At 60.5% G+C, this 57671-nt stretch carries 51 protein-coding genes and 1 tRNA gene (1 of these 52 running past the window's edge); 25 read left to right on the top strand and 27 right to left on the bottom strand.

Annotation, left to right across the window (positions count from 1 at the left end; all coding sequences use genetic code 11):
- The 3 genes from IH971_02155 to IH971_02165 form a co-directional block, all read right to left on the bottom strand.
- On the bottom strand, window positions 1-2435 hold a 2435-nt coding region (locus tag IH971_02155), incomplete at its 3' end, for an ABC transporter permease (GenBank protein ID MCH7496636.1).
- Between the two features lie 68 nt (window positions 2436-2503).
- On the bottom strand, window positions 2504-3199 hold the full coding sequence (locus IH971_02160) for an ABC transporter ATP-binding protein (GenBank protein ID MCH7496637.1): 696 nt from the start codon (window positions 3197-3199) through the stop codon (window positions 2504-2506).
- Between the two features lie 58 nt (window positions 3200-3257).
- Window positions 3258-4511, bottom strand: coding sequence for an HlyD family efflux transporter periplasmic adaptor subunit (locus tag IH971_02165; GenBank protein ID MCH7496638.1), 1254 nt, complete (start codon window positions 4509-4511; stop codon window positions 3258-3260).
- Window positions 4512-5086: 575 nt separating this feature from the next.
- Between IH971_02165 and IH971_02170 the strand changes: the two genes are divergently transcribed.
- Window positions 5087-5554, top strand: coding sequence for an SRPBCC family protein (locus IH971_02170; protein ID MCH7496639.1), 468 nt, complete (start codon window positions 5087-5089; stop codon window positions 5552-5554).
- Between the two features lie 76 nt (window positions 5555-5630).
- On the opposite strand, the gene IH971_02175 is transcribed toward IH971_02170, so the two are convergent.
- Window positions 5631-5704 (bottom strand) — tRNA-Arg (locus IH971_02175).
- Between the two features lie 204 nt (window positions 5705-5908).
- Here IH971_02175 and IH971_02180 point away from each other — a divergent pair.
- Entirely contained in the window at window positions 5909-7768 is a 1860-nt protein-coding gene (locus IH971_02180) for a hypothetical protein (protein ID MCH7496640.1), read from the top strand.
- A 25-nt stretch (window positions 7769-7793) separates the two neighbouring features.
- On the opposite strand, the gene IH971_02185 is transcribed toward IH971_02180, so the two are convergent.
- The 3 genes from IH971_02185 to IH971_02195 are packed head-to-tail and all read right to left on the bottom strand — an operon-like array spanning window position 7794 to window position 9344.
- Window positions 7794-8966, bottom strand: coding sequence for a saccharopine dehydrogenase NADP-binding domain-containing protein (locus IH971_02185; protein ID MCH7496641.1), 1173 nt, complete (start codon window positions 8964-8966; stop codon window positions 7794-7796).
- 22 nt (window positions 8967-8988) lie between these two features.
- The gene (locus tag IH971_02190) at window positions 8989-9150 is read right to left on the bottom strand and encodes a hypothetical protein (GenBank protein ID MCH7496642.1); all 162 of its coding nucleotides are present in this window, start codon (window positions 9148-9150) and stop codon (window positions 8989-8991) included.
- A 20-nt stretch (window positions 9151-9170) separates the two neighbouring features.
- Entirely contained in the window at window positions 9171-9344 is a 174-nt protein-coding gene (locus IH971_02195; protein ID MCH7496643.1) for a hypothetical protein, read from the bottom strand.
- A 92-nt stretch (window positions 9345-9436) separates the two neighbouring features.
- Between IH971_02195 and IH971_02200 the strand changes: the two genes are divergently transcribed.
- From IH971_02200 to IH971_02215, 4 genes are all read left to right on the top strand, one after another.
- Window positions 9437-9640 (top strand): hypothetical protein, encoded by a 204-nt coding sequence (locus IH971_02200; protein ID MCH7496644.1) that lies wholly within the window; start codon window positions 9437-9439, stop codon window positions 9638-9640.
- A 5-nt stretch (window positions 9641-9645) separates the two neighbouring features.
- A complete protein-coding gene (locus tag IH971_02205; GenBank protein ID MCH7496645.1) occupies window positions 9646-10206 on the top strand; it encodes a TrmH family RNA methyltransferase in 561 nt (186 codons plus the stop codon).
- A gap of 169 nt (window positions 10207-10375) precedes the next feature.
- Window positions 10376-11008 (top strand): hypothetical protein, encoded by a 633-nt coding sequence (locus IH971_02210; GenBank protein ID MCH7496646.1) that lies wholly within the window; start codon window positions 10376-10378, stop codon window positions 11006-11008.
- Between the two features lie 291 nt (window positions 11009-11299).
- Window positions 11300-11716: a hypothetical protein gene (locus IH971_02215; protein MCH7496647.1), complete on the top strand. Its 417-nt coding sequence runs from the start codon at window positions 11300-11302 to the stop codon at window positions 11714-11716.
- Window positions 11717-11772: 56 nt separating this feature from the next.
- Here IH971_02215 and IH971_02220 read toward each other — a convergent pair whose 3' ends face one another.
- The gene (locus IH971_02220) at window positions 11773-13176 is read right to left on the bottom strand and encodes an NAD(P)/FAD-dependent oxidoreductase (protein ID MCH7496648.1); all 1404 of its coding nucleotides are present in this window, start codon (window positions 13174-13176) and stop codon (window positions 11773-11775) included.
- Between the two features lie 112 nt (window positions 13177-13288).
- Window positions 13289-13957: an SOS response-associated peptidase gene (locus IH971_02225; protein MCH7496649.1), complete on the bottom strand. Its 669-nt coding sequence runs from the start codon at window positions 13955-13957 to the stop codon at window positions 13289-13291.
- Window positions 13958-14158: 201 nt separating this feature from the next.
- On the opposite strand from IH971_02225, the gene IH971_02230 reads away from it, so the two are divergent.
- Both IH971_02230 and IH971_02235 read left to right on the top strand, forming a co-directional pair.
- Complete coding sequence (locus tag IH971_02230) at window positions 14159-15058, top strand: prohibitin family protein (GenBank protein MCH7496650.1); 900 nt, start codon at window positions 14159-14161, stop codon at window positions 15056-15058.
- Window positions 15059-15071: 13 nt separating this feature from the next.
- Complete coding sequence (locus tag IH971_02235; GenBank protein MCH7496651.1) at window positions 15072-15353, top strand: DUF503 domain-containing protein; 282 nt, start codon at window positions 15072-15074, stop codon at window positions 15351-15353.
- A 75-nt stretch (window positions 15354-15428) separates the two neighbouring features.
- Here the strand turns inward: IH971_02235 and IH971_02240 are convergent, their stop codons facing one another.
- From IH971_02240 to IH971_02255, 4 genes are read right to left on the bottom strand one after another with little or no spacing between them, the layout of a single operon-like run.
- Window positions 15429-17246: a M28 family peptidase gene (locus tag IH971_02240; protein MCH7496652.1), complete on the bottom strand. Its 1818-nt coding sequence runs from the start codon at window positions 17244-17246 to the stop codon at window positions 15429-15431.
- Complete coding sequence (locus IH971_02245; protein ID MCH7496653.1) at window positions 17230-18696, bottom strand: aminotransferase class V-fold PLP-dependent enzyme; 1467 nt, start codon at window positions 18694-18696, stop codon at window positions 17230-17232. The genes IH971_02240 and IH971_02245 overlap by 17 nt, the downstream gene beginning before the upstream one ends.
- Before the next feature lie 39 nt (window positions 18697-18735).
- Complete coding sequence (locus IH971_02250) at window positions 18736-19581, bottom strand: glycerophosphodiester phosphodiesterase (protein MCH7496654.1); 846 nt, start codon at window positions 19579-19581, stop codon at window positions 18736-18738.
- Window positions 19582-19591: 10 nt separating this feature from the next.
- Window positions 19592-22018 carry a penicillin acylase family protein gene (locus IH971_02255; GenBank protein ID MCH7496655.1) on the bottom strand — a complete coding sequence of 809 codons (2427 nt, stop codon included), beginning with the start codon at window positions 22016-22018 and terminating at the stop codon, window positions 19592-19594.
- A 247-nt stretch (window positions 22019-22265) separates the two neighbouring features.
- Here IH971_02255 and IH971_02260 point away from each other — a divergent pair, with 247 nt between their 5' ends.
- Window positions 22266-22655, top strand: a complete 390-nt coding sequence (locus IH971_02260) for an OsmC family protein (protein ID MCH7496656.1) — start codon at window positions 22266-22268, stop codon at window positions 22653-22655.
- A 58-nt stretch (window positions 22656-22713) separates the two neighbouring features.
- Here IH971_02260 and IH971_02265 read toward each other — a convergent pair whose 3' ends face one another.
- From IH971_02265 to IH971_02300, 8 genes are all read right to left on the bottom strand, one after another.
- Window positions 22714-22995, bottom strand: coding sequence for a hypothetical protein (locus IH971_02265; protein MCH7496657.1), 282 nt, complete (start codon window positions 22993-22995; stop codon window positions 22714-22716).
- An 82-nt stretch (window positions 22996-23077) separates the two neighbouring features.
- Window positions 23078-23953: a universal stress protein gene (locus IH971_02270; protein ID MCH7496658.1), complete on the bottom strand. Its 876-nt coding sequence runs from the start codon at window positions 23951-23953 to the stop codon at window positions 23078-23080.
- Window positions 23954-23988: 35 nt separating this feature from the next.
- On the bottom strand, window positions 23989-25383 hold the full coding sequence (locus IH971_02275) for a DASS family sodium-coupled anion symporter (GenBank protein ID MCH7496659.1): 1395 nt from the start codon (window positions 25381-25383) through the stop codon (window positions 23989-23991).
- A 108-nt stretch (window positions 25384-25491) separates the two neighbouring features.
- A complete protein-coding gene (locus tag IH971_02280; protein ID MCH7496660.1) occupies window positions 25492-27762 on the bottom strand; it encodes a PBP1A family penicillin-binding protein in 2271 nt (756 codons plus the stop codon).
- Between the two features lie 67 nt (window positions 27763-27829).
- Window positions 27830-29221 carry a class II fumarate hydratase gene (locus IH971_02285; GenBank protein MCH7496661.1) on the bottom strand — a complete coding sequence of 464 codons (1392 nt, stop codon included), beginning with the start codon at window positions 29219-29221 and terminating at the stop codon, window positions 27830-27832.
- A 101-nt stretch (window positions 29222-29322) separates the two neighbouring features.
- Window positions 29323-29853 (bottom strand): CBS domain-containing protein, encoded by a 531-nt coding sequence (locus IH971_02290; GenBank protein MCH7496662.1) that lies wholly within the window; start codon window positions 29851-29853, stop codon window positions 29323-29325.
- A 31-nt stretch (window positions 29854-29884) separates the two neighbouring features.
- Window positions 29885-30910 (bottom strand): 2-oxoacid:ferredoxin oxidoreductase subunit beta, encoded by a 1026-nt coding sequence (locus IH971_02295; GenBank protein ID MCH7496663.1) that lies wholly within the window; start codon window positions 30908-30910, stop codon window positions 29885-29887.
- Window positions 30903-32774, bottom strand: a complete 1872-nt coding sequence (locus IH971_02300; protein MCH7496664.1) for a 2-oxoacid:acceptor oxidoreductase subunit alpha — start codon at window positions 32772-32774, stop codon at window positions 30903-30905. Before IH971_02300 ends, IH971_02295 begins: the two co-directional genes overlap by 8 nt.
- Window positions 32775-33028: 254 nt before the next feature.
- On the opposite strand from IH971_02300, the gene selD reads away from it, so the two are divergent.
- Complete coding sequence (gene selD, locus IH971_02305) at window positions 33029-34048, top strand: selenide, water dikinase SelD (GenBank protein MCH7496665.1); 1020 nt, start codon at window positions 33029-33031, stop codon at window positions 34046-34048.
- Window positions 34049-34337: 289 nt separating this feature from the next.
- Here the strand turns inward: selD and IH971_02310 are convergent, their stop codons facing one another.
- Both IH971_02310 and IH971_02315 read right to left on the bottom strand, forming a co-directional pair.
- Entirely contained in the window at window positions 34338-35615 is a 1278-nt protein-coding gene (locus IH971_02310; GenBank protein ID MCH7496666.1) for an insulinase family protein, read from the bottom strand.
- A 29-nt stretch (window positions 35616-35644) separates the two neighbouring features.
- The gene (locus tag IH971_02315; protein MCH7496667.1) at window positions 35645-36994 is read right to left on the bottom strand and encodes an insulinase family protein; all 1350 of its coding nucleotides are present in this window, start codon (window positions 36992-36994) and stop codon (window positions 35645-35647) included.
- Between the two features lie 158 nt (window positions 36995-37152).
- Here IH971_02315 and IH971_02320 point away from each other — a divergent pair, with 158 nt between their 5' ends.
- The 6 genes from IH971_02320 (at window position 37153) to IH971_02345 (ending at window position 47113) form a co-directional block, all read left to right on the top strand.
- Entirely contained in the window at window positions 37153-37569 is a 417-nt protein-coding gene (locus IH971_02320) for a hypothetical protein (protein ID MCH7496668.1), read from the top strand.
- A 78-nt stretch (window positions 37570-37647) separates the two neighbouring features.
- A complete protein-coding gene (locus tag IH971_02325; protein MCH7496669.1) occupies window positions 37648-38436 on the top strand; it encodes an electron transfer flavoprotein subunit beta/FixA family protein in 789 nt (262 codons plus the stop codon).
- 3 nt (window positions 38437-38439) lie between these two features.
- Window positions 38440-39411 carry an electron transfer flavoprotein subunit alpha/FixB family protein gene (locus tag IH971_02330; protein MCH7496670.1) on the top strand — a complete coding sequence of 324 codons (972 nt, stop codon included), beginning with the start codon at window positions 38440-38442 and terminating at the stop codon, window positions 39409-39411.
- A 16-nt stretch (window positions 39412-39427) separates the two neighbouring features.
- On the top strand, window positions 39428-41485 hold the full coding sequence (locus IH971_02335; protein MCH7496671.1) for a (Fe-S)-binding protein: 2058 nt from the start codon (window positions 39428-39430) through the stop codon (window positions 41483-41485).
- Between the two features lie 283 nt (window positions 41486-41768).
- Window positions 41769-43583: a T9SS type A sorting domain-containing protein gene (locus tag IH971_02340; GenBank protein ID MCH7496672.1), complete on the top strand. Its 1815-nt coding sequence runs from the start codon at window positions 41769-41771 to the stop codon at window positions 43581-43583.
- Between the two features lie 65 nt (window positions 43584-43648).
- Entirely contained in the window at window positions 43649-47113 is a 3465-nt protein-coding gene (locus tag IH971_02345; protein MCH7496673.1) for a TonB-dependent receptor, read from the top strand.
- A 42-nt stretch (window positions 47114-47155) separates the two neighbouring features.
- Here the strand turns inward: IH971_02345 and IH971_02350 are convergent, their stop codons facing one another.
- The 4 genes from IH971_02350 to IH971_02365 form a co-directional block, all read right to left on the bottom strand.
- A complete protein-coding gene (locus tag IH971_02350; GenBank protein ID MCH7496674.1) occupies window positions 47156-47482 on the bottom strand; it encodes a DUF3467 domain-containing protein in 327 nt (108 codons plus the stop codon).
- A gap of 40 nt (window positions 47483-47522) precedes the next feature.
- On the bottom strand, window positions 47523-47921 hold the full coding sequence (locus tag IH971_02355) for a hypothetical protein (protein MCH7496675.1): 399 nt from the start codon (window positions 47919-47921) through the stop codon (window positions 47523-47525).
- A 363-nt stretch (window positions 47922-48284) separates the two neighbouring features.
- Window positions 48285-49475, bottom strand: a complete 1191-nt coding sequence (locus IH971_02360) for a hypothetical protein (GenBank protein ID MCH7496676.1) — start codon at window positions 49473-49475, stop codon at window positions 48285-48287.
- A gap of 51 nt (window positions 49476-49526) precedes the next feature.
- Complete coding sequence (locus IH971_02365; protein MCH7496677.1) at window positions 49527-50048, bottom strand: hypothetical protein; 522 nt, start codon at window positions 50046-50048, stop codon at window positions 49527-49529.
- 163 nt (window positions 50049-50211) lie between these two features.
- Between IH971_02365 and IH971_02370 the strand changes: the two genes are divergently transcribed.
- The 9 genes from IH971_02370 to IH971_02410 all read left to right on the top strand — a co-directional run.
- Window positions 50212-52476 carry a M23 family metallopeptidase gene (locus IH971_02370; protein ID MCH7496678.1) on the top strand — a complete coding sequence of 755 codons (2265 nt, stop codon included), beginning with the start codon at window positions 50212-50214 and terminating at the stop codon, window positions 52474-52476.
- Window positions 52476-53240, top strand: a complete 765-nt coding sequence (locus IH971_02375; protein MCH7496679.1) for a rhomboid family intramembrane serine protease — start codon at window positions 52476-52478, stop codon at window positions 53238-53240. Before IH971_02370 ends, IH971_02375 begins: the two co-directional genes overlap by 1 nt.
- Window positions 53233-53622 carry a cytidine deaminase gene (cdd, locus tag IH971_02380; GenBank protein ID MCH7496680.1) on the top strand — a complete coding sequence of 130 codons (390 nt, stop codon included), beginning with the start codon at window positions 53233-53235 and terminating at the stop codon, window positions 53620-53622. The genes IH971_02375 and cdd overlap by 8 nt, the downstream gene beginning before the upstream one ends.
- A complete protein-coding gene (gene udk, locus IH971_02385; protein MCH7496681.1) occupies window positions 53606-54271 on the top strand; it encodes a uridine kinase in 666 nt (221 codons plus the stop codon). Before cdd ends, udk begins: the two co-directional genes overlap by 17 nt.
- Window positions 54268-54858 carry a thymidine kinase gene (locus IH971_02390; protein ID MCH7496682.1) on the top strand — a complete coding sequence of 197 codons (591 nt, stop codon included), beginning with the start codon at window positions 54268-54270 and terminating at the stop codon, window positions 54856-54858. The genes udk and IH971_02390 overlap by 4 nt, the downstream gene beginning before the upstream one ends.
- Window positions 54858-56096 carry a NupC/NupG family nucleoside CNT transporter gene (locus IH971_02395; protein ID MCH7496683.1) on the top strand — a complete coding sequence of 413 codons (1239 nt, stop codon included), beginning with the start codon at window positions 54858-54860 and terminating at the stop codon, window positions 56094-56096. The genes IH971_02390 and IH971_02395 overlap by 1 nt, the downstream gene beginning before the upstream one ends.
- Before the next feature lie 2 nt (window positions 56097-56098).
- Window positions 56099-56752, top strand: coding sequence for an adenylate kinase (locus IH971_02400; GenBank protein ID MCH7496684.1), 654 nt, complete (start codon window positions 56099-56101; stop codon window positions 56750-56752).
- A gap of 54 nt (window positions 56753-56806) precedes the next feature.
- The gene (locus tag IH971_02405) at window positions 56807-57412 is read left to right on the top strand and encodes a dephospho-CoA kinase (GenBank protein ID MCH7496685.1); all 606 of its coding nucleotides are present in this window, start codon (window positions 56807-56809) and stop codon (window positions 57410-57412) included.
- Window positions 57413-57534: 122 nt separating this feature from the next.
- On the top strand, window positions 57535-57671 hold the 5' portion of the coding sequence (locus tag IH971_02410; protein MCH7496686.1) for a phosphotransferase. 517 nt of this gene lie beyond the right edge of the window; 137 of the gene's 654 nt are visible here — the first part of the coding sequence; the start codon lies at window positions 57535-57537; its stop codon lies off the right edge, out of view.

Raw genomic sequence — 57671 nt, forward strand, 5'->3', positions numbered from 1 at the left:
TAGCGCAGGGAGTTCACCGGGTCAGCCACTGAGGCCCGCAGCACCTGGTAGCTGATCGTTGCCAGGGCCACCACCAACGCGGCGATCCCGGCAACGGCGAACGAGGACGGGCTGTAGCTGATGCGATAGGCGAAGTCTTCCAGCCAGCGGCTTAGCAGCAGATAGGAGGCCGGCAGAGCCAGCCCCACCGCCACTAGCACCAGGGTAAGTATGTCGCGGGAGAGGATCACAAAGATCTGTGCTACGGTGGCCCCCAGCACCTTGCGAATCCCCACCTCTTTGGTGCGCTGCTCGGCAGCGAAGGCGGCCAGACCCAGCAGGCCCAGGCTGGCGATAAAGATCGCCAGTACCGTGAACAGGGACATAATGGACTGGGTGCGGGCATCGGTTGCGTAGAGTGCGTCCAGATCATCATCCAGGAACACATATTCCAGGGTCTGGTCGTCAGCGAACCCTTTCCAAATTGACTCCAGAGAGCTCAGCGTGGCGCCGATCTCCTGTGGCTCCACCTTGACAGTGACGAACTTGCCAAAGTTTCGTCTCCCGCCCCAGACGCTGGCACCCATGGGGAACACCATCATGGGCCGGATATCCTGGTGTAGCGTTTCAAAATGATAATCATCCATCACCCCGATGATGCGCATATCCACCCTCGGGGTGTTGCGGCCGGTAAAGACCTGCAGGTCCATCCCCACGGGGTCTTCAATACCGTAGGTGCGGGCGGCGGCCTGGTTGAGGATGACGGCGTTGCTGTCGGTGCTGAAGTCCGGGTCGAAGAAGCGGCCCTTGGCCATGGTAATCCCGTAGACTTCGGCGAACTGGAAATCGACAAATGAGACATTGAGCAGACGCATCTCTCTGCCACTGTCGGTGGCGATGGCGAATACGCTGCTGCCGTACTCATCTACTCGGCCGGGGATAGCGGTAGAATTGGAGACCTGCTTGATCCGGGGGTTAGCCCGGAGCTGGTTCATAAACGCCTGTATATCCGCACCGATGTCATCGGTTTTCTCCACCACCAGCAGATCGGTTTTGTCAAAGCCAAGGGGCTTGTTCTGCATGTAGTCGAGTTGGCGCTTCACCAGCAGGGCGCCACTGAACAGGACGATGGAGACCGTGAACTGGAAAATCACCAGCCCACTGCGGAGCTTGGAGCCCTTGCCCATGGCGGTCTTGCTGCCCCGTAGGACCTCCGCCGGATCGAATGACGATAGGAAAAAGGCCGGGTAGCTGCCTGCCAGCAGGCCCACTACGATGGAGGCGCCCAGCAGAATAGGCAGGATGGCCAGGCTGAAGCCCAATTGCAGCCCGACGAAATCGTTGAACCAGGGCAGGCTGAGCTTGATCAGCACCACGGCAATCATGGCGGCGATGACCGTGAACACCACGCTCTCGGCCAGGAACTGGCGCACCAGTGCCCCCTGGTGTGAGCCGAGGGTTTTGCGCACGCCGACCTCCTTGGCCCGCTTGCCCGACCTGGCCGTGGCAAGATTCATATAATTGATGATAGCCAGTACCAGGATGAAGAGCGCGATCATCCCGAAGATGGAGATGGTGGTGGCCGAACCGTTGGCCTCAATCTCCTCATCCAGGTGTGAGTGCAGATGGATATCGGTGAGGGGCTGCAGGTGATAACCAAAGGCAGCCCCGCCCTCTTCCTGAATCTTGTCCCAGGATACTCCCATCGCCTGTTCGATCTGGGGTCCTACATACTTGGTGACCATTTCGGGGAGTTTGGCCTCGAACTCATCCGGGTCGGTGCCCTCGCGCAAGACCAGATAGGTGTAAAAATTGTGATTGATCCACTGCTGGCTTTCGCTGCGCTCGTAACTCACCGCGGAGGCCAGGAAATCGACATGGAAGTGGTTGGTGCGGGGGAAATCCTCAATCACGCCCGTTACCATGAAGTCCGTGTTGCGGTCGGCGTTGAGCAACTTGCCAATGGGATTCTCATCGCCGAAGTAGCGCCTGGCGGTGGATTCTGTGAGGACCACCTGGTTGGGCTTGATCAGGGCCGTTTTGGGGTCACCCAGCAGATAGCTGAGCAGGAAGATGTCCGAGAAGGTGGAATCGGCCGAGGCCCAGCGCTCTTCACTGAAGACCTTGTCGTCATAGCGGATCACCGGAAAACCGCCGCCGCCGCTAAGCCGGGTGACCATCTCCACCTCGGGGTAGTCGGCCAGCAGGGCCGCAGCCATGGGAGCCGCGGTGATGGCCATGGAGAACTCGTTGCCGCCCAGGGCGCCCTCTACCCAGATGCGGTAAGTGCGGTCGGCATGGGGATGCTGCCGGTCAAAACTGAGCTCATCCCGCACATAGAGCAGAATGAGCGTGACCGCCGTTAAGCCCACAGCCAGGCCGAGAATATTCAGGCCCGAAAAGAGCTTGTGTTTGACCAGATTTCGCAGGGCAATTTTTATGTCGGTATCAAACATGATGGAGCCTCGCTTGAGAACGAAAGTAGGTGCTGGGGGCGGCGAATCCTGATGCCGCCGGGATGAGTTTAGACATGGAATTTGCTGTCGCCGTTGGTCGCGCCATTGACAATGCTGCCGTCGAACAATTGAACCACGCGGTTGGCTTGATCGGCGTAGGACGGCGAGTGCGTCACCATGACAATGGTGGTGCCGTTGGCATTGAGCCCCTTGAGCAGCGCCATGACCTCTTCCCCCCGGGCCGAGTCGAGATTCCCCGTAGGCTCATCGGCTAGAATTACGTCGGGCTCGTTCACCAGCGCCCGGGCCACGGCAGCCCGCTGTTGCTGCCCCCCTGAGAGTTGTTGGGGGAGGTGGTTACGGCGGCTGAGGATGCCCATCTGCTCAAGGAGTGCCTCAGCCTTGGGCTTACGCTCTGCCGCCGACAGGCCCTGGTAGAACAGGGGCAGTTCAACATTCTCGAAGACCGTCAGTTCGTCGATCAGGTTGAAGCTCTGGAAGATGAAGCCGATGTGTGACTTGCGGTAGTTGGCCCGCTGCCGCTCGTTGTAGCTCCCTACCTCATCGCCCTTGAATTTGTAGCTGCCCCGAGTCGGGGTATCCAGGAGGCCCAACACATTGAGAAGGGTAGACTTACCGCAGCCGGACGGACCCATAACAGCGACAAACTCGCCCTCTTCGATGGAGAGGTTGATGCCGTTGAGTGCGGTGGTTTCCATTTCTTCTGTGGTGAAGACCTTGTACATATCTGTAGTTTTGATCATGGCACTTATCCTTTGTTTATCGTCCTACTGAGAAAGGTTCGTGGTTGCGGCAGCCGGCCTAGTCGTCCAGCACCACCCGGTCAAAATCGCCAATATGGTCGTATGAGGAGGTGATGACCCGATCGCCGGGCTGGAGACCCGCCAGCACTTCGTATTCGTCCTGGTTCTGGCGGCCCAGCCTGATTTGTTGTTTGGTGGCCACATTCCCACCCGGTTCCAGTTTGTAGACCCACTGGCCGCCGGTTGTGTTGAAAAAACCGCCCCTGGCCATGAGCACGGCATCGGAGAGCTCACCCAGGGCTAGCCTGATTCGCAGGGTCTGTCCACGGCGGATGCCAGCGGGAATCTCCCCATCGAAGTGCATATCGACCTCGAACTGGCCATTGACAACCTCGGGGTAGATCTTAGCCAATACCATGGAATACTCGCGGTTGCCCAGATTGAAGGTGCCCCGCTGGCCCGGCAGCACCCGGGTAATGTAGTGCTCGTCGATGGCCAGGCTGGCCTTGAAGCCATCCAGGATGTCGATCTGGCCCAGCCGTTCACCCCGCACCTTGGACTCCCCCACCTCCGCCGATAGCGACGTGAGATGCCCCGATACTGGCGCCCGCACCAACAGGTTATCCTGGTTGAGTTTCACCAGCTCGAGATTATTTTCCATGCGTGCCAGTGATGCCTCGAGCTGATCGATCTGCGTGGCGCGAAATATGGAATCCTGCCGGTGGCTCTGGAGGGTCAGGTCCCTGCGCTTGAGAAGGTAGCGGTATTCATCGTTGGATTCATCGAACTCCCGGGTAGAGACCAGGCTTTTCTCCAGCAACTGCCGGTTGCGCTCGTTCACCCTGGTTATGCGGGTGATCTTATAATTGAGTTCCAGCAGCTCTGACTGCAGGGCCAGGCGATTCTGCTCCATGGCCAGCTGGGTATTGCGCAGGTTGTTGCTCTGCTGGTAGAGCTCGGCCTCCCGGTACATGATATCCAGCAGCAAGTTGGTATTGGAGAGCTGCAAAATGGGGTCGCCCTCGTTCACATAACTGCCGGCCTCTAGGAAGCGCTTCTCGACTCGCCCCCCTTCAACGGCATCGAGATAAATGGTGCGAATGGGAACAACGGGGCCGGTCACGGGAATGAATTCCTGGAATTGCCCCTGATGTACGGTGGTGACGGTGAGCCGACTGCCCGACAGATTAACACTGCTGCCCCGGTCGCTCCCAACAAGGCCGAAACCGACGGAGACAATAAGCACACCCCCTGCGCCCATCCAGAGCAGGCGCTTGAGCGACCACCTTTTCTTTTCCAGGATTTTATCCATGGCTGCACTACCGGATAGACTGCCTCTGGCAGAACAATGTTGCCAAGATATTTGCGGTTTTTCCTATGGGCTGAAAACCGCCGATTCGGGCGGGTGGAACTGAGCCGGGTGTCAGGCGCTGCCGAATTGCCTGCTGAACATGGGCGCCAAATGGGCGCGCGACCGGGATTTGAGCATCGAGGACTAAGCGCCTGATCTCAGCCGCCTCACGGCCCCGTTCTCACGACGGCAACCCCATACGACCGGCTGCTTGCCCAGTGGCTGGACAGCCCCGTGCCGCCCACCAGTGCATCAATCACCACCATTGAATCTCCCCTGGCATGCTTCTATGTTCGGCCATGAGGCCGCTATCCTTAGTTCCATAACTGGCGGCCTTCGGACTCGCAAATCTCATGTCACGATCGAGACAAAAAAAGAATAAGCGAAAATCCAAGCGCTTAGCCTGTGCATTTATTTTGGATTAATCAGAAACGAGAATTAGATTTTGTCAACTGTAGGGTCTTTTCAGTAGGTCTGGGAGGTGAGAATATCCCTGTATTCGCTATACATAGAGTTCAGACACTGAGGAGCGTTCGGTGGCGGTTGATATACTAACAGAAATCACAATTGATCGTCCTCATCCAGAGGTCGCCGATTTTGTCGCAAATCCAGACAATGCCCCGAAGTGGTACGTCAACATCAAGTCGGTCGAGTGGGTGACCTCGCCGCCGCTGAATATCGGCTCCAAAATAGCATTTGTTGCTCACTTCCTGGGCCGACGCGTGGCGTACACCTATGAGGTGGTGGAATTCGTGCCCGGAGAGCGCATGGTCATGCGCACCTCGGATGGGCCATTTCCCATGGAGACAACATATACGTGGGTTCCAGCGTCCGAAGACGCCACTCACATGACTCTCCGCAATCGCGGTAATCCCTCAGGCTTCTCCCGCTTATCGGCCCCTCTCATGGCCTCCGCCATGCGCCGAGCCAACCGCAAGGACCTCTCACGCCTGAAGCAGCTCCTTGAACAACTGGCAGCTTCGTCATCATTTCGTTCGGAATGATACCCGGCTGCGCGCTCAACGCCACCACTTAAGGGTGGCGCGATGGCTCAAGCCCTTCGTCTGAGGGGCTTGATCGTACCCCGGATCGGATTCGAACCGATGACCTACGGCTTAGAAGGCCGTTGCTCTATCCAGCTGAGCTACCGGGGCTGGAATGCCGGCAGGGGAACAGCCACTGCCCGCCGCGGAAGCTAAGGCCCTGCACCCCATTGGGCTACGGGAAAAAAGGGTTTCACCAGGACACGCCGCTTAATAGATTCGGGCTGTTTTAGGTCTAATCCCGACGTGAACAGAAATATGCAAAAACCCCTCGCTGCAGCCAGGTGGCGCCATGAGCCCACGCCGCGGCCTCCTGTGCATACCGGGTTGGCATGGCTCTGCTGGCTGACGCTGGTCTCCCTGCCCGCCGTTGCGGCCCCTCAGGCGGTGGCCCAGGTGGGCAGCGACAGCATCACCGTTGACCAGTTCGCCCGCCGGTATCAGTCCCATCTCGGCCAGAGCGTACAGCCCGACGCTTTCGCCCACCGGCTCTCCTTCGCCCGCTCGCTGGCCGAGGAGTCAGCGCTGCGGCAATACGCCCGCGATACGGGGCTGGATACCAGCCCGACCGTGATCCGTGCCGGTGACAGGGCCTGGCGCACCGCCCTGCTGGAGGAGCTGGCTGAGACCGTCTACATGGATGAGGTTGTAATGCCGCATGAAGAGATTCAGGCGGAGTACCGCTACCGCAGCACTGCCCTGCTGAGCCGCTTCCTGACCCTGCCGGACAGACATACCGCCGGAGATTTCCGCCAGCGGCTCGCAGCGGGCGTGCCTTTCGAGTCCCTGGCTCTGCAAGCCTTCAGGCCCAGTGGACTGCTGGACCGGCCCGGGCAGCCCGGTTGGCGCTACCCCCATGAGTTGGATAGCCTCTACGCCCGCCGCGCTTATGCACTGGCGCCCGGCCAGGTGTCAGCACCGTTCGGCTCTGAACAGGGCTTCACCGTCATTCAACTTCTGGATAGGGATTTTCGCCCCACACACGGCCACTTCGACAGGGTCAAGCACCTGCAAAGCATCGCCCTTGATCTGCTACAGTCTCAGCTGGCCCCGGCTGCGCAGCAACTCCTCCAAAAGTGGGCGGACGACCAGCGCATCCGGTGGCGGCGGTTGGCCATGCGCAAGGCGCTACGCTCCGGCTTGTTCAACGGCCCGCCGGCAACTTGGGCCGACCATCCGCAGGCGGCCACCCTAGTGGACGAAACGCTGTTCATACTGGAGGGCAGGCCGCACACGGTGGAGTGGCTCCTTTCAGCCCTGGAACTGCTGCCCCCGGACAGCGGCACGGGGGTCTTCAGCATCGTAGATCTGCGAGCACTCATCAACGAGCTGCTAATGTGGGAAAGGATGATGGTGCAGGTTGAGTCGCTGCCCGGTGCGGAGGCCTTCCTGTCCGAAGCCGCCAGAATCGACCAGACGGCCAGCCAACAGGCGCTGTGGGACACCATCCAAGCCCGAATTCTCGGTGTAGCCGACGTGCCAGACGATTCCCTGCGGCAGCTGCTGGCCGTGGACTTCGAGCGCTATGCCAGCCCGCCAATGGTGGAACTTAGCGAGATTGTCGTAGCAGATTCCGGGTTGGCTGCTGCCATCGCCGATTCGCTCAGCCACGGTGGGACGGGGGCCTTCGATTCGCTGGCCCGGCGTTATACCCTGCGGGAGTGGGCCCGGCCTGCAGGTGGCAAGCTGGGCTGGGTTCCGCTGTCACTCTACGGCGGGGCTGCACCTACACTTATCCAGGCGCTGGAGGCCCCGGCGGACACAATCGTCGGCCCTCTGTGGGTCGACGGCTACTACGTGCTGGCCCAGCCTTCTGGCCATCGCCAACCGACCCTTCCGCCCTGGCCGATGCTCCGGCCACTGTTGCGGCAGCGCTGGCTTGAGGCCAATGGGCCGCGGCTGCTCCGCGAGCGCTGGGCGCACTTGTATGCTGCCACCTACCCTATTGCCATCGACACTGCTCTGGTGGCCCTACTGGAACTCAGTCTTGATGGGCGCCTGGTTTTGCCCGCACCTCTGGCACTTCCACTGGCAGCCGACGACTCAACTGCCGTCATCTACGAACCAGAACTTCTAGCGCTTCCAGCCGACTCACTGGCGCTTCGGAGCCTGTTGACGACCGATCATCAGGCGGCCGATTCCACGCTGGGCGACCAGCCCGCCGCCAGCCCGTAGCGGGCCGGGTCCACGTCAACTCGCCTCAGTCTGGCTGGGTCTGCTTGATATTGAGCGAAACGCCCTGCCGAGCCAGGTCGTGCAGCACCCGCTGGTAGACCCCCTTGTCGGCGCCCAGGTATTCCAGCGGCCGGATGCCGGGGTCGGCGTAGTCTCCGGCCAGCAGCACGCGGGCCACTGCCGCGCAGGTGTAGCCCGTCGTGGCGGCCATGGCCGTGGTTTCAGTCAGGGGATCGTAGGCGCGATAGAGGTCCACCGTAGTAACGAGGAGGCGGCCACGGAGCTGGCCCGTGAGCTCCACCCGCATCACCACCAGATCGTGCCCCTCGTCGCCTGGTCCCGGTCGCCAAGACTCAAACAACAGACGTGATGATACCTCAATGGGGGCTACGGCGTGGCCGTCCACGTCCAGTGGCTCGCGGCTGAAAAAGCCGGTGTCACGGAGCATCCGCATGCGCTCGGCGTGACCCGGATACCGCAGGGTCTTCTCCAGCATATCGGGCACCGGGACGGTAGATAACAGCGTGCGCAGCCCATCGGTGTTGAACGCCTCCAGGCTGCCTACATGGGGAAGGATTACCTGCTCAATGTCGGAGAGGGCTTCCCGCTGTACCACGCGGCCGCCCACTTTCAGGCGCACCGGACGGGTATACTCTTCGATGACGTCGATGGGCGAAAAGACCGACAGGTACTCAAACGGCCAGCGGCGCACCTTCGGCAGCCCGCCCACGTAGCACACGAAGCGCTCAAGTGGGTCGTACTCCTGCTGGTAGCGGCCCAGAACAAGATTGCTCAGTCCAGGCGCAAGCCCGGCATCCACAACTGCGGTAACGCCGTGCTCCACCGCCAGATCGTCTAGGGTCAGCGGATCCTCAGGCGTGAAGGAGATGTCCACTACGTTCCGCCCGGCCCTGATAACCGTTTCCAGCATGCGGTAACCCAGGGAGCCCGGTACGGCGCCGACCACCACGTCCGCCGCCTGCACGGCACGGGTCAGTGCCTCAGCATCAGTGATGTCCAGTTCGCTGGTGGTCAGGCCGTAATTTTTGGTCAGGGCGGCTCTCACCTGGGGATTGGCGTCCGCGACCACCACATCCACGGCCTCGTTTCCGTCATTGGCGTCTCCGAAAGGTGCGGCCAGATTGCGGGCGATGACGCCGCCCACCAAACCGCCGCCCAGGACCAGTACCTGTTTCATGGGTTGATCCTCACCTTGTAGCTCAAGACCACCTCCTGGCCGGCGGCCACCGGCCCACATATTTGGCCAGCAAGGTGTTGGGGGTGAGCAGGTCGAAGACATAATTCTGCTCCAGCACCGACCACTGGCGCTCGGAGGATCGGCTCACCGGCATCACCGTCGCGGGCTGAATTTTGGCGGCCACGTCATCCAGTAGTACCTCCGTCAGCCCCCTTGCTGGAGGGTGAAGCTGCGCGTGTCCTTCACCAGCCCGATGTTGGCCTGATAGATGGTCACTTCCAGGCCGGTGCGGGCACTCGCGCCAATAGTGAGACGGGGCTGGGCCGCAAGAGGGATGACCGTGAAAGCCACGACAACCCACATCCTTATATGCTTCATCAAGCGCTCCCAATCCTTTACTCAAGTGTAGTGGCCCCCGCTCTGGCCCGCAAGGATTTCTTGCGTAGCGGCCAGGGGGTTAACTTCCCGGCATGGGCCAGCTCTGGGGACTCGATCTGCACGACAAGGCTACCGGCGCGTACGCCGCCACGCTCCAGTCACCCAGCCGGGACGAACTGGCGGCCCAGGCCGGCCGGGACCTGCCCCATCCCGAAACCGGTGAGCCCTGCCGGGCCGGGGACGAGCCCTACCTCATCGCCGAGGAGGGCTCAAGCCCAACCAGCCAGTGGGAGTAGACGCCATGGCTGCTTCCCGCCGCAAACTGACCGACTTGGAGCTGAAAGCCGCCCGCCCCCGCCTTGACGAAGTGCGCAGCCAGCCTCGCCTCCCCGTCTACGCCCTGCTGGAGGATGTGCGCTCACTCTACAACGTGGGCAGCATGTTCCGCACAGCCGACGCGCTGCACCTGGCCGGACTTTACCTCTGTGGCTACACCGGCTTTCCGCCGCGCCGTGAGATCACCAAGACCGCACTGGGGGCCGAGCACACCGTCCCGTGGGAAAAGCACGCCGACGCCGCTACGCTGGCCCGCAGCCTCCAGGCACGAGGTATGCAGCTGCTGGTGCTGGAGCAGACTGATGACGCAGTGGACTTCTGGGAGGCGCCGGTGCGCTTCCCGGCCTGCTTCGTGGTTGGCAACGAGGTCACCGGCATCTCCCAAGAATTGGTGGAGCAGGCCGACCTCTGCCTGCAGCTCCCTATGGCGGGGGTGAAGCAGTCGCTGAACGTGGCCACCGCCTTTGGCGTGCTGGGCTACGAACTGGCGAGAAGGTGGAATCTGGATAAGACGTCCGATCAATAGTCGGGGCATAGGGCACATTACGGGCCAATCGCTTACTCGATCATGTTCTAACAGTGCTGGTGCCAAAACACTCGCAAGAGATAGTAGCGTTACTTATCTGTTTAGTGGTAATGCAACATATGTGCGTATTATCTATTGACAGCACTGTTTTTTAGGCGTACTTTTAACCATGCCAAGCGGGATCAAAACCAAAAAATTGAGTGTGCTAATCCAGGATAGCGGGCTGGAGCCATTAGCTGATCGGCTTCGGATCAAACCTTCAACCATACGAACCACGGTCGCGCTTTCAAACGAAGCGATGGAGGATTTGGTTAGCCTTAGGAAAGATTGGAATCTGACGCCTAAAGATATTTTTGACGGCATCTTTGATTCAGATGAGCTCGCCGACCTCGTAACAGTTGCTGCTGGGCAAATGGAGCATCATAAGCAACCTCGAAAGAACCAGGTCACTATCGTAATCAGTGCAACCTCTCAAACATCCTTGAAACATTTGGCCAAAGAATTGGCGACGCCCCGAGATCACATCGTAATTGTCAGTCTTAGAGTAATGGCCGGTCTTTTGGAAAAGAGTCGAAATGACAGAATTACCAATCATAAAAAAGCACTGAACATTCTCAAAGAGACAGAAGATTTCTTGAATAAGAAGGAAGGAGAACTCAGCAGGCTATTGGGTGAAGATGATCCCCTCGAATACCGCTTCCGGTACCTCGGCACGATTCTAATGAATCTTTTATTCGCAGTAGATTCAGAGATTGAGAATGGCACGCCCATCGAACCGCATGATTTCTCTCAACAGGGTTAACCTCTTTTGAATTATACAGAACACGCTATGAAGAGAATGCAGCAGAGAGCAATACCTCCCGCCGTGGCGGAGCTGATATGGCAGTACGGGGAGAATATTGATCTACCCGGCGGTGTCCAAGGGCTGAGGATTCCCAAGCACCTCATCCAAGATTGGGAGAGGGATTTGAGACGCATCATGAGATTGTATGACAAATCGCGAAAGGTGCTACTGGTAATGGATGAGAGCCGGTCGACCCGGATAACTGCCTACTCGACGCACAAGACATGAATAGTTAAGATTGAATAAGTTATGACTAAATTCGCAGTGAAACTTGCAAAAGCAAGGTCAGATTATGAAAAGTTTGAACAGCTCCTTGGGAGCACAGACAAAGATACAGGAGCATGGGTAGATCATTTCCATTCTGCAATCCTTAGTGTCTGGTTAATTTTGTTAAATGAAGCAAATGAATCCAATATCTATGAAGCTGAAAACTTGCAAATACTGTATAACCGGCTTCTTCTTGAACGGTTGCCTGATCTACCTGCCTTGAATGAAGAGGAGTGGGGCACAGTGATTATGGCACTAGATATCTTTTCGTGTGAGGAAGCCAAAGGACTAATTAGGGCTAGAAATGATCTTAAAAGAAATTATGAGGCTCTAAGGGCCCAGTATCCTAGCGCCGTATATAAATCCACTCTATCACAAGTGATTAGGGCGATTAAATAGAGATAGGGCGTCGGGAAGATTCGGCGGTCATATGCGTCGTGTGAGCGGCCTTGGCCCTAGTCGGTACTTGGATAAAGCCCCGCCAGCATACGGGCGACGTTGTGGAGGCTCTCCGACAGTGAAGGATGGGCGTGCACCGCGTCCATGAGATGGGTGTAGGGTAGCTCATTGGCGATGCACAGCGACACCTCGCCAATGAGCGTATCGGCCTGGGGTCCACACGCCCGCACCCCCAGGATGCGGTCGTCCCCTTCCGGCCCAACGATGAGTTTCACGAACCCGCCGAAGGAGCGCATGGCGTGGGCCCGGTGGCTGCGGATGTTCGCCAGGCGGGCCACCCTCACGTCGCCGTACTTGGCCCGGGCGGTCTTCTCGTTATCCCCGGCGCCGGCCACCAGCGGAAGGGTGAAGATGATGAACGGGATGTGGTCCATGGAGATAGGCTTTTGCCCGCTCAGCAGGTGATGGATAGCCTGGTGGCCCTCGGCCTCGGCAACGTGCACCAGGCACATGTCCAGTTCCGAGTCCCGGAGACCCACGTCGCCTACGGCGTAGATGTGGTCAACATTGGTCTGGCAGAAATCGCTGATGGGTAGGAAGCCATTAGCATTTACGGCCACACCGGCATTCTCCAGCTTCAACGCCGCCGTGCACGCCACCCGGCCGATCGATACCAGCGCCATGTCGGTATCGAACTCGGAGCCGTCCTTAAGCCGGGTCACCACCCGGCCGCCTGCTGCGCGCATGTCCACCATGCGGGCGGACTGGACGACGTGGATGCCGTTGGTCCGGAAAGTTTGCGTCAGAAAGTCGATGATATCATCGTCCTCATGGGACAAGATCACCGGGTAGGCGTCCAGCAAAGTAACCTGGCAGCCGAAAGCGTTGAAGATGGAAGCGAATTCGCAGCCGATGACCCCGGCGCCCAGGATGAGCAGGCTTTCCGGCAGCCGGTCCAGTGAGACGATCTCATCGCTGGACATGATGAGCTCACCATCCTGGTGTACGGCAGGCAGCCAGCGCGGCGTGGTGCCCGTGGCGATGATAATCTTGTCCGCTCTGTGGTCGGCGCCTGCCACGCGCACGGTATGGGGATCGACAAATGCGGCCATCCCGCGCAGTTCCACGATGCTCAGGCGTTCGATCTGTTCCTGGTAGAGCGCCTCCAGCTCGCCGCTGCCCTGCTGCAGCTGGGCCTGCACCTGGCCAAAATCTAGCTTAACCGACGAGGGCAGATAACCCCTGTCGGACTTGCTGGCCACCAGGTGGTCCTTGGCCAGCTCGTACATCCCCTTGGACTTGTAGGCCCCCTGGATGCCGTAGCCCCACAAGCGCTTGCCGTTCACCAGCCCTACCTTCAGGCCCTTGAGGGCGCCCCGGGTGGCTGCGGCCATCCCACCAGGCCCCGCCCCGATCACCAGTACGTCAAACCGGTTGTTGCCGCCGGGATTCCCGCTCATTGGACTCCTTGTTGGATAGCCGCGCGCACCGGCGCGAATTTACAAGCTGTTTAGCAGGCTGGGGCCGGGCAGATGCTCGCTCGATCCTCCCGGCCCGCCCGCTGGCGCCCCCCTACAGGATCGGGTCGATCACATCGAGTGAGTCGTGCTGCTCGTTCTCCACCTGCAGCCCCACCTTGTGGGCTTCCAGATCCTTACCGAGGTAGGGCCGGCAGAGGGGCAGCAGCGCGTCGGGCTCGCGAATACCGCTGTCGAGCCAGGTGGCCAGGGCTTCTCCAGCGAGGATCACCGGCATGCGCTGGTGAATGGGTGCCACCCGCTGGTTGGCCGGGGCGGTTACAATGGTGCAGCTCCGGATGGGGTCCTTTCGGGCGGGCGCCCACAGCTCCCACAGTGCGGCCAACGCGAAGGGTTCGCGGCTGGCGAGATAGATGTACCAGGGCTGGGCGCCGTCCGGCGATTCCTGCCACAGGAAGAAGCCGTCAGCCAGGACGGCACAGCGCCGCTGCTCCAGACGCTCCCGCATGGCGGCCAGCTCCAGCAGCGATTCCCGCCGCACCTGGTAAAGGCCCGCACCTACGGCGGCGTGATGCGCATTGGCGGGAATCAGCCCCCACGTGCGGTGGGCCAGACGCACGGATCCCTGACGTTCCACCAGGACAGCGACCTCCTGTCCCGGCGCGATGTTGTAGTGCTTGCCAAGGTCCGGAGCCGGCCCGGCCAGCCCCATCCGCTGCCGTAGCGCGTCCACTGGTGTGAACAGAGAGAGCCGTAGCGACACGCCGGTCAGTGCTGCAGATTGCTCATGGGGTAAATGATAGTTCCGATTCCGCTGCAATGCAAGGGAAGGTGTTTCAGGGATCGACAACCCTCTCCGTTAGAATACGAAGAAATATGCGCCAATCATCCCGTCCCGTGGTAGCTTCCGAGCCCGTCACCGGGTGGATTTACACAGCAATGATTACTTAAGGAGACTTCGAAGATGCAGTTCGTATTTTTTCTGGCCGTTGGGATCGTCGTGATTTTCCTGTCCTTCCAGCTGCGGCGGCGCTACGAGCTGGCCCAGCAGCTCAAGGCGATGGGCCTGAGCCCCGGCCTGCTCCAGATCATCGGGCTGGTAGCGCTGGGGGCGGCCGCGTTCCAGACCATCTCCATCATCGACGCCGGTACGGTGGGGGTGGTGAAGGTCTTCGGCGAGGTGAAGGAGCAGCCGCTCACCGAAGGGATCAACATCCGCAACCCCTTCGCCGAAATCATCAAGATGAGCGTGCGGACCCAGGAGCGCCGCGAGGAGTTGCGGGTTCCATCAAAAGAGGGGCTCACCATCGGGCTGGAGGCCAGCGTGATCTACCACCTGGACGGCGCCATGGCTCCGGAGGTCTACCGCACCATCGGCCGCGAGCAGGACTATGTGCGCAAGATCCTGCTGCCCAACTTCCGCTCCGTTGTCCGGGGCATCACCTCACAGTTTGAGGCCAAGGCCCTCTACACCTCCATGCGCGAGCAGGTGGCCAACGATATCGCGGTGCTGCTCAACAAGGTCACCTCGGTCCGAGGCATCATCATTGAGTCTACCCCCCTGCGGCAGGTGGTGCTGCCCGGCGATCTGAGCGCTGCCATCGAGGAAAAGCTCAAGGCCGAGCAGGAGAGCCAGCGCATGGAGTTCGTCCTGAACAAGGAGAAGAAGGAGGCCGACCGCAAGCGCATCGAGGCCCAGGGTATCCGCGACTTCAACAAGACCGTTGCCCAGGGCATCAGCGACAACTTCCTGCGCTGGAAGGGCATCGAGGCCACCATGAGCCTAGCCGGCTCGAACAACGCCAAGGTCGTGGTCATCGGCTCCGGCAAGGACGGCCTGCCCATCATTCTCGGGGGGCAGTAGCCGACTAGCAGCCATGCATATCGCCCTTCTGCGCGCCGTGTTGTCCATCCCTGAGGCCCGCTCGCTGAAGGACAAGCGCCGGGTGCTCAAGTCCCTGAAGGATCGCACCCTCAAGCGTATGAACGTCTCCGTGGCCGAGGTGGGCCAACAGGACATGTGGAACCGGGCCGAGCTGGCCTTCATCACTGTGGCGGCGGAGAAGTCCGTGACGGAAAAGCGCCTGGCGGCCATCCTGAAACTCTTGGAGTCCGGCGGTGACTGGCTATTGATGGAGGTGAAAACGGAGCGACTATAGTTGCAAGTTGCGGAGTACAGGGTTGCGGCTTAGGGGTATCGAAATAACGCGAAACTGGTAACGGGAAATCGCCGCCTAGTCCCTGCGCCGCTCCGGCACCACCTCAAGTTCCAACTCCCTGCCGTCCCGCTTGACCACCACTGGCAGCGCCACCCCCACCTTGGCCTCCTGAAGGGCGTACATGTAGTCGTACAGGCTCAGCACCTCGGTCGTGCCCATTCGTACGATCACGTCTCCGGCCAGCAACCCACCCCGGTCGGCTGGGCTGCTACCCCGGGTTCCCGACAAGCGCATGCCCTCGCCGGTGTAGGTGTAGTCCGGAAGGGTGCCTACAGCCACGGCAAATCCGCCCCGGGTGGGCCCGTTGCTGGCCACCTTGGTAAAGGCAGGCGCCTCGGCTCGGGTGGCCAGCTCCCCAATAACCCTTGACACCAGCCGCCCAATGAGGGCCATCCCGTTCACGTTCAGGTACTCCACGTCATCGCTGGGGCGGTGGTACTGACCGTGCTGGCCGGTAAAGAAAAAGAGCACCGGCTTGTCCTTGAGGTAGTACGACTGGTGGTCGCTGGAGCCGAAGCCGTCATCATCGTACACCAGTTTCAGCCTGTCGCTGTTGAGCCTGGGCAGCAGTTCTTTCCAGAGCGGCGAGCTCCCGGCTCCCCCCAGCACCAGCATGCGATCGGTCAGCCGGCCCACCATGTCCAAGTTCACCATCGCCACAATGCTGTCCATGGGCACCGGCGAATTGCGGGTCACGTGGGCCGACCCCAGCAGGCCTAGCTCCTCCGCGCCGAAGGCCTGAAACATCACCGAGCGACGGTGCTCCCCGGCGGGGGGATTGGCAGCCAGGTAGCGGGCCACCTCCAGCATGGTAGCCACACCCGAGGCGTTGTCATCGGCGCCGTTGTGGATGGCCGCACTGTCAGGAAGGAAGGAGCCGGAACCATGGCCGCCCCAGCCCAGATGATCGTAGTGCGCCCCCATGATGACCCACTGACCCCGCAAGTTGCCCGCTCCCGGCAGAGTTGCCAGCACGTTCCGGGAGGTCTCCTCCACCGGCACCACCACGCTCCGCAAGGTCACCTCGACCCCCCGCACGGCGTGGCTCAGCGGTACGCGACTGGCATTTATCTCCTGCTGGAGCTCGTCAATGCTGAGGTGCTCCCCCGCCAGCATTCGGTCAGCCGCTGCGCGGGTTAGGTTGACTACCGGCAGGCCAGCGTCTCCGGCGCGGTCATACCGCATCCCCAGAAGGCCATCCTCTTCATCGTCCGCTGCGCCGGTTACCAGCAGCACAGCAAGAGCGCCGCGCTCCCGCGCTGCAAGCGCCTTCTTGCGCAGCGGCATGTGAGCGCTGAAGGGGCCGTGGGGATTGGTACCATCGGGGGAGTAGCGCAGCAGCAGTACAACTTTGTCCGCCACATCCAACTCGGCGTAGTCGTCATAGGTGAGGTCACTCTTGCCGACGCCGTAGCCGGCGAAAACCAGCGGCCCGGTAATCTCCTGCGAGGCAGAAAACCCCAGCGGTTGGAAGTCCACGGCTGGTTTTAGCGCAAACCCGTCGCTGCCATAACGGCTCCAGCCCAGTGCATTGCCGGCGCCCATCTCCACTTTGGATCCAAAGGTAAACGGCTGGAAGTAGTCGGGCACCGCCGGCAGCAAGCCGTAACGCGCGTACTCCTGCCGGATGTACTCGGCCGCGGCCAGCTCATGGGGCGAACCTGCCCGCCGGCCGTACAGACTGTCAGCGGCCAGCACCTGAACGTGCGTCAGCAGGGGCACAGCCGAGGCAGGCTCACGGGGTAGCGCTGCCGCTGGTGATGCTGGCTCGGGCCCCTTGGCGCAGCCCCCCAGCAGCGCCGTCAGCAGCAAAGCATTAAGCCAGCGCATCACGTTGCACCCCAGTGAGTCGATTGCCTTCCCTAATGACCGCCGACACCAGCACGTCCAGATCTTCGAGGCGGGTGCGATGGTTGGTAATGGCCACGCGGATGGCGAAGCGGCCGGCCAGCTGCGTGCTGGAAGGGACGGCGGTCCCACTCTTGTGCAGGTGCACCAGAATCTGGTGATTGATTTCGTTGCGGGTTGCCTCGTCCTGCCCATCCGCCGCAAACCGGAAGCAAACAATATTCAGGGGTGCCGGCGCCAGCAGCTCCAACTCCGGCTTGTCCCGCACCAGCCCGGCGAGATAGCGGGCTTGCGCTACATTCTGCTCGATGAGCCGCGCGTACTTGTCGATGCCGTGCTCCTTGATGCCCATCCAGACCTTGAGCGCCCGGAAACCCCGGGAGAGCTGCACCCCGTAATCGGCCATCCAGGGACTGTCGGCCACGGTGCCCTCGGCCTTGGTGAGGTACGCCGGGGTCAGCGCAAAGGCGCCCCGATGGTGGGCCTCCTCCCGCACCAGAATGCAGCCGACTTCGTAGGGCATATACATCCACTTGTGCAGGTCAAAGGCCACCGAATCGGCTCGCTCCATCCCCTTCACTGCAGGGCGCAGCTCCGGTGACAGTGCCGCCAGCGCGCCGAACGCGCCGTCAATATGCAGCCATAGGTTCTCGCGCTCACATATGTCAGCCAGGGCATCCAGCGGGTCGCTGGCGCCTGTGTTCACGGTACCGGCATTGCCGATGACGCAAAAGGGGTGGCGGCCGGCAGCCCGGTCCTCGGCGATGGCCATTTCCAGCGCAGCGGGATCGAGGCGGAAGTCGCTATCAGCGGGGAGCTGGCGCAGAGATTGTGAGCCCAGGCCTAGCAGCTCCACGGCTTTCTGCACCGAGCTGTGCGTTTCGTCGGAGCAGTAGGCTGTCATCATCCGGGGTGCGGCGGCCACCCCGGACCGGCGAATGTCCACCTCGGCCTTCACATTGCGCGCCACGGTCAGGCCCACAAGGTTCGCCATGGATCCGCCACTCAGCAGCAGGCCGCTGGCCCCGTTGGGATAGCCCAACATTTCTTTGCACCACCGCAGTACCTGCGCCTCCACCAGGGTGGCAGCCTGGTGAAAGCCGCCGGTGTTGGGATTCATGCCCGCCGCGAGCATTTCCGCCAGCATGCCCATCGGGGTGCCGGTGCCATTTACCCAGCCCCAGTGCCGGGGATGGATGTTACCGAAGGGATAGGGCAGCACCAAGTCCAGAAAATCGCTGTAGGCCTGCTCGGCGCCCTGCCCATCGCGGGGCATTGGCTGGTCCAGCCGCACCTGCACGTCAGCCGGCACGGGCTGCCACACGGGACGCTCTCGCACCGTCTCCAGGTAGGCCAGCATGTCGTCCACCATCCGGCGGCCCAGCGTCTGGAGGCTGGACCACTCCCGGGGGTCGAGGGTCTCTTCGTCAGGCATGCTGCATGCTCTGAAATCGGGCGGGGGTTCGCTGCAGGATCAGCTCCCGTTCACCTCATGGACCAGGGGCGGGAAGTCGGTAAAAATCCCGTCCACTCCCAGCTCCCTCAGGTGCCGGATCATGGGGCGGTTGTTTACCGTCCAAACATTAATTTTCATCCCCCTCCTATGGGCCCAGGTCACCACTTCCGGGGTCACCATGTGGGCACCGGGATGCAGGCAGTCAGGGTGCACCAGGTTAACGAACGTAGGTCGGCGCAGATACCAGGGCACGTCCAGGTTCCACCAAATGTACCCGATGGTAACCTCAGGCTCCAGGAGGCGCACCTTGACCAGCGAATAGGGGTTAAAGCTCGATATGATGGTGCGTTTCACCTGGCGATAGCGCCGCACAAGACTCACCACATGCTCCTCAAGTCCCGGGACACGCCAGCGACGGGTCTTCAGCTCCAGATTCACGAGCAGGTTCTCGGGTATCAGCTCCAGCACTTCCTCGAGACGGGGGATTTTTGTGGCCATGAACTTTCCGGCCCAGCGGTGAGATGCATTCAGCGCCGCAATCTCGTCGTATGACCGCTCCCAGAAGTAGCCCACCCCCTCGGTTCCGCTCTCCAGGTCGTAGTCGTGGGTGACGATGAGCACACCATCGGCGGTCTCCATCACATCCAACTCCACACCGTCCACACCGGCATCGATGGCCGCCTGAAAGGCCGGCAAGGTGTTCTCCGGCGCCTCCGACGGCACTCCCCGGTGGGCCAGGCAGAGCAGCCGCCCCTCCGGGTAAAAGTCCACCGGCTCCACCCGCCAGACCAGCAAGTAGCGGACGGCGACCGCCAGGGTGCCGACGGCAAGGGTCAGCAGAACCAGCTGAACAGGCGACAGCATCAGTGGGATCTCATGGCAGCAGGATCAGCGTGCCAGCGGCGTGCCGCTCCACTGCTCCACGGCTGAAGGCTGCGTCCCGGTACCGGCCGCTCATGAACAGCTCCGCCTGGTCGTCGTAGTGCCGGCTGAAGGGGTTGCCGCTCTGCCCGCTGGGCAGCACTACGCGCGAGCGGTCCAGGTCCCCCAAATCCATAATGAGGCGGAATGCCGGTCCGGCAGTCGCCTTAAAGGGACGCCCCAGGCTAAAAGACGAAGGGTTGACAGTGGAGGCCGCGCCGGGTGCAGGGAACGGTCCCACGTTCAGGCCCAACCACCGGTCGAGCCACTTGCCCACTGACCCCGCCTTCGCCAGATCATGGGTATGGCTCAGGGTGTGCAACCGACCCCAGCGCCAGCTGGCTACCCCGCCCCCCAGCTCGTCGGACAGCCGCTCCACGGCGGATACCAGTGCCCTGCGAATGATGTCGTCCCGGCCCTCTACTGCCGGGGTTCCTATGTCGTCAAACCAGGGGGAGTCGCCCTTCTTCAGAAGGTAGCTGATGCTGCGATAGGGCAGCAAGGCGCCCAGGTTTAGATAGTCGTTGTATGTCCGGTCCCCAATCCGGTCCATCTCGTCGCGGTAGACAGCAGCCACCAGTTCCACGAACCAGGCGTTGAAAATGGCCGTTGGCACCGAGGACGTGGACATGGAGTAGTCCCACCGGCGCAGGTGCGCCAGCGCATCCCTCACAGCGACCGGAACGGCCTCGCCGCCGCCTTCATTGAACGCGGCCAGCAGGAACGGCACCGTCTCCCGGGCATGTGCCGAGACCTGATCATACTGGATGGCCATCACGGAGCCAATGCTGTGCAGTTCATCGGCCGCCAGCAGCTCGGTAATACGCTCGATGCGCGCCGTCGGCGCCCAGTAGGCGCTGATGTAATGGGGATAGGGCGCGCCGACGGTCTTGTTGTTGGCGGTGGCGATGTACCCCTCCGGCGGGTTGTAGCGAAACGGCAGTGCTTCGAAGGGCAGGTAGCCCTGCCAGTCCCACTCGCCCGTGGAGCCGGGCATCAGCAATTTGCCAGCTCCGGCGACCCGCCTGGGGAGCCGCACGAACGGCCGCCAGCCGATGTTGCCCTCACGGTCGGCATAGATCTTGTTCTGGCCGGGCAGGGCAAACAGCCTGGCCGCGGCGCTAAAGTCGTCCCAGTTGCGCGCCAGGTTCAGCCGGACATAGGCGCTGATTTCGTCGCTTACGTCCTGGCCCGTCCAGCGCATGGCAATGGGTCGCTCCCCGTTGCCCACCAGGCCGTGCTGTTCATTGATGATCACCCCGTGCACCGATTCGCGCACGGTGAATGTCACTGATTCACCGTCACGCACCTGAATGGTCTCCTGCCGCTCCTGGAAGGGCAACCAGCGGCCTTTGTAGCGGTAGCGCGAGGGGTCGTCCGGGTGGGGCTCCTCCTCATAGAAGTCGGCGTCGTCGGCCATCAGGTTGGTGGTGCCCCAGGCAATATGTTCGTTATGGCCCAGGATCACTACGGGTACCCCGGCGAAGCACAGACCCATTACATTGAAGCGTCCCCCTACCAAATGCATCTCGTACATCTTGGCCGGCTGGGTAAATCCCAGGTGGATGTCATTGGCCAGAATGGGCTGTCCGGTTTCGGTGCGGCTGCCTGCCAGCACCCAGTTGTTGCTGCCGCTGAAGCCTGTCCCGGCGCCCAGAATGCTGGTCACCGCCTGGCGCCCGGACAATAGCGGCTCAAGCTGGCTCGCGAACGACATGACCCCCGGCGGCACGACAAACGGTTTGTCGTTGGGGTAGGCCGGAAATACGTCCCGGACCAGCTCTTCACCCAGCGCATCCACCAATTGGCCGATGAGCAGCTCCAGATACCACGACTGGTGCAGTTCGTGGGCCATTAGCCGGGTAAAGCCTGCCACAACCGCTGGGTCCCACTCCAGCGGCTCGTGGCCTACCAGCTGGAACTCCAGCGGCAGCCGGTCCCGGTGCGTGCGGATGAAGTCGTTGATGCCCTGGCAAGACCACATCAAAAGCTGCCTGGTTTCCGGGTCCATGGCAGCGGCGATACGCCGGCCGATGCGGTGGAAGCCCCACATGCGCAGGTAGCGATCGGCCGCAACCAGACTGGCGTCCATTTCTGCCAGCCGTCCCTGGACCGCTCGGTTGAACATGTCCATCTGAAACAGGCGCTCGGCAGCCATGAGATAGCCGCCGGCGTAGAAGAGGTCGTGCTCGTTTTCGGCATAAACGTGGGGCACGGCATAGTCGTCAAAAATTACTTCCACCGGTGCCTTCAGGGCCGATAGCGTGAGGCGCCCCTCTGTGGGCAGAGCTGGCACGCGGAAGTAAATATTAGGAAAGAAGACGATGAGCAGCACGATCAGCACAAATGCGGCTACCAACCATTTAAGGAAAATCCCCATCGTATACTCCGCAAATTTGTGCGCTGAAATCGGCATTCCGCCGCTCTGTCCAAAGATCGCTGGTACCCCTGGAAATGCAAGGGAAGTTAGGCGTCTCTCATGAGAGTGCGCAAGGTGCAGCAGTGCCGCAGGAAAACAGGCTGTTGGCGCACTTTCGCGCCCTACGGCGGGGTATTAGCTTTGTCACTCTGGACCGGTGGGGTACCGGCGGGAAGATACGAAATTTCTTAACCAGGGAGGCTCCCCTATGACGGAGGTTCAAGTCAGACGCCTGGAGGGCGGCACATTTGTGGGCATCGGACCCAGCAACCACTGGGTGGTGATGGACACCGCCGAGGATGAGGCGGGACACAACGGCGGCCCCAGGCCTATGGAGCTGGTGCTCATGGCCCTGGGCAGCTGCTCCGGTATCGATGTTGAGCTCATGTTGCGCAAAATGCGGGTCCCTCTCCAAGACTTCCGCATCGAAATCTCTGGCAAACGGGCCGAGGAACATCCCAGGGTCTATACCAGCATCAAGGTGGCCTACCACTTCTGGGGCCACCGACTGCCCAAGCCAAAACTGGAGCGGGCCGTGGCCATCTCACAGGGACCTACTGCTCCGTCACTAACATGCTCAACAAGGTGGTGGATATGACCACTGAGGTCGTGGCTCATGAGGTGGCGCCCTCCAAGTAGCCACCGGGCGGTCCGCATTAATCCTCAGCGATGTCCTCCAGCATGAGCTCAACGCCCCCGACCCGCTGTGCGGCCCAGTTGTAGACCCAGGCGAATAGAGCGGCGGAGACGTACCCGCTGATGGGAAATATGACCAGGATCACGATGGCAATACCCAACGATGCGCCCAGACCCGCGCCTTTTGCCCCCAACGAGATCAAGGTAAAACCGGCCGCGTACAAGACACCGAGCCACAGAAAGGTCAGCGCCAGCACCTTGCCGGTCTGGTGGGGTGTGATGCGCGCGATTCTCTTCAACATCGGTCACCTCCTGCGCTGTGGCACTCAACCAAATATCGCTTCGCTAGTAGGGCCTCCCAAAGTCAACCCCGGATTGTGCCCGCTACTTCACCAGGATCACCGGACCGTGCGCCTTGAGCACCGTCTCAGCCGGTTTGGTGCTCACCAGCCACGCCTTCAGCGGATTCATCTTGGATTTCCCCATGATGATAATATGATCGCTACCTGCCGTTTCAGCGATCACCGCGGGCGGATCACCCGTTATTAAGAGCTGCTCGTGGGGAATACTCTGGCGCTTGAGATAGCGCTGGGCCCACCGGGAGGCTCCCCGGTAGCCCTCCCCAAACCGCTCGTTCTTACTCACCGTAAGTAGGTCTACACGGGTCTTGAAATGCTTGGCCACGGTAGCGGCAAATACGACCGCCCGCTTGGTGGCGCGCGAGTCGTCCACGCACAGCAGGATCTTGTAGTTCCAACCAGGGTCGAAATTCTTCACGAACATGATGCTGGTGTCCACAAACTGCACCAGCTGACGTGTCAGGCGCTTTCGGCTGCCCCCGCCCACGATGGTGAGAATATAGTCGCGATATTCAGTCTCCAGCTTCAGCTGGTCCACCGGGTCGCCCTCGCGGAAGATCAGCCGGATCTTTTCGCCGTGCACGCTCGGCACAATCACCCGGATGCGGTCGGCATCCTCTACCAGATTGGTGGGGTCAAAGCTGACCACCGACGGATCGATGAAGTTCCGCTCCTGCAGGCGGCGATAGGCCCACCGCAGTACCTCCACCCCGGGATGAGGAATATCCCAGTTCATCAGGGCATCACCGGCCAGCCGCACGCTTCCTGAAAGCAGCTCCTTGGGCTTGTCCCCTGCGTAGACCACTGACAGGTCAGCGGAAAAGGCGTCGGCGATGGTGCTGCCAATGTCCAGCGTAGGCTGGGAATAGGTGCTGCTGCGGACCGCTACCAGGAACCGCACGGCAGAGTCTCGTTATGCGAGGGATGCATCGGGTATCATAGAATATGGGGCCAATAAAACAGCAGTGCCAGCATTAAAACGGTGAACGAGGCCAGTCCCAAGCGCCAGCCCGCCCTCATGAAGTCACGCGGTCGCAGCAGACCGGTGGAAGCGATGATCATCCCTGCCGGGGCGCCAACGGCGGTAAAATAGCCGAAGGCCGAGGACACCGCGGTGGCCATGCCGAGCAGTAGCGGGTCACCACTGAAATTCATGAACACGGGCCCCAACACCGCCACCGTGGCGCTGGAACTCATGATATTGGCCAGCGTGGCGGTAATCCCGATCACCAGCCCATATTGCACCGGGGCATACTGATCCAGCACACCCCCCGTTGCAGAGAGCAGGTGCTGGGCCATCCACATGGCAGCACCGGTGTTCTTCAGCTGCACCCCGAGCGAGATGGCCGCTGCAAATAGCAACACCACCCCCCAGTTCGTGCGCTGATTGATCTCCTGCCACTGCACCAACCCGGTGGCAAGGTAGAGAAACACTCCCGCCAGCGCCACCACCCCCAGGCCGATGCGGTCGCTTAGGAATATCCACGCCAGAAAAATGATCACGAAGATGACGATGGTGAGGATCTGCTGCCCCGTAAGGGGTCCCGCCTCCCGCACTTTGGCTTTCAGCTTCTCAACGGCGCCGTCCAGCCGGTCATGCTCCGGCTTGAAGGTCCGCGACAACAGCCACCCCGCCACCGGTATCTGCACCAGGAGCAGCGGGTAGGTGAACATCATCCAGCGGAGGTAGGACATCTTCGCCACGCCGAATTCCGCGAGGTAGTTGATCATGATGGCATTGCGCGCCCCGCCCGATGGGGTACCAATGGAGCCGATAATGCTGCCATACGCCAAGGAAAACAGCAGCAATCGTGTCAGGCCCGGCACCTCGTTGGGATCATCGGACGTGTTGCGGATTAGGATCAGGACTACGGGCAGCAGCATCGCTGCCACGGTGTGCTCACCTATGAATGAGGTGAGCAATACCGCGATGATGAAAATACCCCACATGATGGCCCGAACACTGGAGCCGGTCACGGAGAGGATGGCCAGGATCAGGCGGGCGTCCAGCCCTTGGCGCACGATGGCCACCGCCAGCATCAGCGAGCCCATGATGAAAAACACCGCGTCGCTCATGTACGACTGCGCCACCTCCGTGGGATCGGCGATGGCGAAGCTCACTTGCAACACGGCGATGAGCAGAGCAATGGCCGGCAGCGGTACGGCCTCGCTGATGATAAGGATGATGACCACCAGCGTGAGGATCAACGTGCGGTAGCCGTCGTTGGATATGCCCGCCGGGTAGGGCAGCCGATACAACACCGATCCTAGGACAATGGCAAACAGCAGCCACCGTTTCTGGTATGTCCAGTATAATACTGCTCTCAGCATCGCTGATCAGTGATGGGGCGGCATCTCGGGCACCGGCACAAACTTAGCACTGATGACCGGCCCAGGCTGCAACTGGTTTGTGCAGCGGCGCCGGTGGTGGCCAGCACCTCAGTTCAGAAATATATCGTCAGAGGGGTCATACGGCCGGGTGTTCACGCCGGTATGAATCTGGCACGCGTCGGGGGGTGTGGTGCCCTCAAGAAAAATCTCCTTCTCCCGGGGGCAATATTTGGTGGGGCGGTCTTTGGTAGCCCGGCAAATCTCCATCACCACCACCCCATCGGGCATGGACCAGTCGGTTACCTTCATGTCAAATACCTGGTAAATTTCCTTCATGATGCCCGCCCAGATAGGCAGCGCCACCACGTTGCCGTAGCGCTTCTTCCCCAGGCTCACCCGCGGGTCGTCCACCCCCACCCACACACCGGCGGAAAGTCGCGGGGTGAAGCCGATGAACCAGGCGTCGGTCCAATTATCTGTGGTGCCGGTTTTCCCGGCGGTAGGGTGATAAAAATTGTACTTCCACCGCAAGCTCCCCCCAGTTCCGCCATCTATGACCCCTCTCATCAGATCAAGCAGAATATAGGCCTTGTCGGCATCGATCACTTCCTTGTGTTCAGGTATGAATTCCCGTATGGTCTTGCCCCGCCGGTCCACCACCCGGGTGATGGCCGTGGGTTCCACCCATACGCCGCCGTTGGCGATGGCCGCATAGGCCGCCGTGATGTCGATGGGCAGTACCTCGCTGGTACCCAGGGATATGGCTCGCACCGCCCGTAGGGGCGTACTGATTTCAAAGCGCTTGGCCATGGTCACCACCTGAAGCGGCGTCACTAGTTCCTGGATGATGCGCGCGGATACAATATTCAGCGAGCGCTGCAGCCCCTGCCGTAGGGTTACCAGTCCGCTGGAGGAGCGGTCATCGTTCTGCGGATTCCAGACGCTGGTATCGATCTGCGCGTCGCCCGTGCTGGCCAGCGACTGGTTCAGTAGTTGCAGCGAGACCGGGTAGCCCTTGTCGATGGCCGTCATATAGAGCAGCGGCTTAAAGGTGGATCCGGGCTGGCGCCTCGCCTGTGTGGCCCGGTTGAAGAAATCGGGGTAGTCCATGCGGCCCCCCACCATGGCCAGGATATGGCCGGTATCATTTTCCAGCAAGATCACAGCACCCTGAACCAAGAGCCGGTCCTTCAGGCGATCATCAATCGGAATCTCGCCACGCACCATGGCCTTCACCGTATCAAGAGGAAAAATGGTGGTGTCTACGATGGCCGAAATAAGCGAATCGGACCCCAGAAAGTTCTTGTTCAGCACCGCTTGGTTGACTTGAATCTCCTCCATAAACACGCGCTCGGTAATCTCCTGCATGCGCGAATCCAGGGTCGTATGGATGTCCAGCCCGTCCCGATACAAGTTGATGCCTAGCCGTTCGTCTTCGATTTCCATTTTTTTCCGCACGTTCTCGGTGAAATAGGGCGCGAATCCCACGGCAGAGCCAGTAGGTCCCATCTCTATAGGCTTGTAGCGCAGCCGCTCATACTCTTCCGGCTCAATGAACCCGTTTTCAACCATAGCATTCAGTACGATGTTCCTGCGCCAGAAATTCCGGGCGGGATGGTTGATGGGACTATAGCTGGCCGGCGATGGCAGAACCCCCACCAACATGGCGATCTGCTCTAAACTCAATTCGCGGGCGTCCACCCTGAAATACTTCCGCGCCGCCGCCTGAATTCCGTAGGTCCCATGCCCGAAATGGATGGAGTTCAGGTACATCTCCAGGATCTCCTGCTTGGTGTAGGTACGCTCGATCTGGATGGCAGTGATCACCTCCTTGAGCTTGCGGGTAATGGTCTTGCGAAAACCGATGGTGTCATACAGGTTGCGGGCTAGTTGCTGGGTAAGGGAGCTGAATCCTTCCTGGTAACTCATGTTGGCCACGTTCACTACCAGCGCCCGCGCAAAGTCCCGGGTGCTCATGCCCCAGTGATCGTAAAAGCGTTTATCCTCCATGGCCAACAGGGCATACTGCAGGTCCAGCGGCATCTCATCTCGGCTGATCAGCACCCGCTGCTCGGTGAACAGCTCGGTGATTACCTTTCCGTCCCGGGAGATAATTTTGGTGGCCACCGCCGGACTGAAGTCCTGCAACTGCCGGAGGGAGGGCAGTCCGCTGGATAAGACCGCCATGTATAGCGTCCCCCCGGTCATCGCTAATGCCAGCGTCACAAAAGCGTTGCGGAAGGCCCGCCGCCAGCCGGAACCCAGCCAGTGGGGCAGGGAAACCCGCGGCCCGCCGTTCCTGCTGCCCGATTGCAGCTCGCCAACCGCAAGATCGGATTCCAGGGTCTGGACCGGTTCGCTGGTGGAGGAAATGCGCATGGTGAATTACCTGTCGAAAGCTACGCGCGTAGCCCCATAATGTTCAACGCTGTTCCGACACGGGGGCCTAACCCGAGGGCTCGGTCATGCTCATCGGATCCAGCAAGCGGCTGAGCTCCTCCTCGGAGAGTATCTCCTTGGCCAGCGCCACCTGACGTACTGTCTGCCCAGTGGCATATGCCTCCTTGGCGATGGCGGCGGCGGCATCGTAGCCGATGACCGGCGCCAGCGACGTGCTCATGGCCAGGCTCCCCTCAATGGTGTCGGCACACCGCTGCTCATCGGCTTCCAGCCCCTCCACCAGCCGCTCACGGAACATGTTCACCGCACCTGCCAGGAATTCGATGCTCTCCAGCAGGTTGCGGGCCACCAGGGGCATCATCAGGTTGAGCTCGAAAACCCCACCCAGACCCCCCTGTGTCACGGCTGCGTCGTTACCGATGACTTGCGCACAGGTCTGGATAAGGGACTCGCAGATGACAGGATTGACCTTGCCGGGCATGATGCTGGAGCCGGGCTGTACAGCCGGCAAGCGCAGCTCGCCCAGGCCCGCCCGGGGACCGGACCCCAGCCAGCGGATGTCATTTGCAATCTTGCTCAAGCTCACCGCCACCGATTTCAGCGCCCCGGACACCTCCACGGCGCTGTCCACGGTAGCCTGGGCCTCAAAGTGGTTGGGCGCCTCCGCGAATTTCAGCCCCGTAAGCCTGGAGAGCTCCTTAGCCATGCGCCCGCCGAACTCCACGTGGGTGTTCAGGCCAGTGCCCACCGCGGTGCCGCCAATGGCCAGACGGCTCAGCGACTCCCGTGCATGGTTCAGGCGTTCAATGCCGTTCGCTACCTGGGCTGCGTAGCCGGAAAACTCCTGCCCGAGACGGATGGGGGTTGCATCCTGTAAATGGGTGCGGCCGATCTTCAGGATGCCATCAAAGTCCCGGGCCTTCTTGTCCAGGGCCTGCTGCAGGGACTCCAGGGCTGGAAGCAATTCGTTGGCCAGGGCCAGCGCCGCCGCCACGTGGATCGCCGAGGGGATGACGTCATTGCTGGACTGTCCTTTGTTCACATGGTCGTTGGGATGCACCGGCTTTCGGGTCCCGATTTGCCCCCCCATGAGCTCGCTGGCGCGATTGCCGATGACCTCGTTGGCATTCATGTTGCTGGAAGTACCTGATCCGGTTTGGTATACATCGATGGGGAACTGGTCGTCCAGCTTGCCGTCGGCCACTTCCCGGGCTGCCTCCTGGATTGCCGCGGCACGCTCCTTGTCCAGCAAGCCCAGATCCAGGTTCACCTTGGCGGCGGCCTGCTTGATCATGCCCAGTGCCCACACCAGCCTGGCGGGAATGGGGCGACCACTGACGGTGAAGTTCTCTACAGCCCGCTGGGTCTGAGCGCCAAAATAAGCCGTGTCGGGGACCCGCATTTCGCCCATTGAATCGCGTTCAACTCGAGTTTCCATGATGGTCGATCCTTCCGAGGGGGTCTTTGGGCCAGGGAAAGGGAACTCTCACGCGGATCGAGCCTGCCCTCGACCTGCCTGCGCTTGGCTGTGGGTGGGTGTCAGCCGCCTTCCCGATGATCAATTCGGCGCACCGGACGCGGCGGTAAATTCAGGATTTCCTTCTGATAGTAGGCCGCCAAATGGTTGACGATATCCCTGATTGAGACGAACGCCGCCGGCTTGTGGTTGGCGTCCACCACGGGGATGTGGCGGTAGCCCTGCTCAAACATGCGGTTGAGAGCAAAGGCGATAGGGTCCTCCGGCCGGAGAGTATCGGGGTCGCCGGTCATATGCTCGCCCACGGTGGTTTTCCCGTGATCAAAGCCCTTGCCCACCACCCGGCGAATGACGTCCCGCTCGGTGAAGATGCCCACCAGGCGACCGCCTTCCTCGATCAACAGGCAGCCCACGTTGTTCTTGTCCATCAATTGGATCGCCTCCCGCAGCGTGGTGGAGGGCTTGACCACCGTCAGCGGCTGAAGCGACAGGGTACTGATTGAATCATCTAGATGTACGGCCTCCACCAGTGTAGGGGCTTCTACCTCACGTTCATCCATCTGTTGAAATTCATCGTCCAATTCTTCGTACATCCCTCGACTCCCCGTCTTTGCTTTGTCGATACTAATTGACTTCCCATGTGTGCCCGCCGTTGATAATCGTCTCCAGGTCCCCCGGCCCGAACTTCTCGATTGCCTTTTCAATCTGTTGGTGCACCAGGTCTTCGTAGGTACTTTTTTCAACCTGGTAGATGACCCCCAGCGGCACCGGAAACTCGGTTTTGTAGGTCATTTCGCTGAGTATCAGGGCGATGATGCGGTCGGACTCGTCGTGTACCAGCACTTCGTCAACAGAGTGCTTGCCACCTTCCAGGTCCAGCACCACCGGCCGGTGCCCGTCCAGTCCGATCCCCTTGGTGCGGCCCCGGCCAAACAACATGGGCTGTCCGTTCTCCAGCAGCAGCTGGTGGTCCTCCTTGGTGCTCTTTTCGGTGATATCCTTGAAGGCATCGTCGTTGAAAATCAGGCAGTTTTGGTAGATTTCCAGAAATGAAGTGCCGTGGTGCGCGTAGGAAGCCTTAATCATCTGCTGCATGTGCTTGCTCTCCACGTCTGCGGAGCGGGCAACGAACGTGGCGGCAGCCCCCAGCGCCAGGACAGGCGGATTAAACGGCCAGTCCAGCGAGCCCATGGGCGTGCTTTTGGTGATCTTGCCTGTCTCCGAAGTAGGAGAATACTGCCCCTTGGTGAGGCCGTAAATGCGATTGTTAAACAGCATCAGGTTGATGTCCAGATTCCGACGCAGGAGATGAATCAGGTGATTGCCACCGATACTTAGGCCGTCCCCGTCACCGGTTACCACCCAGACGCTCAGGTCGGGATTGGCCAATTTCAGCCCCGTGGCTACCGCCGTTGCCCGCCCATGAATGGTGTGAAATCCGTAGGTGTTCATGTAGTAAGGAAACCGGCTGGAGCACCCGATGCCCGAGACAAACACGAACTCTTCCCGCTTGCGGCCCAGCTCGGGAAAAGTCTTCTGCGTCTGGGCCAGAATTGAATAATCACCGCATCCGGGGCACCAGCGCACCGTCTGATCGGAAGTAAAATCCTTGCGGGTTAATGCCTGCGGTTCCGCGGCTGCCTCAGCCATGCTTGGACTCCTTAATTATCTCCAGAATTTTGGCTTCAATTTCGTCGGACGTAAATGGCTTGCCCTGCACTTTGGATAGCGGAATGGCGTCGATAAGAAACTCCCCGCGGATGATACGGACCAGCTGACCCAAGTTCAGCTCCGGTACCAGCACCTGGCGGAACTTGAGCAACACCTCGCCGAGGTTGGTGGGGAAGGGATTCAGGTAGTTCAGGTGCAGGTGGGAGACCGGCAAACCTCGGTCACGCAGCCGGTCCACCGTCGTGCGAATGGCTCCGAATGTAGAGCCCCAGGCCAGTACCAGCAACTCGCCATGCTCGTCGCCGTAAGGTACCGCAGCGGGGATAGTATCGGCAACCACTTCAACCTTTTTCTGCCGGCGCATCACCATCAGTTCATGATTTTCGGCGTCGTAGCTTACGTTCCCCGTCACCGTGTCCTTCTCAAGGCCGCCAATGCGATGTTCCAGCCCCGGTGTCCCCGGCAGTGCCCACGGTCGCGCCATAGCTTTAACATCGGCAAACTTGAAGGGGTGGAAGTCATCATCAGCGCCTTTCACCTGGTGATGGTTTATCTTGGGCAGGTCGTTGAGATCCGGCAGCCGCCATGGCTCGGAGCCGTTGCCCAGGTAACTGTCCGATAGCAGGATCACCGGTATCATGTGCTCCAAGGCGATACGGCAGGCTTCAAATGCCATGTTAAAGCAGTCCGCCGGACTGGAAGCTGCCAACACCACCAGTGGGGCCTCGCTGTTGCGGCCATACATAGCCTGGAGCAGGTCAGCCTGCTCCGTCTTGGTGGGCAAGCCGGTGCTGGGGCCGGCGCGCTGCACATTGACGATAACCAGCGGCAGCTCGGTTGAGATGGCCAAGGCCATGGCCTCGCTTTTGAGAGCGATCCCCGGTCCGCTGGTGCCGGTGACAGTTAGCGCACCTCCGAACGACGCCCCAATGACTGAGGCGATGGCGGCAATCTCGTCCTCGGCCTGAAACGTTATGACCCCGAACTGCTTGTAGCTGGCCAGCAGGTGCAGGATTTCGCTGGCCGGCGTGATGGGGTAGCCCGAGTAGTACAGCCTCAGGCCGCTGAGATGGGCCCCCGCTAACAGGCCCAGAGCCAGGGCGTTGTTGCCCATAATGTTGCGATAAGTGCCCGGCGGAAGACTGGCTTTGGGCACGTGGTAACTGGTGGATATGAGGCGGGTCGTGAGGCCGAAATTGTAGCCCGCTTGCAAGGCTCTCTTGTTGGCCTGAACTACCTCGGGCCGCTTCTTGAATTTGGTTTCGATAAATTTGATGGTAGTCTCAAGGGGCCGGTCGTACATCCAGTAGAGCAGACCCAGAGCGAACATATTGGTGGACCGGGCCATCACCTTGGGGCTAAGCCCCAGGTCCTCCAGGGCATTCGCCACCAGTCGCGTCATGTCGACGCTGATGACGGTATACTCCTTGAGTGAGTCGTCCTCCAGGGGGTTACTCTCCCACACCGCCAGCTCCAGGTTGCGCTTGGTGAAAGTGGCGTTGTTGGCGATGAGGATGCCGTTGGAGCGCAGATCGGCCAGATTGGCTTGCAGTGCAGCGGGGTTCATCACCACGAGCACATCGGGCCGGTCGCCAGGCGTCTGGATTTCCTTGCTGCTGAACTGGATCTGGAAGGAGCTCACCCCCGCCAGCGAACCGGCGGGAGCCCGTATCTCGGCTGGAAAATCGGGCAGCGTCGCCAAGTCATTCCCGAGGATGCCGGTGGTTTCGGTGAACTGGCTGCCGGTGAGCTGCATACCATCACCCGAGTCTCCGGCAAAGCGGATGGTCACCGACTCAACTTCTTCCACCGCTTTCTTAGGGCGTTTCTCCGTCTCACTCATGTTCCAGGCCTTGTTAAAAATTTACTACTGGTGACATTTTCATCCAGACCCTGAACTGCGGAGAGCCAAGGCCGACGTAAAAGTTACCGCTGCAAATAGACGGGCGGTACGATTTTTGGGTCGGCCACCCGTCCTACGGCACCGCACTCCTTTGCCTCACTACCGGCCCGTAGCTAAATTCATCCGCTATGCACAAGCGACTTACCCAGCTAAGCCACGGCGCCGGCTGAGCCTGTAAGCTAGGTCCTGATGACCTGGCCCAGGTTCTGGGTCAACTGCCCCGGCTCCCCGCCGACGACCACATTCTCATCAGCTACGACAACGCTGACGACGCCGCAGCGGTGCGCCTCGATCCCGCCACAAGTGCTGATGGCAGCCGTATTCTCCTGCAAAGCACCGATTTTTTCACCCCCATCGTGGACGATCCATATCAGTTCGGGCAGATCGCAGCTGCCAACGCTATCTCCGATATTTATGCCATGGGGGGCAAGCCGCTCTTTGCCCTCAATATCGTCGGTTTCCCCGTCAAGCAACTGCCCCTGGACATGCTGGTCCAAATCCTCAAGGGTGGGCAGGACAAAGCCCACGAGGCCGGTATTCATATTCTCGGCGGCCACACCATTGACGACGAGGAGCCCAAATACGGCCTGGTGGTCACTGGCGAAGTGGCCGAGAAAGACCTGCTGCGCAACAACACTGGCCGGGTGGGTGACCAATTGGTACTCACCAAGCCGCTGGGCACCGGCATTATCGCTACCGCCATCAAGCATGGCGCGGCTCCTGACGATGTGGTGGCGCGCGCCGTGGCTACCATGACCGCTCTGAACCGCGTGGCGGCCGAGGTGGCCCACGATGTGGGCGTCAGCGCCCTCACGGATGTCACCGGCTTCGGGCTCCTGGGACACCTGCTGGAGATGTGTACAGTCTCTCGCAGTGATGGAACCGCGCATGGCCTACAGGCCACCATCGACCTGGCTGCTCTCCCCATATTGCCTGGCACGCGTGGCCTGGCTGAAGAGGGCCACGTCCCCGGCGGCACGAGGCGCAACCTCGACCACGTGAAGAAGGTGCTGGCCCATGAGGGGCCGATCTCGGAGATCGACGAAATCATCGCCGCCGACGCGCAGACCTCAGGGGGCCTGCTCATGGCGGTCAGCCCGGACAAAGCGGACCAACTTGTGGCCGGCCTCAACAAGCGCCAGACCTTGGCTGCCGCCGTGGTGGGCGCATTCACCGGGGAAGGTGAGCCACATCTGACGCTACGCGCTGGTTGAAGCAACCCGTAGCTAATTCCTCCGCCGGTTCCGGCAAGTTGGACGAGACCCGCAAGCTAAGCGATATCTAGCTGGCACACTGCCGCCACCACATGGTCCTCCCCGAAGTGGGTCTGGAGGGCCAGGTCCGTCTTGGTGTAACCATCGACGACACAGTTCTAGCCCGGCCCCGGCCGAAAGCCAACTGGTGCCCCGCCGTGCCGCCGAGGGCAAGTTCTGATGATCAGGATGCAGGCGCTTTTTGCCCTATGAAGCGGCCGCAAAACAGGCCACGGCTGAGTCGTGCGGCCTAGCGGCTGGTGAAGAGCTGCCGGTTGATGGCCCGCCGGCTGCCCACCACCCCGAAGTGCACGTTGCGCATGTATTTGCGCAGCACCATCTGGATATCTTTCGGGCGCACGGCATTCAATTCCGGGAGAAACTGCTCCCCCTTCTCCCAGCCCTCGCCCACAATTTCCCACATGGCCAACTGGCCCATCTGGTCCGCGGACGATTCATTGTCCAGCAGATAGCGGGTCACTGACGATGTCAGGGCAGCCTGCAGCTGCTCATCGGGTACTGGGTCGAGGATCACACCGTCAATGGTCCGAAATATGGCCCGTAGCGAGCGGTTCGGCTCGGTCGAGGTCAGAAATATGTAACCGTGATTGGCAATCAGGCGGCCAGCGCCAGCGCTGGCCTCAGTTGTGAGACCATGGTCGGTGCGCAGCGTGCCGCTCAGCCGGTCGCTGAGGATACGGGTGGCGGCGGTGAAGGCCGGATAGTCGGGGTGCCCGGGTCGGGGCGCATCGAAGAGCCCCAGGATGTAGTGCGCGCTCAGGTTCCGCTCCGCCACAGCCAGATCGGGCGAACCCGACAAAAAGTTAAGTGTTGGCAGGCGTAGATCCGGGCCAGGAGCCAGCTGCCTCGCCAGATCGCGCGCTTTTTTCGTCACACTGGGGATGCCCAGGTCACCCACGATTACCAGCAACAACCGGTTCTTGGTGATGTCGCTGCGGTGGTATTGTACCAGGTCCTTCCGTGACAGACTTGTTACGGCCGAGGCGATACCAAAAAGGCTGACGCCATAGGGGTGTCCCTCGTAATAGAGATCGCTGGCTACCCGTTTAACCTGCCGCCCGGGCAGTTCGTCCTCCGCCTCGATGGCAGCCACAATGCGCTCACGCACCAATTCCAGCTCCTCGTTGGCGAAGCGTGGGTGCAGGAAAATATCGGTGAACAGCTCCCATGACGCCTCAAAATTGTCGCGGATGCACCGGAAAGTGAGGGTCGTGTAGTCATAGGTTGCGGCAGTATTGAATTTCGTGCCTAACGCCTCCAGCTGGGCATTCAGATCGTCCTTGCTCAACGACTCGGTGCCGCCTCGGGCGACCTCAAACAGAAAGCGCTCGATGCCTGCCTGCCTGGGACCCATGTAATTCATGCCACCCTTCAGATAGAGCCCCGCGGCAGCCACCGGGTTGCCTGGCGTCTGCTTGTAAATGACCTGCAAGCCGTCGACAATAAATGCGGTGATCTGCACCTCCGATGCCGGTGAGCAGGCAACCGTTGCCAGCAGCAAACCCATGAGCGGCCTTCGGCAAACGGGGCCAAACCTCACGGCAACAGGCTGCCCGGCGCCAGGTTGAGCTCCTGCTGGGACTGGCGGTCCACCATCACCGCTGTGACCCTGGGCTGGCCGATGATGTAACGGTTCACGTAATTCACAATGTCAGCACGGCTCACCGCCCTCAGGTTGTCCAGATATCCGCGGTAGTAGTCCAGCCCGGCTATGGCCCACCAGAAGCCCAGTTCATGGACGAAGTAGGAGGCCTCATCGCGCTTATAAATGGCGTCTACCTCCAAGAGGGTTTTGGCATTGGCCAACTGCTTGTCGCTGAAATATTCCGGCTCCGCAAAGCTTTCAATTTCCGCCAGCAGCGCCTCATGGGCGGCGCGCAATTTATCGGGACGGCACGCTGCGTTGATAAGAATGGGTCCCACATATTTCTGTGTCAAGTAAAACATATCCGCCTCTAGAACGCCCGCCGCAATGAGGTTCTTCTGAAATGACGAGGTTTTCTGCGACAGAATCAACGACAGGACATCCGCGGCAAAGGTGCCCTTCACATCGGCGGTTACACTGGGGCCCTGCCAGGCCAGAGTAAGCCGGGCGGTGGTCACCGGTTGGGTCACGATGGTGTCCACATTGGCGGCCAGGGGTATCATGGGTGGAATGGGGTTGGTCCTGGACGGATCAGGCCCATCCTCCCATCCACCGAACTGCTTTCGTGCCAGGCGAAATACATCCTTGGGCGACACGTCTCCCGCCACTAATAGGGCGGCGTTGTTGGGTAGCCCGTAGCGTTCATGCATCAGCAACATCTGCTCCAGCGTGGCTTCCCGGATCACCTGGCGATCACCTTGGTAGTCTTTGCGGCTGAAGGTGGAACCCCACAGCTTTTGCTGCACGGCGCGGTTAAGCTGTGCGCCGGGATTGGCGGCCTGCCTGTCCATCTGCTCCAGGATCAGTTCCTTTTCACGGGCCATCTCATCGATGTTGAACATTGGAAATTCCACCACCTGCTGCATGAACTCCAGGCCCGCACCCAGGGAATCGCTGGGCAGAGTGGCATGAAAATGGACCCACTCCTCTCGGGTCGACGCCCCCGTGATCATGCCCAGCTCTCTGACTCTCGCGAGGTAGGATGCTTGGGTAGATAGTATCTTGTTGGCTTTGAAGAACAGGTTGTCATACAAGTTAGTCAGTCCGTTCTCTTCCGGTGATTCAATGAAGGCGCCGTTGCGGAACAAGATTTCGATGGTCACCAGAGGCACTGTGTGGTTTTCGACCACAATTACTTCGAGTCCGTTGCCAAGAATTTTGGATGGATACGGACCCTCAGCCGGCAGAACGGCGGGAATGATCACGAGGATGATTAACGTGAAACCGCACAGAGCTTTCATAAAGCCCCCTTATTGCATGCAGGCAAGTTTACATACATTCTTGCAAGTTTACGGCGCTTTTCCCCTATTCACCGGCCTCCGACCCGCTAGACCTTGAATTTGGGGGAGGGGTGTTCTAAGTTCAACTCATCAGGAGGGACTGGAGCAGCGGGAAGCGCATGAAATTTTCAGGAGGATTTATCACTGGCGGTCTGGTGCTTGTCACCTTGGCCGTCTCCTGCGAACGCCTGCCCAGCGGTTATGTCTCCGCCGGTTCGGTGGTTGTTGAGGTTAGTCTTGCGCCCGGGCTGGCAAAACACTGGGTATCGGTGGAAGTCAATGGCGAGACCCGGTTCCAGAGCTATTTGCCCGCTACCAACGGGCGAGTCGGGCCACCGGCCAGCTTCTCTCTTGACCTGCCCAGAGGCACGCATTATCTGCTGGTCCGGTGGGTGCCCACCGATGGCGATCTCCCGGCACGCATAGCCAATAATGACATAGCGTTAAGCTCCAGCATGGCCTATGACCTCGGGCTGGTGATTGCCGCCTCTTCCCTGCAGATCGCGGTTCGCGAACGCCGCTCCGCGGATGGCTAGCCCTGTCACCTGCTCCGGTAAGGCGACCCTGAACCTTTTCGCTGCACCGAGTCCCACACTCAATCTGTCCCTCGCAGGATGCGGCCGCTGAAAATCGCCGTGCTCATTAAGCAGGTGCCCGAGGCGGGGGCCCCGCTGAAAATTAACGCCGGCCGTTCCTGGGTAGAAGAAACCAACCTCTCTTTTACCACCAACGAAAGTGACTCATATGCGCTGGAAGAAGCCCTGTTGCTCAAGGAAGCCGGTAGTGCCGAGGTGCTGGCCTGTACCCTGGGCCCTGAGCGGGCGGATCAGGTGCTAAAAGACGCCCTTGCTAAGGGGGCTGACCGCGCCCTCTTGCTGACGGATGAGCTCTTTGCCCAACTGGACGTACAGGGCGCCGCTCTGGCTCTTGCCCGCGCCCTCATTGAGGAGCGCTGCGACCTGATTCTGCTGGGCCTCCAGGCCGATGACACCGGCGAGGCGCAGCTGGGACCTGCGCTTGCCGAGCGGCTTGATCTGCCCCATGTTACTCTGGTAGTTGAAACGACCCTCGAAAACGGATCGGTGAAAGTGCGGCAGGAACAGGAGAACGGCTGGTTTCAGCACCTGAACGTGACCCTGCCAGCCCTATTCACTATTCAATCGGGGATTAACCGGCCACGGTACGCATCGCTCCGGGGCATTATGGCCATGAAGAGCAAGGAAATCAGGCAGCTGTCTGCTTCCGATCTGAACCTTTCCGCAGTCGACCTCACGCCACAGCAGACCTTATACGGCCTCGGCGTACCTCCGAAAACCAAGCAGACCACCGTCATTGAGGGTAGCCCTGCCGAGGTAGTGGCACGGCTGGTGGAAGCCTTGGCAAATGAGGCGCAGGTTATCTAGCCCGTGGGCAAGATCTTCACTTTCCTTGAACTCCGCAATGGCGCCGTCGCCCGATCATCCCTGGAGGCCTTGCGGGGCGGTCAGGAGCTTGCCGCCCAGCTCCACCACTCCCACACCGCCGTGCTCTTCGGCCTGGAAGCACCACCCAGTGAGCTTACAGGCCTGCAACTGGACGATATATTGGTGGCGCCTGCCCCCCAGTTGGCAATCTACACCTCCGATCAGTACGTGGCTGCCATGGATGCAGTGATCAATGCAGAGGCCCCCAATATACTTTTGGCTGCCCACACTTACCAGGCCCGTGACTGGCTGCCGCGCCTGGCCTGCCGACTGGGACGTCCTCTGGTAAGCGATTGCGTTGGTTTCCGGTTGGATGGCGATCTCATTTGGCTGCGACCCCTGTTCCAGGGCAAGATGAACGCGCAGGTGAAGACCACTCCCGGGTTGGTCATGGTCTCCTTTCAGGCGGGCACCTTCCGGTCCGACGACCTGGAGAGTGGCTCGCCCACTGTTCGTACCCATGAAGTCGATTTGTCGGCTGTGCCCGTGCGGGTACAGCCCGGCAAGGCCGTCCAGGAGGGCCGTGGTGCGGTGGACCTGAGCCGGGCAGAGCGCATTGTTTCCGTCGGCCGCGGCATCGGAGGCGAAGAGAATCTACCCCTGGTGCAGGCGCTGGCGGAGGCACTGGACGCCGAGCTGGGGGCCTCCCGCCCCGTGGTAGACTACGGCTGGCTGCCGCACGCCCACCAGGTCGGCTCGTCCGGGCAGACCGTAGCGCCGAAGCTCTATCTGGCAGTGGGCATTTCCGGTGCCATCCAGCATCAAGTGGGCATGAAAGGATCTGGCTGCGTCGTGGCTATCAACAAGGATCCCCACGCTCCCATTTTCGAGATCGCCGACTACGGTATTGTGGCCGATTTCATGGAGATCGTCCCGGCCCTGACGGCCGCCCTTCTGGAGCGGCGCTCCGGCTAGCGCAACCGCGGACGTCATGGTACCGGAAACCACTATCGGCATTCCAGCACTGTTCTATGCCTTTGCCGCTGCCGCCATGTTCTACTTCGCCTATAACCTCCGGCGAGCCTTCGCTGCCCGCATGGGCCGTCCCACGGGTTACTCCATCCGGCCCCTCCAGTTGCTGCGCAACACCCTGGTTTACGGCCTGGCTCAGCGTAAGGTTGCCTCCCGCCAGTTTGGCTACGCCACCGTCATGCACGCCTGCCTGGCCTGGGGCTTCATGGAACTCTTTTTCGCCACCAGCGTCGATTTCCTGGTGGAGCGAGGGCTGTTCCTGGAGCTGCTTCCCCGTAAGGACACCGTCTGGTTTGCCGCCCTCAACGAGCTGGGCGGACTGTTGCTCGTCTTGGGCGTCGTCCTGGCGCTGGTCCGGCGACATAGCCGTCTCAGGCCCCCAACCCTCCCCCACCGCTCGTTCACTGGGCGGGGCAACCTCATGGGAGACAGCGGAATCCTGCTGATACTGTTGCTGTTGGGCGTGGGCGGTTTCCTCACCGAAGCGGCCCGCCTGGCGCTGGAAGCCCCACTGTCCGCCAGAGCCTCATTTGCCGCCTACAGCCTCACTCCGCTCTTCTCCCACGCCACCTGGCAGGTGCTCCAGCCATGGCTCTGGTGGAGCCATGCCGCCCTGGCGCTGACCCTCATCGCTCTGTTGCCCCAGACCAAGCTGTTCCACATTCTCATGAGCATCGCCAACGTGGCCCTCACCGACACGACCCGGCGTGGCAGTCTGCGGCCGATGGGGTTGACTGAACTCATGGCCGACCCCGACGCCGATCCTGAAAGCCTGGTACTGGGGGTAGGCCGGGTGGAAGACTTCACCTGGAAACAACTGCTGGACACCCAGGCCTGCACCGAGTGCGCCCGCTGCACCTCGGTCTGCCCCGCCCATGCCACCGGCTCGCCGCTCTCACCCATGAAAATCATCCAGGACATGCGGCGGCAACTTTACAGGCGCGCCTCGGGCGGCGGCACCCCGGAGGCGCTGGTGGGCGGCCTCATATCACCGGAGGAGCTCTGGGCCTGCACCACCTGTGGGGCGTGCGTAGAGGAGTGCCCCGTGCTCATCGACCACATACCCGCCATCATCGACATGCGCCGGTTCCTGGTCCTCTCCGAGGGCAAACCCCCCGACGAGGCCGCAACCTCTTTGGAGCAGACTAGCCGGCAGGGCAATCCCTGGGGCTTTCCCCAGGACGAGCGCCTCAAATGGGCGCAGGGTCGTGACCCACCCGTGCCCCTTATGGCCGACCGCCGGGAGGTGGACGTGCTCTATTGGGTCGGCTGTGCCGGCGCCTACGATCCCCGCAACCAGACCGTCACCCGGGCCATGACCACCATCCTGGAGGCGGCCGGCGTGGATTATGCCGTCCTCGGCACCGAGGAGCGCTGCACCGGCGACTCCGCCCGGCGCCTGGGTGAGGAGTATGTCTACGAGACCCTCGCCGGCCAGAACCTGGAGACGCTTGCGAAATACCGCTTCAACCGCATCGTCACCGCCTGCCCACACTGCTTCCAGACGCTGGGCAGCGACTACCGCCAGCTGGGCGCTGACCTGCCCGTGATCCACCATTCCGAGTACATTCAGGAGCTGCTGGATAATGGGGGCCTGCAGCTTGAAGGCCACCTGAATGAGCGGGTCACCTACCACGATGCCTGTTACCTGGGACGCCATAACGGCATCTACGATTCGCCCCGGGAGGTGGTTGCCAGAACGCTGGGCCAGGCGGGCGAACTAGTTGAGGCAAGCTTGTCCCGCGAGCAGGGCTTCTGCTGCGGCGCCGGCGGCGGAAACATGTGGCATGAGCAGCAGCAGGACCAGCGGGTAAACCTGGCCCGTTTCGACCAACTCGCCGAGACCGGCGCGACCACCGTGGCCACCGCCTGTTCATTCTGCGCCATCATGCTGGACGACGCCCGCAAGGTGCGCGGCCAGGAGCAGAAGATTGCGGTCAAGGATATTGCCGAGCTGGTGGAGGCGAGCCTGGCCCCATCCACCGCAGCGGCTGCCGATAGCCGAGCGCCGGACTGACCGTGGAAGGCAGCGCCTTTCACTTCCTGATCGAGCATTTAAGGAGCGTCACGCTGCCTTTCGCGATCGGCCTCATCATCTTGCTCATCTCGTTCCGGCGCTGGCTGAATCGTCGGGAGTAGAGTTCCGGCTTCCTGCCCGCCTCTACGAGGGGAGACTCACAGATTTAAGCCTTGCACGGCTGCCTCTCGACCCCTACCTTTTCGCACTCTTCCGATCCAAATAGCGTTGACGACCAACACTGTGGGGGATAGATATGTATCATTCACATAAGGCTTCCGGCTTGAAATCGCGGCCTACGGCTCTGTCCAGTTTGCTTCTGCTGCCCTTATTGGCAGGGGTTGCCACGGGCCAATCAGTTACCGGCAGCTACCAGCTCACAGGCGTTAGCGTTCAGTACTACGATGTTGTTCGCGATACGACCGGATCTCTCGCCGCGTCAGATTCCGCGGCCAGCTACGCCGTGACTGTCAGCTGGCCCAGCAGCGCCCTAGCGGCGGCCGGCAAGGGATTCACCCATGAACTGAAGCGTTTTGTGCCCGGTGATACGGTGGCCGCCCCCGCTACACCCGACGGACTCTTGAGCCCCGCAGGGCTGACCGCCTTTGGCATCGACCTGAGCATCTTCCTGAATCAGGAGACCGGGACATTCACCATTCCCGCTGAGGGCACGATACCCTCGACCTTTCCCACCATCGACGTGGAAAACTGTTCCACGTTTGCCGTGGTGGCCCAGGTTCTAGACCTGGCTGATCTGGCCTTCTCTGCCAACGTTGTGATTGATTCAACCGCCAATTCCATCACCTGGGGCCTGGGCATTGCCCAGTCGGACGTCTTCGCCTGGTTCGACGCTTTCGATCCTGCGCAGGACCCTTCCGCTCTCCACGATTCGGTCAGCTGGGGCCGCATCACTGCGCACTTCGGCGGCGGCGACTTTGCCTCCATCGCCTCGCTTACCCTAGAGTGGCGGGCCATCGATGGCGCCGATGCTAATCTCGGTATCGATGAGAACCATCCCGACAAGCCGCTGGACCGGGTGCTGGGCATTGCCGTCCTGGATGGGGATACGGTAACGGTGGCTGCTCTTGGCCTGAACGTGGGATCGTATCCCATTTTAGGGGGATCAGGTGTCGATCACGATGTTGATCCATCCACTCCCAATATCGGTATCGTAGAAGATGTGAATTGGGGCTACCTTTTCGACCCCGTAGGGGATGACGAAATACTGCAGAACGGCGATGAGCCCTTGCAGTTCACCGGCTACTACTTCACCCACAATTTCCTGACTGCCGCCAGTGCGCTTGAGGAGAGCTTCGTCACCGGTTTTACACCTACTGTTGATACCGATGGTGACGGGATTCCGGATGCACCGGCCCTGGTTGTCTATTTCCTCGGCACGGGCCTGGACCTTGCGTCTGCCACGATTGCCACGGCAGATTCCCTGGCCGATCTGGCAGCGCAAGTTGTGGCTTTGGCCCTTGGTCTTGACGCCCCTTCCGCTGGCGGAATTGGGGCTGCTGTAGGGGCATCCGTATCGCAGGCGCTTATCGCTTACCTTGCCGGCGGTGGGATGGACTTGCCAGGTGCCATCGATTCCACGGCCGAGGTGGCCATTGTAACCACTCTGGGTACATTGGCAGCTGCTGGGGTCACCGTGGATGACTCCGACCACGATGTTGACCTAGCGAATCTCGGCGCCGGTGGCCGCCTGCTCTTCGAGGTGGACAACGTCTGCATTCCCGAACAGCAGCGGCAGGAGGTCTTAGCCCTCTTCGACAGAATCATCCTGGCGGTGGAGTCCGATGATTCCATCATTCCGACGCGCTTCGCCCTGTATGCCAACTATCCTAACCCGTTCAACCCCAGCACGCTGATTTCCTTCGACCTCCCGGAGGCCTTGGCCACCGAGCTCACGATCTGGAACTTGCTGGGGCAACAGGTGCGGACGCTGTACTCCAGCGAACTGGCCGCCGGACGGCATCAGATCAGCTTCGACGGTCGCGATGATGCTGGACTGTCGATGCCAACCGGTATCTACTTCTACCGGGTGCAAGCCGAACGGTTCTCAAGCACCCGCAAGCTGATGTTGCTCAAGTAAGGTACCCGAATCTTGGTAAAACGGACGGCGAGTTCGCCCTCACGGGCTGACCGTCCTGCCAGCTCATGAAGCCGACCCATCTCGCCGCGATTCTGCTCTTGGTCTCCAGCGCCTGGGCGCAGCGGGGGTCTATCACCGGCCGAGTCACCAACGCACAGTCCGGCGATCCACTGGTGGCCGCCAACGTCGTAGCCGTCAGCCCCGTTCTGGCGGCGCCCACCGGCTCTGCCACCGACGCCAGGGGCCGCTATACCGTCGCCAATCTGCCGGCCGGCGAATACACCTTGACCGCTAGCTACATCGGCTACCAGAAACAGGAGCAGACCGTCAGGTTGGAGGTGGGCGCCACCCTGGAGGCAAACTTTGCTCTCAACCCCCAGGCCATCCAGTTCGACACGTACGTGGTCACGGCATCCCGCCGCCGCGAGCGCATCGAGGATGCCCCAGCCGCCATTACGGTGATCACCAAACAGACCATCCGCCGGCAGAGCAACACCAATCTGGGCGACTACCTCAAGGCGGTCAAGGGAGTCGATTTCACCCAGTCCGGTGTGGACAGCTACAACCTGAGCGCAAGGGGCTTTAACGCCTCCTTCAGCTCCCGCCTGCTCACCCTTACCGATGGGCGCATGGCCAATGTCCCCTCGTTGCGCCTCATCGCCTACAACGTCATTCCCGTCTCCTTTGAAGACGTGGAGCAGTTTGAGATTGTGCTGGGGCCTTCGTCGGCCCTCTATGGACCCAACGCTCACAGTGGCGTGCTCAATATCGTCACCCGCTCGCCACGGGAATCCACCGGGACCACCTTCAACATGCAGGCCGGGAGCAATCAGATCCGGAAACTGAGCATGCGCCACGCCAACGCATGGGGTCCCCTCAGCTTCAAAATTTCCGGCGTCGCTTTCACCGCCGAGGACTGGCACCACATCAACGACAATGAGTACAAGGGCCACGATCCCGCTTTCCTGGGACGGCCCTACCAGCTTCGGGACGGGGTAAACAATGACGGCGGCTTCGTGGAGTTCGGCAATCCCACCTTCACGGCGGACCTGCTGAGCCAGCTGGTAATCGATGAGATACCCGGCAATGGCATCGATGACAACGGCAACGGCTTCATCGACGAGCACCTGGGCTGGGAGGGGTGGGCTTTTGCCGATGGGGTCGATAATAACACCATAGCCATCGATGGCGAGCCCGGTTCCCCCATCGTCACACAGGAGATGATCGACGCCGCAGCCGCCGACCCCTTCAACCGCTATTTTGTGCCCGGCACCGATATCGTCCTGTGGGGTCTCGACGCCGATGACCTGGGCAAGGCCTACGCTGACGGGGTGGACAACAACCATAACGGCGGCATCGATGAGGGTATTGATACGGGCATCGACGACAATCTGGAGGCCTGGTACGACGGCATCGACAATGACGGCGATGGTGAGATCGACGAGGATGACGAACGTTCCGATGCCTGGCTGGACCGCTTCCGTGACTATCGCTACGATGAGCAGGGCAACCTTGTTGTGGACAGCAATGACGACGGGATATACGGCGGAGATGGCGATTTGAAGGTAAACTTTGGCCATCTGAGGCGCTGGTTACGGGATGCCAACAATGATGGCATCGACGATTTTCCCGTGTTTGACGTGCAGAACTACCGCTACGATGTGCGCGCCGACTACGATCCCAATCCCGACTTACACGCCAGTTTTTCCCACGGCTACGCCTGGGCCCGCAACATCAATATCACCGGAATCGCCCGTTTCCTGGCCGACGGCTGGATTTACCGCTACTACCAGGGGCGGCTGCGCTACAAGAATCTTTTCATGCAGGCCTATCTCAATACCAGCTTCTCGGGGCCGCCCAGCCATCCCACCCGTAACCTTGCCACTGGCGGGGTCGTTTTCGACCGCTCCCGGAAGTTCAGTGGTCAGTTCCAGCACTCCATGGAGTTCCTTGGCCAGCGTCTTCGCTTTGTCTGGGGGAGCGACTATTTCCTCACTCTGCCCGATACCCGCGGCACCATCCTCTCCGACGACCAGCTCTTTGACAACCAGGACAACAATGGCAACGGCGAGGCCGGCTCCCCCTTTACGTTTAATGATGCCAACGAGAACCTGCGCTACGATCCCGGCGAGTTTTTCATTTCCTGGTCAGCCGCCGAGGGGCCGGACACCGTGCATGGTGCTATCGCGGATGGCCTGGACAACGATGGCGACGGCTTGGTGGATGAGGGCATCGACGAGACAGAGGAAGACAACCGCTTCGTGGTCAACGAGCTGGGGCTGTACTACCAACTCAATTGGGCGCTCTCGGAGAAGGTGGACTTCATCCAGGCCACACGCTTCGATGTCCACGACCGCCTCACCGACCTGGTGGCATTCAACAATGACAGCTACAACTACAGCCCCCTCAACTGGCGGTTAAATCCGGACCAGGCGGACGGTACGCAAATCTCGCCCAAATTCGGGCTGGTGTTCAAACCTGCCGATCGCCAGAATTTCCGGCTGACCTGGGCCCGTGCCTATAACACCCCTTCCAACCAGGCCCTCTTCCTCGATCTATTCGTGACCCGGGCGTCGGTGTTCCGGGTCTTTGCCCGGGGTGCAGCAGGGGGCTACTCCTTCCCGCGCTGTGAGAATGGCAATATTCACTATCTGGATGTGAAGAATTTCCACTACACCTGCATGGACACCAGCCAGCACCTGGCCTTCTACCTGTCCGCCGACCCGCGTGTAGAGGGCTACTTCAAGTCCAGGGTGCCCAATCTACCTGAGATCGGCCCGGAAATTGTCACCACGCTGGAGGTGGGCTACAAGGGCCAACTGGGCCGCACTCTCTACGGCACACTGGATATCTTCCGCAGCCACTACAATTCTTTCGTCAGCGCCATCACCTTCATTACACCGGTCATCGTGAACAAAACCTTGCTAACCACTGACTACGACGGTGACGGCGTGGTGAACACGGATCCGGATCACATCGTCGATGAGCAAGACCTGGAGGAGGCCCGCAGGAACTGGACCAACGACGCCTATCTGGTGGGCATTGCCGCCCTGGACACCACGCCGGGCCTCACCACCCCCATCGTCGTGGGCTACGCCAATTACGGCGAAACGGACATGTGGGGCCTGGACATGAGCCTGTCGTGGTTTATCAGCCGCAGCGTGACTTTGGACCTGAACTACTCCTTCCTGAGTATTTCAGATTTCCGCAACCCTATTACAGGCGCCAACGACCCCATTAATGCGCCGCGGCACAAGGCCGGCCTCAAGCTCCAGTATAATCCCCCGAGCGAAAAGGCGTCGGTCTCTCTCGGCTACCGCTATGTGGACAGCTTTTTCTGGGCCTCAGGAATATACTTCGGACAGATCAAGGCGTACGGGATACTCGACCTGCACGGTAGCTATCAGTTCAGCCCCCATCTGGCCGCCATGATGAGCATCACCAACTTGCTGGATAATCGGCACGTGGAAATCATTGGCGGGCCTGCCTTGGGCCGCACCGCCATGCTCCGGCTCCAGGCCTCAATCTAGCTTAGTCACCTATTGTCGTCATACCGGAGCGGGCACCGGTGATCAGTTAGGGAGTGTGTCGGTGGGCAGCTCGAATGTGATTTCCCCGGCCCCATCGTTCTGCGACACCCTGATCTCACCAAAGCGGGCTTCGAACTTCTTGATATTGTCCGTCAGGGCAGCGGCAAATGACTTGACGTGCAGCGGTGTCATGATAATGCGCGACCGCACCCGTGCTTTGGGCATCCCCGGCATTATCTGGCTGAAATCGATAATAAACTCGGCCGGGGAATGGGTGACGATGGCCAGGTTGGCGTATTCGCCCGCTCCCACCTTTTCATCCAGCTCGATCTGAATCTGCTTGGTCTTGGTTTTGCCCTCAGTGTCCATAATGTCCTTCTCCCTCGCTGTGCCTCAAAGGGCTGTCCGATCAGCCCTCGCCATCAGCGTTCTGCCGCCGGTTAAATTCTTCCCAGTCGTCTTCGAGGCCCTCCCACTGACGAAACTCATGCTCGTCGGTGGTGGTCTCATTCAAATCAACGTCTTCATCCAGGTTCTGAATATGCTGGTCGATGCGCTCAAATTCGTTTGGATCGGTTTCGTCCAGTTCTTCGATGCCGGGCTCATAAACCACGTCGCCACCGTACAGGGACTGATCGAAAAAGTCCATATCCGTAACGATCCCCTGAGCCATGAGGAACTCAACGAAATCAAGGTATTTCCGGTCTTTCAGATTGGTCCGGCAGCGGGGGCATACCAGAGATTTTGCCAGTTCCTGTTCCTGAAGAGGTTCGTTGCATTGCGGGCAGACGATCCCCTCGATCTTCATCTAAAACCTCCTCTAAAATGCCGCTGAATGTAAGCGAGAGGCTCCATTTCATCAAGCCCTTTTTCCAGCCTCTAAACCGTCGGGCAGTGCCGGGCGTCAGCGCCCGAAATCGTGCTTCATGCGCTCGTTGAGATAGGCCGCAAGCCGCCTGGCAAAACGGTCCGGGTTCCGTATGATCTGCCCCAATTGATGCCGCACCCTGGAACAGTGCTTTGATGAGGATGGCCTGATTTCGGGCAGACGACACCCTTTATACCGACAGACGGGAGGCAAAGGTTCCCCCCGGTGGCGACGGCCTCGCCCTAGTGCGGATAATCAGGGGCCCGCTCGGCCCGGAGTCAACGGCGGACGAGAGCATACCACTTAATCCGCCCCCTCGTACAGTCCCCTCCACAGCTCCCGCTCCGCATCGGTGAAAGGCTCATCGCGACGACCCTTTACCAGCTCCATTGTGGTCAGGCAATTCTCCAGGTCATAGCGCTGTCCGCCGTCGCACCCCCAGGCAAATGACGGTACCACCTTAGGGGGCAAGGACTCACCGAACACGTTGGCCGCAACACCTACCCGAGTGCCAGTGTAGAACAGAGTGCCGATAGCGCTCTTGGCGTGATCGCCCATAAAGAGACCCACGAGGAGGGAGCCTGTGTTCACCAACTTTCCGTTCACGTTCACCTTCACTTCACTGTAGTTGTTCTTGAGGTCGCTAATTGTGGTGCCGGCACCTAAGTTTACCCACGATCCAAGGTAGGCGTGACCCAGAAAGCCGTCGTGCTGCTTGTTGCTATAGCCCTGCATGATGGTCTCCTCCACCTGGCCTCCCACCTTACACACAGGCCCCAGGATCACCTCAGCAAGGATGCTGCCCGGCTTGACCTGGCACCCGGCTCCCAGGTAGCTGGGCCCGGCGATGACCACGTGTGAGGCGACGGCGGTGTTCTCCTCGATGATGACGGGGCCATTCCGCGTGTCCAGCACGGTGAAAGGGTCGAGAGTTACTCCTTTGCCAAGAAAGACCCCGCCGTTTCCCAGCACTTTCACGCCTGGTGGCACAGGGATGGGGCTGCTGCGGTACCACAGGCCAAAATCTACGCTGAGCTGCTCACCCGTGGCCGCGATGTGGTCCCACAGGTAGCCCATTAGCCGAGGACCGCCAGCCTTGACGGGGCCGGGGCTCTCGCCGCCACCGGAGCGCAAACTCTCGTATAACGCCTGCGATTCACCGGCAGTGAGGTTGCCTCCGGTCATGCGCCCCTCGACTCCCACAGCGCCCAGATTCGCACTTAGCTGCTTGAGTGCGGCCAAGTCCCACAGGGCGGCCCCGTTCATCCACAGGCCAACGCCAATTGGGTCAGGGTTGACTTTGAGGTCGGGATAGCGCTCCTGCACCACCGCTGCCAGCTGCGGGCGCACTACCAGCGCCAGAGGCTGGTCTCCCACCACCCGCCGGATGCGCTCCAGATGGGTCACCGCGCCGCAGCGCAGCTCGAACGTGGCCCGCGTCAGCGTGAGCGGTTCCAGGTTCAAGGCCTGTTGATCCTCGAAAACGTAGATCATTAATTGGGCCCTTTTTGGATAGCGGCAGCAGCGGGTTGGTGAGCGGCCCGGTTAACCCAAATCACACAATTTGAGCATCTGGGCGTATGATTTCCTCAGCCGACCGTTGGATCGTGGATGAATTTGGATGTTGTAAAGTGTGTCAGCAAATGGGCCTGCAAATCCGATGCGTCGCGGTGTTTCAATCACGCTGATAACCCTGGCTAATTGGACGTTAAGTTCAGGCTCCAGATTAACCACCGCCTCGAAGGTCTCACGGCGGAAGCGGGCCAGCATTACATCCAGATCAAACACGGGCGGACTTTGCTGCAGCAGGGGATAGTAAAAGACTACTTCTCTGGGGCCACTCAGGTCGTCTCGAAAGGTATCTGCCACAGCCACACGGATCAGGTCGCGCTTCACGTGCTGCATGAGCTTCTTGAAGAGGAATCTGCTGGCCTCAATGTGTTCCTTTTGCAAAGGGAACATGAACAGCAGGTTCCTGGGTTGGGGCTGCCGGAGAGAAAACTCAATCCCCCGCGGTGCCGACGTAATATAGCCCAAGGCCTTGTAGAGTCGAAATCGGGTGGTCATTATCATGGTGGTGCTGGTCAGGCGGGCCGCCTAATTTACCTCTCAGCACACCGGCATGCACATGGAAAGCGATCACAGCAGCCCAAGGCGACGCACATGCCTCACTCCAGATTATCCCAACCGGGGAGGCGGCTCTGTTTTAACTTTCCGCTCCGTGAAACCAATGCCTCAGATTCACCGGCTCACCTTACTGGGTCTATTATTGCTGGCCACTACCGCTGGTGGACAGACCTACCACTGGCCCACCGAGGCCAGCGACCGCATCACAGCCACCTTTGGTGCTATGCGTCACCGCCGCTACCACGCCGGCCTGGACATATCCACCAAGGGCATCACGGGCTACGAGGTCTACGCTATTGAGGACGGCTACGTGGAACGGCTGCTGGTTGGCGTTAACGGCTATGGCAAGGTGCTCTACGTGCGACTCAAAGACCGGCGTGTAGGAGTATATGCCCACCTGCAGAAGTTTTCCCGGCGGCTGGAGCAGCAGGTTAGATTCCTGCAGGAACGGCAGGGGACGTATGCCCTGGACCTGCGTTTCCAGCGCACCGAAAATCCCGTCAGGCGAGGTGACCTCATCGGCTATACTGGTGACACCGGCACCATTTCCGGGCCGCACTTGCATTTCGAACTGCGCGATGCCCGTAACCGTCCTCTTAACCCCCTGGTCAATGGGTTCGAGTTTGATGATGATGTCCCGCCGGAGTTCGTCTCCCTAGCCGTAATCCCCCTCGGGACCGAAACGGTGGCCCACGGCAGCCCCCTCCCTACAGTGCTCACCGCACGCAGAGTGCGGCCCCGGCGTTATGTTATCCGTGACACCATTGCCGTGAACGGTCCCTTTGGACTGGCTGTAGAAGCCCACGACCGATTGCCCCAGTCGAGATATCAACCCACCGTATACGGGCTGAGCCTCACTGTGGATGGCGCCCGGCACTACAGCGTCCAGTTTGACCGTTTTCGGTTTGCGGAGGGCCCCCTGGTGGAACTGGAGCGGGACCACAGCCAATGGCGCAGCAGCCGGGCCGACTTCCACCGGCTCTTTACAAGCCCCCACAGCGACTCACTTTCGTTTGTCCGCGAGAACTCCCGGGGTATCATGGAGCTGTCCCCGGGCTATCACCGATTCACCGTTAAGATCTGGGACAAAGTGTACAACGTTGCCACCCTCACCGGTGTCCTGGCCTACACCCCACCCACCCGGCTCAAGGCGGCGGCAGCCTGGTCGCGCCGTGACAAAGGGTGGGTGGTCACATTGGACGCCAGCACACCCCTGCGGGCCTATCACGCGTTCATCTTCAACAAGCGCGGGGAGCAGCTGGAGAGGTTCAGCCACAGCCTCAGCCAGCCATTGAAGCGGCGGCAGCGGTTTGTCGTGCCCGGCCGGGCAAGCACCGGTCGGATCGTACAGATCGTCGGCGTCGACCGCTGGGGCGCCCGGCTGGAACCGGTCCACGTAAGCCTCATGGCAAGCGAGGATCTGGCCCGGCAGCGCCAGTTTACACTCCAGACCCAGCACCTGGACAGCGGCGTCATATTCCAAATTACCAGCGACCTCTACCTGCCCACCGCACCGGAGATGCTCCTGCGGACCAATAGAGGAGTCCACCGGTATGCAACCCGCATGGTAAGCCCCGTGGCTTATCTGTCCCCCACTTTCCACCTTGCCCAATTGGAAGGACTGGAGGAGGTCATCGTCCGCGTCGATCTAAGCCCACCCTACGAGGTACGCATGCCCACTGTCAGCAAGGTGGCAATTCCCACGGAGCGGGGCCAGCTGGCCGACCCGGGAGGGAACTTTGTTGTGGATTTCCGGCCCGGCACATTTTACGACAGCACATTCGTGTGGTTGTCCCAGGCGGATGTGAAGCCACCCCGGGGCGCTCGCATGGTGGTGCTGCCTATCGCTGTGGAGCCGTTCACCCGGCCGTTCAAGGGCCCCATGCGCCTGCAGTTCACCGTCCCTGGTAACCGCCTCCTGCCAGAGCATGCCGGCATTTTTTATCTGGACGCTGAAGACGGCTGGGAGTTCATGGACCCTGCTGGCTCGCACACACGTGCTGAGCTGGTAGCCTCCCGCACCTATCGCACCCTCAGTTCAAGTGGCGAAATTTTTGCCCTGCTGGAGGAAAACGACCCTCCCCACATCCAGTTCCGCGAGCCGGATGCAGGCGCCACATACAGGCGGGCCGACCTGCAACGCATTCGCATCAATGTCGAAGATACCGTGACGGGCATCGCCGACGAGACGGCCATTTCGCTCACACTGGATGGCATGCCCCGCATATTTGAATATAATACGTTGCGAAACCTAGTCACTTACGTGCCGCCCAGGCCGCTGTCACCCGGTCGGCATCACATGGTCGTAACCGCTACGGATCAGCTGGGCAACACCGCCACTCACGCAATCGAGTTCTTCATCCAGTAATGTTTTTTCCCTACCGCGACGATAACCCGCAGATATTGGTGCCCTATGTCACGTATGGCATACTGGTGGTGAATGTGCTGATATTCCTCTATCAATCGCTACTGCCCGGCCCCATCGCCCAGCATGCCTTTGCTCTACGCTACGGCATCATTCCGGCTCACTTGTGGGGTGGCGATACGCTCTCAATCCTCGCTTACAACCAAGAGCTCCTTAGTGAAATCTATATCCATTTGAACGCAAGCTCTTTGATGGACGTGCAGCTCCTGCCCGGTGCTCTAACCATCATCACCTCCACCTTTCTCCACGGCGGATGGTTTCACATCATCGGCAACATGCTGTTCCTTTACGTCTTCGCAGATAACGTTGAGGGAGCTCTCGGGCACCGGCAGTTTGCGCTGTTTTATCTGTTGGCAGCCTTGGCCTCCGGCCTGCTGCAGGCGGCTGTCCTCCCCGAGAGTCAGGTAGTTGTAGTAGGCGCCAGCGGGGCCATCGCCGGCGTACTGGGAGGCTACCTGGTGCGCTATCCCAAGGCACGCGTTCATGTGCTGGTGTTCCTCGTCTTTTTCGTGACCACCATCCGACTGCCGGCGGCGGTGGTACTAGGCTTCTGGTTCCTGATGCAGGCCATCTCGGGGCTGGGCAGCTTGAGTGACCCAGCGTCGGGCGGCGTTGCCTGGTTCGGTCATATTGGCGGATTTCTGGCCGGTTTTTCCTACATGGGAATCACCCGTCTGGGCCGTAAATTTACATTTAAGCATGATTGATTTACAGGAGCTGATTCGGCAGGCACGCACTGCCCGGGAGCGGGCACGGGCGCCGTACAGTGGCTACCCAGTGGGGGCTGCCGTTCTTACAGCTGGTGGCTCCATCCATCTGGGGTGCAATGTGGAATCCGGCGCATTTTCCACCACGATCTGCGCTGAGCGCGTGGCCATTTTTGCCGCCCTTGCCGCTGGTGAACATACCTTCCAGGCCCTGGCGGTGGTCTCCCGCGACGGCGCCACACCCTGTGGTGCCTGCCGGCAGGTGATCCACGAACAGTGCGGCGAGATTCCCATTCACGTCGTCGGCGACGAAGATACTTCCAGCGCCCAGTTCACAACTTCCCAACTGTTGCCCAATCCTTTTGATTTCGAGCAGACCTGAGTCCAGGGCCATTCTTCTGGGCATCGCCGGTGGAACCGGGTCTGGCAAGACCTCCATTACCGAGGCCCTCATGAAAGAGCTGGGCCGCGAGGAGGTCGTAGCGCTGGAACAGGACGCCTACTATCACGATCTGAGCCACCTGCAGCCCGCTGAACGGGCCCGCATTAACTTTGACCACCCTGATTCGGTGGACTTCAAACGCATGCGCCAGGACCTGAAGGCGCTGCTGAAGGGCAAATCGGTGGACGTGCCCATCTACGACTACACTGCCCACTCGCGCAAGCCCGAGACTCGCCACATCAGCGGACATCGCGTTATCATTCTGGAAGGCATCCTCGTTCTCACCGACCCGGACGTACGCGAGCTCATGGATATCAAGATCTACGTCGAGACCGCAGCTGATGTGCGCTTCATCCGCCGGATGATGCGAGACGTCAAAACACGGAACCGCTCCTTTGAATCGGTAGTTGATCAATATTACAAGACTGTGCGCCCCATGCATGCCCAGTTTGTGGAGCCCACCAAACGCTACGCAGATATCATCATTCCCGAGGGCGGCCAAAATCGTGTGGCCATTGACATTCTCACCACCAAAATTCTCGCCCTGCTGGGTGAGGGCATGCCAACCGGTAAAGTTATTGCTCCATGACCCGCCGCGCCCAACATGGCCCTGCCGAGCACGGACCCGCCGGGCATGGCGGTTGGATCGAGCTCATCAGCGGCAGCATGTTCAGCGGTAAAAGCGAGGAGCTTATCCGGCGACTCCGACGGGCCCAAATCGCCCGGCAGTCCGTGGCCATATTCAAGCCCAGGATGGATGACCGCTACAGCGCCGACGAGATCGTCAGCCATAGCCAGCTGCGCATACCTTCAACCCCGGTGGATACCGCTGACGAAATCCTGCGGCATGCCCATGAGGCCGACGTCATCGGCGTGGATGAGGCCCAGTTTTTTACCGACGACATTGTGGCGGTGGTCAAAAATCTGGCGGAGCAGGGCAAGCGGGTCGTTGTGGCGGGCCTTGACAAGGACTTCCGCGGGCAGCCCTTTGGCGCTATCCCCCAACTCATGGCAGAAGCGGAATACGTCACCAAAACCCTGGCTATCTGCATGCGCTGCGGAGAACCGGCCAACTTCACCCAGCGGCTGACCCAGGACAACCGCCAGATCCTCATCGGCGAGACCGATATTTACGAGGCCCGCTGCCGCAGCTGCTTCGAGCCACCGGAGGACTAATGGGACGCTTTACCGGCATCATCGGAATGTTCGTCTTGCTGGGCCTGGCCCTGGCCATGTCCAACAACCGCAAGGCCATCAATCTGCGCCTGGTGGGCTGGGGTCTCGGGCTGCAGCTGATCTTTGCCCTGTTCATTTTGAAGTCGCCCATCGGCCAGCCTTTCTTCAGTCTCGTGGATAAGTTGATCCGTCAGCTGCTGGCCTACTCCGATGCTGGGAGCGACTTTCTGTTCAAGTCCTTCAGTGGCGGGGTCGTCGAGGCGCCCCTGCTGAATTTTGCCTTCCGGGTGCTGCCCACCATCATCTTCTTCTCGTCGCTCATGGCCCTGATGTACCATCTCGGTATCATGCAGCGAGCCATTAAGGGTATCGCCCGGATCATGCAGAGGACCATGGGCACCAGCGGCGCCGAGACGCTGAGTGTCTCCGCCAATATCTTCGTGGGACAGACGGAGGCGCCACTCATGGTTCGCCCGTTCATAGAGGGCATGACCCGCTCGGAGCTCACCGCCGTAATGGTCGGCGGCTATGCCACCGTTGCCGGTGGGGTCATGGCCATCTATGTGAAAATGCTGCCCGATGTCCCCGGTATTGCCGGCCACCTTATGGCCGCGTCGATCATGAGTGCCCCGGCGGCCTTGGTCATGGCGAAGATCATCTATCCTGAGACCGAGAAACCCCAGACCCTCGGGGAGTTGAAAATCAGTGTGAAAAAAGTGGATGATAACGCCATGGAGGCATTGGCACGGGGCGCCACCGATGGGCTCAAGCTGGCTGCCAATGTGGGGGCCATGCTCATCGCTTTCGTGGCTATGGTGGCCCTGATTAACGGGGTGCTGGGACTTGCCGGCGGGGTGCTGGGACTTGACGGCCTCACGCTTCAGGGGATATTAGGCTACATATTCAGTCCGCTGGCATGGACGATGGGAGTACCCTGGAGTGACGCGCACATGCTGGGGACGCTTATGGGCGAAAAACTGGTGCTCACCGAGCTCATCGCTTACGGCGACCTAGGCGCGCTACGTGCCGAAAATGCCATCTCCGATCGCGCCGCCATCATCGCCAGCTATGCGCTCTGCGGCTTTGCCAACTTCGCCTCCATCGGTATTCAACTCGGCGGCATTGGCGGCATTGCCCCCTCCCGCCGAAAGGATCTGGCCAAAATTGTATTCAAAGCCATGCTCGGCGGAGCACTGGCCTCCTGGCTCACCGCCTCCCTCGCCGGGATCCTTATCTAGCAGTGCGTCTGATCCTTATGGGGCCTCCCGGTGTGGGCAAGGGCACCCAGTCACGACTCATTTCAGAGCACTTCAGCGTCCCGCAGGTTTCTACCGGCGACATGCTCCGGGACCACATCCGCGACGGTACTGACCTGGGCAGGCAGACCCAGAAAACGCTGGCGGAGGGAAAACTTATCCCCGATGACATCATCCTGGACATGGTCAAAACCAGACTCAGCGACGACGAAGCCGCCAACGGATTCATCTTGGACGGGTTTCCCCGCACGGTGCCGCAGGGGATGGGGCTCGGCGTCATCCTGGAGCGTCTGGCCGTGGCCCTGAATGCCATTATCGTCATTGACGTCAAGGAGGATGTGCTCCTTCACCGCCTCACCGCCCGCCGCACCTGCACCCAATGTGGCGCCGTCTACAATCTGGTGATTCAGCCACCTCAGATCATGGGGGTCTGCGATCGATGCGGCGGCAAAGAGCTGGTCCAACGAGACGATGACAAGCCCGCGACCATTAGGAAGCGGTTGATAACTTACCGCCAGCAGACCCTGCCACTGCTCTCATATTACCGGCCTACTGGGCTGATCGCCGAGGTGAATGGGGAGGGCTCAGCAGGCGAGGTCTTTCAGCAGATTCTGGCGGTTTTGCCGGAGCCATCCTGACGCTCTGAAGCAGACGCGCCCCATGCCGGCAGCAGACAGACCGCCCGCCGCAATATGTTGACGCTGGGTATCACAGGGGGCATCGGCTCAGGCAAATCCACAGCCGCACGCTTCTTTGCCGACCGCGGAGCCCGTCTGTTCGACGCCGATGTGGAGGCCAAACAGATCCTGATGAACGATAGGGATGTTAGCCGCGCAGTGCAAGCTGCCTTCGGCGAAGCCGTGCTCAACGATACGGGCGCCATCGATGTCCACCGTCTGGCCGCCGCCAGTTTTGCCACCCCCGAGGCCCAGCAACGCCTCAACGCCATCATTCATCCGCAGGTTATTGCTGCCTCTGACCGTGGGATTGCGACTGCTCGCAGGGAGGGGGTGGCCCTGTATGTGCTGGATGTGCCCCTGCTCTTTGAGGCCCACATGGAGCTGGGGCTGGACCTGACACTCGTGGTGGTGGCCGACGAAGCCCTACGCTTTCAGCGGGCCCTGGCCAGGGGGAACCTCACGGAGAACGACTTACGGCGGCGGGCTACTCTGCAATTGACCGATGAGGAGCGCCGTGCACAAGCCGATCACATCATTGACAACAACGGAACACTGGATGATTTGAACCGCCAACTCCAACGGCTCTTCGACACGCTCATGATGGGGCCCGAATCCTAGATCTCTCCACCTCTAGCCGCACCGCGGGCACACTTCCGCCACCCCTGACCAAGAATGACCTTGCCAGCAGGTCGGAGGCGGAGGGAAGGGCAGTTGAAGTCTACGATCGCGACCCTAACCTGGTGGCCCGCCTGGATGCCCGCCAGGGTCCTGTGGTGATCAAATGGTTCGGCTGGCGCAACAGGCTGCAGGGCACGCTGAGCCCGTTTGCACGGGGACGTGCCTGGACGAGCTGGGAAGTGGCCCAGGCCCTGCGACA

It is taken from the genome of Candidatus Neomarinimicrobiota bacterium, assembly GCA_022560655.1.
In the GTDB taxonomy this organism is placed as follows: Bacteria; Fidelibacterota; Marinisomatia; order SCGC-AAA003-L08; family TS1B11; genus JADFSS01.

Coding starts and splice junctions, on each gene's coding strand:
- IH971_02205 (MCH7496645.1), top strand. CDS start 9,646: ATGGCTGCTTCCCGCCGCAAACTGACCGACTTGGAGCTGAAAGCCGCC.
- IH971_02220 (MCH7496648.1), bottom strand. CDS start 13,176: ATGAGCGGGAATCCCGGCGGCAACAACCGGTTTGACGTACTGGTGATC.
- IH971_02230 (MCH7496650.1), top strand. CDS start 14,159: ATGCAGTTCGTATTTTTTCTGGCCGTTGGGATCGTCGTGATTTTCCTG.
- IH971_02215 (MCH7496647.1), top strand. CDS start 11,300: ATGACTAAATTCGCAGTGAAACTTGCAAAAGCAAGGTCAGATTATGAA.
- IH971_02200 (MCH7496644.1), top strand. CDS start 9,437: ATGGGCCAGCTCTGGGGACTCGATCTGCACGACAAGGCTACCGGCGCG.
- IH971_02375 (MCH7496679.1), top strand. CDS start 52,476: ATGTTTTTTCCCTACCGCGACGATAACCCGCAGATATTGGTGCCCTAT.
- IH971_02235 (MCH7496651.1), top strand. CDS start 15,072: ATGCATATCGCCCTTCTGCGCGCCGTGTTGTCCATCCCTGAGGCCCGC.
- IH971_02295 (MCH7496663.1), bottom strand. CDS start 30,910: ATGGCTGAGGCAGCCGCGGAACCGCAGGCATTAACCCGCAAGGATTTT.
- IH971_02315 (MCH7496667.1), bottom strand. CDS start 36,994: ATGAAAGCTCTGTGCGGTTTCACGTTAATCATCCTCGTGATCATTCCC.
- IH971_02355 (MCH7496675.1), bottom strand. CDS start 47,921: ATGAAGATCGAGGGGATCGTCTGCCCGCAATGCAACGAACCTCTTCAG.
- IH971_02280 (MCH7496660.1), bottom strand. CDS start 27,762: ATGCGCATTTCCTCCACCAGCGAACCGGTCCAGACCCTGGAATCCGAT.
- IH971_02160 (MCH7496637.1), bottom strand. CDS start 3,199: ATGATCAAAACTACAGATATGTACAAGGTCTTCACCACAGAAGAAATG.
- IH971_02350 (MCH7496674.1), bottom strand. CDS start 47,482: ATGGACACTGAGGGCAAAACCAAGACCAAGCAGATTCAGATCGAGCTG.
- IH971_02255 (MCH7496655.1), bottom strand. CDS start 22,018: ATGGGGATTTTCCTTAAATGGTTGGTAGCCGCATTTGTGCTGATCGTG.
- IH971_02290 (MCH7496662.1), bottom strand. CDS start 29,853: ATGTACGAAGAATTGGACGATGAATTTCAACAGATGGATGAACGTGAG.
- IH971_02185 (MCH7496641.1), bottom strand. CDS start 8,966: ATGAAACAGGTACTGGTCCTGGGCGGCGGTTTGGTGGGCGGCGTCATC.
- IH971_02320 (MCH7496668.1), top strand. CDS start 37,153: ATGAAATTTTCAGGAGGATTTATCACTGGCGGTCTGGTGCTTGTCACC.
- IH971_02395 (MCH7496683.1), top strand. CDS start 54,858: ATGGGACGCTTTACCGGCATCATCGGAATGTTCGTCTTGCTGGGCCTG.
- IH971_02210 (MCH7496646.1), top strand. CDS start 10,376: ATGCCAAGCGGGATCAAAACCAAAAAATTGAGTGTGCTAATCCAGGAT.
- IH971_02245 (MCH7496653.1), bottom strand. CDS start 18,696: ATGCCTGACGAAGAGACCCTCGACCCCCGGGAGTGGTCCAGCCTCCAG.
- IH971_02260 (MCH7496656.1), top strand. CDS start 22,266: ATGACGGAGGTTCAAGTCAGACGCCTGGAGGGCGGCACATTTGTGGGC.
- IH971_02325 (MCH7496669.1), top strand. CDS start 37,648: ATGCGGCCGCTGAAAATCGCCGTGCTCATTAAGCAGGTGCCCGAGGCG.
- cdd (MCH7496680.1), top strand. CDS start 53,233: ATGATTGATTTACAGGAGCTGATTCGGCAGGCACGCACTGCCCGGGAG.
- IH971_02265 (MCH7496657.1), bottom strand. CDS start 22,995: ATGTTGAAGAGAATCGCGCGCATCACACCCCACCAGACCGGCAAGGTG.
- IH971_02285 (MCH7496661.1), bottom strand. CDS start 29,221: ATGGAAACTCGAGTTGAACGCGATTCAATGGGCGAAATGCGGGTCCCC.
- IH971_02390 (MCH7496682.1), top strand. CDS start 54,268: ATGACCCGCCGCGCCCAACATGGCCCTGCCGAGCACGGACCCGCCGGG.
- IH971_02335 (MCH7496671.1), top strand. CDS start 39,428: ATGGTACCGGAAACCACTATCGGCATTCCAGCACTGTTCTATGCCTTT.
- IH971_02345 (MCH7496673.1), top strand. CDS start 43,649: ATGAAGCCGACCCATCTCGCCGCGATTCTGCTCTTGGTCTCCAGCGCC.
- IH971_02275 (MCH7496659.1), bottom strand. CDS start 25,383: ATGCTGAGAGCAGTATTATACTGGACATACCAGAAACGGTGGCTGCTG.
- IH971_02370 (MCH7496678.1), top strand. CDS start 50,212: ATGCCTCAGATTCACCGGCTCACCTTACTGGGTCTATTATTGCTGGCC.
- IH971_02300 (MCH7496664.1), bottom strand. CDS start 32,774: ATGAGTGAGACGGAGAAACGCCCTAAGAAAGCGGTGGAAGAAGTTGAG.
- IH971_02365 (MCH7496677.1), bottom strand. CDS start 50,048: ATGACCACCCGATTTCGACTCTACAAGGCCTTGGGCTATATTACGTCG.
- IH971_02195 (MCH7496643.1), bottom strand. CDS start 9,344: ATGAAGCATATAAGGATGTGGGTTGTCGTGGCTTTCACGGTCATCCCT.
- IH971_02405 (MCH7496685.1), top strand. CDS start 56,807: ATGTTGACGCTGGGTATCACAGGGGGCATCGGCTCAGGCAAATCCACA.
- IH971_02250 (MCH7496654.1), bottom strand. CDS start 19,581: ATGCTGTCGCCTGTTCAGCTGGTTCTGCTGACCCTTGCCGTCGGCACC.
- IH971_02310 (MCH7496666.1), bottom strand. CDS start 35,615: ATGGGTTTGCTGCTGGCAACGGTTGCCTGCTCACCGGCATCGGAGGTG.
- IH971_02360 (MCH7496676.1), bottom strand. CDS start 49,475: ATGATCTACGTTTTCGAGGATCAACAGGCCTTGAACCTGGAACCGCTC.
- IH971_02165 (MCH7496638.1), bottom strand. CDS start 4,511: ATGGATAAAATCCTGGAAAAGAAAAGGTGGTCGCTCAAGCGCCTGCTC.